Source organism: Klebsiella sp. RHBSTW-00215 (assembly GCF_014103785.1).
Taxonomy (GTDB): domain Bacteria; phylum Pseudomonadota; class Gammaproteobacteria; order Enterobacterales; family Enterobacteriaceae; genus Klebsiella.
The window spans coordinates 4,534,437-4,592,107 of record NZ_JABXQS010000001.1; the positions used below are offsets into that span (position 1 = coordinate 4,534,437).

At 50.6% G+C, this 57,671-nt stretch carries 56 protein-coding genes and 3 pseudogenes (2 of these 59 cut by a window edge); 32 read left to right on the plus strand and 27 right to left on the minus strand.

The genetic code is table 11. The features are described 5' to 3' along the window. Positions 1-1,109, minus strand: partial view of a TULIP family P47-like protein gene (locus HV127_RS21495; protein ID WP_182238617.1) — the 5' portion only. 175 nt of this gene lie to the left of the window's left edge; 1,109 of the gene's 1,284 nt are visible here — the first part of the coding sequence; it begins with the start codon at positions 1,107-1,109; its stop codon lies beyond the left edge, outside the window. Between the two features lie 705 nt (positions 1,110-1,814). Between HV127_RS21495 and HV127_RS21500 the strand changes: the two genes are divergently transcribed. Further along, a complete protein-coding gene (locus HV127_RS21500; RefSeq protein ID WP_182238619.1) occupies positions 1,815-2,651 on the plus strand; it encodes an alpha/beta hydrolase in 837 nt (278 codons plus the stop codon). 45 nt (positions 2,652-2,696) lie between these two features. Here HV127_RS21500 and HV127_RS21505 read toward each other — a convergent pair whose 3' ends face one another. After that, positions 2,697-2,921: a YdcH family protein gene (locus tag HV127_RS21505; RefSeq protein WP_080828775.1), complete on the minus strand. Its 225-nt coding sequence runs from the start codon at positions 2,919-2,921 to the stop codon at positions 2,697-2,699. A gap of 190 nt (positions 2,922-3,111) precedes the next feature. Further along, positions 3,112-3,360, minus strand: a complete 249-nt coding sequence (locus HV127_RS21510; RefSeq protein ID WP_181486239.1) for a hypothetical protein — start codon at positions 3,358-3,360, stop codon at positions 3,112-3,114. A 415-nt stretch (positions 3,361-3,775) separates the two neighbouring features. On the opposite strand from HV127_RS21510, the gene HV127_RS21515 reads away from it, so the two are divergent. The 7 genes from HV127_RS21515 to HV127_RS21545 are packed head-to-tail and all read left to right on the plus strand — an operon-like array spanning position 3,776 to position 9,090. Next, positions 3,776-4,747 carry a phosphotriesterase gene (locus tag HV127_RS21515; protein ID WP_182238621.1) on the plus strand — a complete coding sequence of 324 codons (972 nt, stop codon included), beginning with the start codon at positions 3,776-3,778 and terminating at the stop codon, positions 4,745-4,747. A gap of 11 nt (positions 4,748-4,758) precedes the next feature. Further along, positions 4,759-5,520 carry a creatininase family protein gene (locus HV127_RS21520; RefSeq protein WP_182238623.1) on the plus strand — a complete coding sequence of 254 codons (762 nt, stop codon included), beginning with the start codon at positions 4,759-4,761 and terminating at the stop codon, positions 5,518-5,520. Further along, positions 5,492-5,926, plus strand: coding sequence for a PTS sugar transporter subunit IIA (locus HV127_RS21525; RefSeq protein ID WP_182238625.1), 435 nt, complete (start codon positions 5,492-5,494; stop codon positions 5,924-5,926). Before HV127_RS21520 ends, HV127_RS21525 begins: the two co-directional genes overlap by 29 nt. A 45-nt stretch (positions 5,927-5,971) precedes the next feature. Further along, on the plus strand, positions 5,972-6,259 hold the full coding sequence (locus HV127_RS21530; protein ID WP_110274637.1) for a PTS sugar transporter subunit IIB: 288 nt from the start codon (positions 5,972-5,974) through the stop codon (positions 6,257-6,259). Further along, positions 6,256-7,566 (plus strand): PTS ascorbate transporter subunit IIC, encoded by a 1,311-nt coding sequence (locus HV127_RS21535; RefSeq protein ID WP_182238627.1) that lies wholly within the window; start codon positions 6,256-6,258, stop codon positions 7,564-7,566. The genes HV127_RS21530 and HV127_RS21535 overlap by 4 nt, the downstream gene beginning before the upstream one ends. Before the next feature lie 14 nt (positions 7,567-7,580). Then, on the plus strand, positions 7,581-8,321 hold the full coding sequence (locus HV127_RS21540) for an SIS domain-containing protein (RefSeq protein ID WP_182238630.1): 741 nt from the start codon (positions 7,581-7,583) through the stop codon (positions 8,319-8,321). Positions 8,322-8,334: 13 nt separating this feature from the next. Then, positions 8,335-9,090 (plus strand): GntR family transcriptional regulator, encoded by a 756-nt coding sequence (locus HV127_RS21545; RefSeq protein ID WP_182238632.1) that lies wholly within the window; start codon positions 8,335-8,337, stop codon positions 9,088-9,090. On the opposite strand, the gene HV127_RS21550 is transcribed toward HV127_RS21545, so the two are convergent. Together HV127_RS21550 and HV127_RS21555 are read right to left on the minus strand one after the other, a co-directional pair. Continuing rightward, a complete protein-coding gene (locus tag HV127_RS21550) occupies positions 9,087-9,293 on the minus strand; it encodes a helix-turn-helix transcriptional regulator (RefSeq protein ID WP_181486231.1) in 207 nt (68 codons plus the stop codon). The genes HV127_RS21545 and HV127_RS21550 overlap by 4 nt on opposite strands. After that, positions 9,277-9,540, minus strand: a complete 264-nt coding sequence (locus HV127_RS21555) for a hypothetical protein (RefSeq protein WP_182238634.1) — start codon at positions 9,538-9,540, stop codon at positions 9,277-9,279. The genes HV127_RS21550 and HV127_RS21555 overlap by 17 nt, the downstream gene beginning before the upstream one ends. A 108-nt stretch (positions 9,541-9,648) precedes the next feature. On the opposite strand from HV127_RS21555, the gene HV127_RS21560 reads away from it, so the two are divergent. From HV127_RS21560 to map, 3 genes are all read left to right on the plus strand, one after another. Beyond that, positions 9,649-9,951 carry a putative quinol monooxygenase gene (locus HV127_RS21560; protein WP_139539801.1) on the plus strand — a complete coding sequence of 101 codons (303 nt, stop codon included), beginning with the start codon at positions 9,649-9,651 and terminating at the stop codon, positions 9,949-9,951. A gap of 242 nt (positions 9,952-10,193) precedes the next feature. Beyond that, positions 10,194-10,412 carry a ParD-like family protein gene (locus HV127_RS21565; RefSeq protein ID WP_004102160.1) on the plus strand — a complete coding sequence of 73 codons (219 nt, stop codon included), beginning with the start codon at positions 10,194-10,196 and terminating at the stop codon, positions 10,410-10,412. Further along, complete coding sequence (gene map / locus HV127_RS21570) at positions 10,393-11,172, plus strand: type I methionyl aminopeptidase (RefSeq protein WP_181486229.1); 780 nt, start codon at positions 10,393-10,395, stop codon at positions 11,170-11,172. Before HV127_RS21565 ends, map begins: the two co-directional genes overlap by 20 nt. A 59-nt stretch (positions 11,173-11,231) precedes the next feature. Here map and HV127_RS21575 read toward each other — a convergent pair whose 3' ends face one another. The 3 genes from HV127_RS21575 to HV127_RS21585 all read right to left on the minus strand — a co-directional run bounded on the left by HV127_RS21575 (position 11,232) and on the right by HV127_RS21585 (position 14,716). Continuing rightward, positions 11,232-12,554, minus strand: a complete 1,323-nt coding sequence (locus tag HV127_RS21575; protein ID WP_182238636.1) for an FAD-binding oxidoreductase — start codon at positions 12,552-12,554, stop codon at positions 11,232-11,234. Between the two features lie 357 nt (positions 12,555-12,911). Next, entirely contained in the window at positions 12,912-13,553 is a 642-nt protein-coding gene (locus HV127_RS21580; RefSeq protein WP_142461786.1) for a TetR family transcriptional regulator, read from the minus strand. Between the two features lie 11 nt (positions 13,554-13,564). Beyond that, positions 13,565-14,716 (minus strand): hypothetical protein, encoded by a 1,152-nt coding sequence (locus tag HV127_RS21585; protein WP_182238638.1) that lies wholly within the window; start codon positions 14,714-14,716, stop codon positions 13,565-13,567. 257 nt (positions 14,717-14,973) lie between these two features. On the opposite strand from HV127_RS21585, the gene HV127_RS21590 reads away from it, so the two are divergent. Further along, positions 14,974-15,924: an alpha/beta hydrolase gene (locus tag HV127_RS21590; protein WP_182238640.1), complete on the plus strand. Its 951-nt coding sequence runs from the start codon at positions 14,974-14,976 to the stop codon at positions 15,922-15,924. Positions 15,925-16,202: 278 nt separating this feature from the next. On the opposite strand, the gene ttrA is transcribed toward HV127_RS21590, so the two are convergent. The 3 genes from ttrA to ttrB are packed head-to-tail and all read right to left on the minus strand — an operon-like array spanning position 16,203 to position 21,012. Further along, positions 16,203-19,268 (minus strand): tetrathionate reductase subunit TtrA, encoded by a 3,066-nt coding sequence (gene ttrA, locus HV127_RS21595; protein ID WP_182238642.1) that lies wholly within the window; start codon positions 19,266-19,268, stop codon positions 16,203-16,205. Next, complete coding sequence (gene ttrC, locus HV127_RS21600; protein WP_182238644.1) at positions 19,261-20,283, minus strand: tetrathionate reductase subunit TtrC; 1,023 nt, start codon at positions 20,281-20,283, stop codon at positions 19,261-19,263. Before ttrC ends, ttrA begins: the two co-directional genes overlap by 8 nt. Next, on the minus strand, positions 20,284-21,012 hold the full coding sequence (gene ttrB, locus HV127_RS21605; protein WP_182238646.1) for a tetrathionate reductase subunit TtrB: 729 nt from the start codon (positions 21,010-21,012) through the stop codon (positions 20,284-20,286). It lies immediately after the preceding gene. A 178-nt stretch (positions 21,013-21,190) separates the two neighbouring features. Between ttrB and ttrS the strand changes: the two genes are divergently transcribed. The 5 genes from ttrS to HV127_RS21630 all read left to right on the plus strand — a co-directional run bounded on the left by ttrS (position 21,191) and on the right by HV127_RS21630 (position 28,265). Beyond that, positions 21,191-22,963, plus strand: coding sequence for a tetrathionate respiration histidine kinase TtrS (ttrS, locus tag HV127_RS21610; RefSeq protein WP_182238648.1), 1,773 nt, complete (start codon positions 21,191-21,193; stop codon positions 22,961-22,963). Beyond that, complete coding sequence (ttrR, locus tag HV127_RS21615; protein ID WP_182238650.1) at positions 22,938-23,522, plus strand: tetrathionate respiration response regulator TtrR; 585 nt, start codon at positions 22,938-22,940, stop codon at positions 23,520-23,522. Before ttrS ends, ttrR begins: the two co-directional genes overlap by 26 nt. A gap of 164 nt (positions 23,523-23,686) precedes the next feature. Next, positions 23,687-24,745: a YncE family protein gene (locus HV127_RS21620; protein ID WP_182238652.1), complete on the plus strand. Its 1,059-nt coding sequence runs from the start codon at positions 23,687-23,689 to the stop codon at positions 24,743-24,745. Between the two features lie 10 nt (positions 24,746-24,755). After that, positions 24,756-26,753, plus strand: coding sequence for a TonB-dependent receptor (locus tag HV127_RS21625; RefSeq protein WP_182238654.1), 1,998 nt, complete (start codon positions 24,756-24,758; stop codon positions 26,751-26,753). A gap of 879 nt (positions 26,754-27,632) precedes the next feature. Continuing rightward, a complete protein-coding gene (locus HV127_RS21630) occupies positions 27,633-28,265 on the plus strand; it encodes a M20/M25/M40 family metallo-hydrolase (RefSeq protein ID WP_182238656.1) in 633 nt (210 codons plus the stop codon). Positions 28,266-28,373: 108 nt separating this feature from the next. Here HV127_RS21630 and HV127_RS21635 read toward each other — a convergent pair whose 3' ends face one another. Further along, positions 28,374-29,354, minus strand: coding sequence for an IS5-like element IS5 family transposase (locus tag HV127_RS21635; protein WP_042934497.1), 981 nt, complete (start codon positions 29,352-29,354; stop codon positions 28,374-28,376). Between the two features lie 130 nt (positions 29,355-29,484). Between HV127_RS21635 and HV127_RS21640 the strand changes: the two genes are divergently transcribed. The 9 genes and pseudogenes from HV127_RS21640 (at position 29,485) to HV127_RS21685 (ending at position 37,039) form a co-directional block, all read left to right on the plus strand. Next, on the plus strand, positions 29,485-29,835 hold the full coding sequence (locus HV127_RS21640) for a M20/M25/M40 family metallo-hydrolase (RefSeq protein WP_275944527.1): 351 nt from the start codon (positions 29,485-29,487) through the stop codon (positions 29,833-29,835). 29 nt (positions 29,836-29,864) lie between these two features. Further along, a complete protein-coding gene (locus tag HV127_RS21645; RefSeq protein ID WP_182238660.1) occupies positions 29,865-30,377 on the plus strand; it encodes an L-2-amino-thiazoline-4-carboxylic acid hydrolase in 513 nt (170 codons plus the stop codon). Between the two features lie 38 nt (positions 30,378-30,415). Next, positions 30,416-31,074 (plus strand): annotated as a pseudogene (locus tag HV127_RS31815) (DUF5058 family protein). A 12-nt stretch (positions 31,075-31,086) separates the two neighbouring features. Continuing rightward, on the plus strand, positions 31,087-31,797 hold the full coding sequence (locus tag HV127_RS21660) for a hypothetical protein (RefSeq protein ID WP_182238665.1): 711 nt from the start codon (positions 31,087-31,089) through the stop codon (positions 31,795-31,797). 421 nt (positions 31,798-32,218) lie between these two features. Then, on the plus strand, positions 32,219-32,890 hold the full coding sequence (locus HV127_RS21665) for a helix-turn-helix transcriptional regulator (protein ID WP_182238667.1): 672 nt from the start codon (positions 32,219-32,221) through the stop codon (positions 32,888-32,890). 15 nt (positions 32,891-32,905) lie between these two features. Further along, on the plus strand, positions 32,906-33,985 hold the full coding sequence (locus HV127_RS21670; RefSeq protein WP_182238669.1) for an alanine racemase: 1,080 nt from the start codon (positions 32,906-32,908) through the stop codon (positions 33,983-33,985). A gap of 18 nt (positions 33,986-34,003) precedes the next feature. Continuing rightward, entirely contained in the window at positions 34,004-35,164 is a 1,161-nt protein-coding gene (locus HV127_RS21675) for a M20 family metallopeptidase (protein ID WP_182238671.1), read from the plus strand. A gap of 17 nt (positions 35,165-35,181) precedes the next feature. Then, entirely contained in the window at positions 35,182-35,643 is a 462-nt protein-coding gene (locus HV127_RS21680) for a RidA family protein (protein ID WP_182238673.1), read from the plus strand. A 115-nt stretch (positions 35,644-35,758) separates the two neighbouring features. Next, on the plus strand, positions 35,759-37,039 hold the full coding sequence (locus HV127_RS21685) for an MFS transporter (RefSeq protein WP_182238675.1): 1,281 nt from the start codon (positions 35,759-35,761) through the stop codon (positions 37,037-37,039). A gap of 87 nt (positions 37,040-37,126) precedes the next feature. On the opposite strand, the gene HV127_RS21690 is transcribed toward HV127_RS21685, so the two are convergent. From HV127_RS21690 to HV127_RS21715, 6 genes are all read right to left on the minus strand, one after another. Further along, positions 37,127-38,179, minus strand: a complete 1,053-nt coding sequence (locus HV127_RS21690; RefSeq protein WP_182238677.1) for a tyrosine-protein phosphatase — start codon at positions 38,177-38,179, stop codon at positions 37,127-37,129. An 11-nt stretch (positions 38,180-38,190) separates the two neighbouring features. Next, positions 38,191-39,042, minus strand: a complete 852-nt coding sequence (locus HV127_RS21695) for a PTS system mannose/fructose/sorbose family transporter subunit IID (RefSeq protein ID WP_182238679.1) — start codon at positions 39,040-39,042, stop codon at positions 38,191-38,193. Continuing rightward, the gene (locus tag HV127_RS21700; protein ID WP_182238681.1) at positions 39,039-39,833 is read right to left on the minus strand and encodes a PTS sugar transporter subunit IIC; all 795 of its coding nucleotides are present in this window, start codon (positions 39,831-39,833) and stop codon (positions 39,039-39,041) included. The genes HV127_RS21695 and HV127_RS21700 overlap by 4 nt, the downstream gene beginning before the upstream one ends. Positions 39,834-39,875: 42 nt before the next feature. Further along, positions 39,876-40,346: a PTS sugar transporter subunit IIB gene (locus HV127_RS21705; protein ID WP_182238683.1), complete on the minus strand. Its 471-nt coding sequence runs from the start codon at positions 40,344-40,346 to the stop codon at positions 39,876-39,878. 11 nt (positions 40,347-40,357) lie between these two features. Continuing rightward, entirely contained in the window at positions 40,358-40,789 is a 432-nt protein-coding gene (locus HV127_RS21710) for a PTS sugar transporter subunit IIA (RefSeq protein ID WP_182238685.1), read from the minus strand. A gap of 208 nt (positions 40,790-40,997) precedes the next feature. Next, positions 40,998-41,849 (minus strand): MurR/RpiR family transcriptional regulator, encoded by an 852-nt coding sequence (locus HV127_RS21715; protein WP_112214918.1) that lies wholly within the window; start codon positions 41,847-41,849, stop codon positions 40,998-41,000. A gap of 183 nt (positions 41,850-42,032) precedes the next feature. Between HV127_RS21715 and HV127_RS21720 the strand changes: the two genes are divergently transcribed. Continuing rightward, positions 42,033-42,593, plus strand: coding sequence for a nucleotidyltransferase family protein (locus HV127_RS21720; RefSeq protein ID WP_182240762.1), 561 nt, complete (start codon positions 42,033-42,035; stop codon positions 42,591-42,593). A gap of 155 nt (positions 42,594-42,748) precedes the next feature. On the opposite strand, the gene HV127_RS21725 is transcribed toward HV127_RS21720, so the two are convergent. The 3 genes and pseudogenes from HV127_RS21725 to HV127_RS32100 form a co-directional block, all read right to left on the minus strand. Then, positions 42,749-42,895, minus strand: coding sequence for a fimbrial protein (locus tag HV127_RS21725; RefSeq protein WP_182238687.1), 147 nt, complete (start codon positions 42,893-42,895; stop codon positions 42,749-42,751). 301 nt (positions 42,896-43,196) lie between these two features. Next, complete coding sequence (gene hpaX, locus HV127_RS21730) at positions 43,197-44,570, minus strand: 4-hydroxyphenylacetate permease (protein ID WP_182238689.1); 1,374 nt, start codon at positions 44,568-44,570, stop codon at positions 43,197-43,199. 17 nt (positions 44,571-44,587) lie between these two features. Then, positions 44,588-44,845: pseudogene (locus tag HV127_RS32100) on the minus strand (3,4-dihydroxyphenylacetate 2,3-dioxygenase); the annotation flags it as partial. Positions 44,846-45,365: 520 nt separating this feature from the next. Between HV127_RS32100 and HV127_RS21740 the strand changes: the two are divergent. Both HV127_RS21740 and HV127_RS21745 read left to right on the plus strand, forming a co-directional pair. Then, positions 45,366-46,310 carry a LysR family transcriptional regulator gene (locus tag HV127_RS21740; protein ID WP_182238691.1) on the plus strand — a complete coding sequence of 315 codons (945 nt, stop codon included), beginning with the start codon at positions 45,366-45,368 and terminating at the stop codon, positions 46,308-46,310. Positions 46,311-46,545: 235 nt separating this feature from the next. Further along, a complete protein-coding gene (locus HV127_RS21745; protein WP_228727486.1) occupies positions 46,546-48,192 on the plus strand; it encodes a thiamine pyrophosphate-dependent enzyme in 1,647 nt (548 codons plus the stop codon). A 333-nt stretch (positions 48,193-48,525) separates the two neighbouring features. On the opposite strand, the gene HV127_RS21750 is transcribed toward HV127_RS21745, so the two are convergent. The 3 genes and pseudogenes from HV127_RS21750 to HV127_RS21760 form a co-directional block, all read right to left on the minus strand. Continuing rightward, positions 48,526-49,530 (minus strand): IS110-like element IS4321 family transposase, encoded by a 1,005-nt coding sequence (locus HV127_RS21750; RefSeq protein ID WP_000427620.1) that lies wholly within the window; start codon positions 49,528-49,530, stop codon positions 48,526-48,528. A gap of 334 nt (positions 49,531-49,864) precedes the next feature. Further along, positions 49,865-50,887 carry an IS110-like element IS5708 family transposase gene (locus HV127_RS21755; protein ID WP_000156884.1) on the minus strand — a complete coding sequence of 341 codons (1,023 nt, stop codon included), beginning with the start codon at positions 50,885-50,887 and terminating at the stop codon, positions 49,865-49,867. A 159-nt stretch (positions 50,888-51,046) separates the two neighbouring features. Further along, a pseudogene (locus HV127_RS21760) lies at positions 51,047-51,463 on the minus strand (helix-turn-helix domain-containing protein); the annotation flags it as partial. Positions 51,464-51,710: 247 nt separating this feature from the next. Between HV127_RS21760 and HV127_RS21765 the strand changes: the two are divergent. After that, a complete protein-coding gene (locus tag HV127_RS21765) occupies positions 51,711-52,343 on the plus strand; it encodes a hypothetical protein (protein ID WP_182240766.1) in 633 nt (210 codons plus the stop codon). A 28-nt stretch (positions 52,344-52,371) separates the two neighbouring features. On the opposite strand, the gene HV127_RS21770 is transcribed toward HV127_RS21765, so the two are convergent. Then, positions 52,372-53,775 (minus strand): ISNCY-like element ISKpn21 family transposase, encoded by a 1,404-nt coding sequence (locus HV127_RS21770; RefSeq protein ID WP_001567368.1) that lies wholly within the window; start codon positions 53,773-53,775, stop codon positions 52,372-52,374. Between the two features lie 218 nt (positions 53,776-53,993). Here HV127_RS21770 and HV127_RS21775 point away from each other — a divergent pair, with 218 nt between their 5' ends. Next, the gene (locus HV127_RS21775; RefSeq protein WP_001567369.1) at positions 53,994-54,626 is read left to right on the plus strand and encodes a hypothetical protein; all 633 of its coding nucleotides are present in this window, start codon (positions 53,994-53,996) and stop codon (positions 54,624-54,626) included. 28 nt (positions 54,627-54,654) lie between these two features. Here HV127_RS21775 and HV127_RS21780 read toward each other — a convergent pair whose 3' ends face one another. Next, positions 54,655-56,058, minus strand: a complete 1,404-nt coding sequence (locus tag HV127_RS21780; RefSeq protein WP_001567368.1) for an ISNCY-like element ISKpn21 family transposase — start codon at positions 56,056-56,058, stop codon at positions 54,655-54,657. 218 nt (positions 56,059-56,276) lie between these two features. Here HV127_RS21780 and HV127_RS21785 point away from each other — a divergent pair, with 218 nt between their 5' ends. Then, positions 56,277-56,909 (plus strand): hypothetical protein, encoded by a 633-nt coding sequence (locus HV127_RS21785; protein WP_001567369.1) that lies wholly within the window; start codon positions 56,277-56,279, stop codon positions 56,907-56,909. Between the two features lie 28 nt (positions 56,910-56,937). Here the strand turns inward: HV127_RS21785 and HV127_RS21790 are convergent, their stop codons facing one another. Beyond that, positions 56,938-57,671 carry the 3' portion of an ISNCY-like element ISKpn21 family transposase gene (locus HV127_RS21790; RefSeq protein WP_001567368.1) on the minus strand. The gene runs 670 nt beyond the window's last position, so the window shows 734 of its 1,404 coding nt (coding positions 671-1,404); its start codon lies off the right edge, out of view — the gene reads right to left on this strand; it ends in the stop codon at positions 56,938-56,940.

Consider the following 57,671-nt stretch of genomic DNA (forward strand, 5'->3'; position numbering starts at 1 on the left):
ATACCATAAATAACTGGCCCAAGTGGTATCCAGTACCAAGGGATGTCGATGTCATAGCCCGAATTTGGATTCGGATCTGATAAGAAACTGATGGTTTTATTATCGCTATTAAAATAGAACGAATTATTGGCAGTAACATTCCAGCTACCACTCAAACCAGCATAAAAATCACAATCTCCACTGGCCTGAACATTGAGTGAGTTATTGTGTGCGGTAGCGACCATACGTGACATTCTGGGGTAATAGGTAATTGCGGCCTCTTTCATTCCCCCAAGAGATATTGATGTACCAGGCCTGAGAGAAAGCGAAGTCACTGCCCCTGAATTAATGACGAAAGCATCCGCTGGCGTTCCAGCCGGTAATGAGGCCAATAATCCAGGCAAAATAACATTTTTAAAATAAAGTAGGTTAGAAAATGCAAACCCCGAGGAGGCACTGCCTTGCTTCACCAGTGCTGGATCGCAAATAAGGGGAAGATTATCGATTGACTGAGCACTTGATAATAGCACCAGATAGCCGCGTTTAGGGCTATTCAGTTCAAAGTATGCATAGGCAACATTTTGTGGTGCCAACCAACTTTCCGCACCCGGTTGGACCGGGTTAATGGAGGCAAATATAAAACTGAGTTCGTTGGCATGATCGACTAGCGCTTGCGCTAATGCATTAAGAATAATGGCCTGGACATCCACAGCCGGAGGTAATTTTGAAAAGCCTAACGGCAGCACCAGGCCTGGATATCCTTGTCCTCCAAGAGTCCCGGCTTTTTCGAAAGCAAACCGCAGAACCTTTACCGCCGGGTCTGTTGGTGAAGGAAGTAAAGCCAAAGATATCTGCATTAATGCTGCTGCCCCAGCCAGATCGATTGGACTGCTATTAGACGAGGTTAATGTCCCGGTCTGGAAGTTAATTTCCAGGTTTAGTAATGCGCCATTACTACCGCCCGTGACTATTTGCCATTGGCCAAATTTCACCTCGATATTGAAATCACCTAGCTGACTATGGATCTCACTATTAAATCCGGGAATTAACGTTGATGCGGTTTGCGACAGAGCATTATTAGCATCACGGATATCTACCGCATAAGCGGTATCCCAACCAAATAAATTCATTTTGGCAGCCCTCGATAGAAAGTATAGGTATTTAATGGAGAACATTCCTACTGGATTAGTGATAGTTCAGCGTTGTGCGAGTGTCAATAGATTTTAATGTGGCCGATACGCATCTTTTTTAATACCAGTGCCGTCTTGTAAATAATTACTTGTTGAAATTCAAGTCTAATTAATAAAATGCAAATCATATATATGTTCAAATGCCAGCCAAGTTCGTATAAAATAATAAAATAAATATTTCAGTGGGTTAGGTTTCATAAAGAAGTCCGTTAACAATCATTATCTATTGAAAATTCAGCGAGCTAATGAAACTGGAAAAAAAACATGAAAAAAATGCTCCTTGCTAATAACTGCATTGTATCTACAATTGAAGATTCTTACCCTATATCACGTGCTTTCAAATTGAGTAAAGAATGCTGTGTTTATGTCCGCAGATATATACCCTAAATAATTCGAGTTGCTTAAAGGTGGCAAGATTCATTATCACGTAACACGACACTCATCCCGATCAAGCATTTGGTGCCTTCAAACGCACAATGAAATGTGAACGCCCCGCATCGCCAAAAATCATCTACACTTTTTCAGCCAAACCATTTTCATGCCCACGAGACGTGATAGCCATCAGACAGAACATTCACCCCTTATACCCGACTCACTGCAGGCGTCAGCCAGCAGCCTTGTTTTCTCAATAGAGGAGTTTGTAGCATGGCATTTGTGACAACCAAAGACGGCGTTAATATTTTCTATAAAGATTGGGGTTCCAGAGATGCGCAGCCCATTGTTTTTCACCATGGCTGGCCGTTAAGTGCGGATGATTGGGATAACCAGATGCTGTTTTTCCTGGCTGAAGGCTTCCGGGTGATTGCTATTGACCGACGTGGTCATGGGCGCTCAGACCAGGTGAGTGAAGGTCATGATATGGATCATTACGCCGCGGACGCTTCGGCTGTGGCGGAACATCTGGATCTGCATAACGCCGTGCATATCGGGCATTCTACCGGCGGTGGGCAGGTTGCGCGCTATGTTGCAAAGTACGGCCAACCACAGGGACGCGTCGCCAAAGCGGTGCTTATCAGTTCGGTTCCGCCATTGATGGTCAAAACGGACAGCAATCCAGGCGGGACGCCTGTTGAGGTTTTTGATGGTTTTCGCCAGGCGCTGGCTGCTAACCGCGCGCAGTTTTATCTCGACGTCGCTTCCGGGCCTTTTTATGGCTTTAACCGCGATGGCGCAGAAGTGTCGCAAGGCACCATTCAGAATTGGTGGCGGCAGGGTATGATTGGCAGTGCGAAGGCACACTATGAGGGGATTAAGGCGTTTTCTGAAACCGATCAGACCGAGGATTTAAAAGCCATTACGCTACCGGTGCTGGTTATGCAGGGGGATGATGATCAGGTTGTTCCCTATCAGAATGCGGCGATATTGCAGGATAAACTCCTGTCTGATAGCCAGCTAAAAATTTACCCCGGCTACCCGCACGGTATGCATACCACCCATGCTGATGTGATTAACGCCGATCTGCTGGCGTTTATCCGATCGTAACTGAGAAATCAGAAAGGCCGCCAGATGGCGGCCTTTAACATAGCGTCAGGCCTGATTCAGGCTCTCATGCTGGAGGATTTTCAGTAACTCATCCTTCAACAGAAGTTTTTCTTTCTTCATATGAACAAGCTCAAGACTGTATCCTTTGCCGTCAGCTCCTTCTATCCGGGAAATATCGTGATCGAGCGCGTTATGTTTTTCGAATAGCGATTGAAAGCGCGAGTGCGATGTTTTCAATCGAGAAATCAACTCTCTGTGTTCTGGAAACATGTACCTTCCTTGTTGATAGAAAAACGTGTGTACGAAGACACACACGTTTAGATTAACCACAGCAATGAAATGGTAATGAGAACAGTGTCGCGTTTATGTTACAGGCAGAGGAATTTCAGGCGCTGGGGAGGGGGGCCGTAACTAAGAGCCTATCCCATTAGGCTCTTAGCCGCTGGTGGGGTTTTAGTAATTAAATGGAATCCGCCAGGCGGTCGACAACAACTCTTCCACTATTATCAAACTGCGTTATGCGGTAATTCACACAATACGAACGACGGGTAGTAAACTGGTTAAATAAGGCCACGCGGCCTTTTTTGTCGCCGTTGCTATTGATAATGATCCATTCAGTGACATCCGTTGCGTTTATCATATCGTCGCTTGCGCATTGTTGTTCAACCAGGCGATCTTCTTTTTCTACCAACAAAAAATCTCGTAACATTTACTTATCTCCGCTCATCATTGTTTTTAACAATACTCCTTTTATCGATTCATTCAATTAAACATTTTAATCAATTAACGTAATTATTAGCCGGAAACTTACCGTCTTGCTTGAGCGCTCATTGTTTTGTTTTTAAAGGAAAAATAATTAATTCATGACGCAAAGGGGCAGATTTAATTCCATTAGAAAAACTTTCTCTTTGATAAAATTGTATGTGACAACGTCACATTCTCTGAAATGCAAAAAGCGTATTCAAGCGATAAGTGGGCACGCTCGACGGGTTAAAACTTGAACATCAGACCTGGCTCACAGATAAGAATTTTGTATTATTGATGCGAACTTGATCACTTGACTGGACAAGTGGCGCTCGCCTATGTTGAAAGCACCTTCTTATCCGTTCCAGGGAGCAAGAAACATGGGCATCATTCGTACCTTAAACGGCGACATTGCCGCTAATCAACTGGGCGTGACCTACAGCCACGATCATATCTACTGTATTCCGCCTTATTGGGCAGAACGTCAGGATGACGACCTTTTGCTGGACGACCCGCAGGCTTCCGAGCGTGAGTTAAGTGATTTCCGTCTAGCTGGTGGCAACGCTATCTACGACGCCACCGCCCCGGATTACGGCCGCCATGCGGCAACCGTCGCGGAAATGGCCCAGCGTCAGCAACTGCACATTATCGCCACCGCCGGTTTTAACAAAGGCTTTCTGTGGAGCAGCCTGCGTCCAGGTTTTTCACAAAGCTTTGCTGACTGGATTGCCAACTCAGAAATTGATGAACTGGTTGAGCACGTCTGCCAGGAAGTCACCGAGGGGATCGAAGGGACCCCGCATCGGGCCGGGGTGGTGAAGTGCGGCACGGGATATAACACGCTCTCTCCGTTAGAGAGAAAAACCATGGAAGTCATTGTCCGCGCCCAGCAACGCACTGGCGCGCCGATGCACAGCCATACGGAAATGGGGACGATGGGTTTAGAACAGGCGCAGATTTTTACCCGTCTGGGGTTGGATCTTTCCCGATTATGTTTCGCTCACATGGATCGCAACCCCGATCCCTGGCTGCACCGTCAGATCGCCAACACCGGGGCGTTTCTCTCTTTTGACGGTATCAGCCGCATCAAATATCACCCTGAACATATCCGCACCCAGGCCATTCTGGCGCTGTGCCAGCAAGGTTATCAAAAGCAAATCCTCATCGGCGGCGATTTTGCCCGCAAATCGATGAGCGCGCATTACGGCAAAGGGGGATTGGGGCTGAAGTTTATCCTCAGCGACTGGCGGCCAAGATTCGTCGAAGAGGCGCGGGAGGCCGGGTTTGACGGCGAAGCGTTACTGGATGATTTCTTTGTCGAAAATCCGGCGCGTTACTTCGCTTTTGGTTAAGGGGAGGTGCAATGAAGCTGCACCATTTAAATGAACGTGAAGCACGGCTGGCACTGCAGAAGGCGCAGATTGCTTTGCTGCCGCTGGGTGCGGTCGAGCCACACGGCGATCACCTACCGCTGGATACCGACAACCTGCTGGCCGAGCGCTTTTGCGCGCTGCTCAATGAACAGTTAGGCGAGTGCGCGCTGAGCCTGCCCGTTATTTCTTACAGCCAGGTGTGGTCGCTGCGCGGACACGCGGGGGCCATTGATATCGGCAATGAACAACTGACGTCGATGCTGGTGTCGCTGGCGGAGAATATGGCCAGCTACGGCATTACCACCACGGCGGTAATTAACGCGCATTACGGCAATTTTGACGCTATTAAAGCGGCTTCCCGCCAGCTTAAGGAGAAAGGCATCACGCTGCTCAGTTACAGCTGGGCAGGTATGGAGCAGGAGGTGCAAAAGCGGCAAACCTCGGCGGTGGCTTATCCCGGCTATATGCATGCTGATGAGGTCGAAACCTCGCTGATGCTGGCGCTGGCCCCGGAGTTCGTCACCATGGCGAACGCCCGTGCGCACTATCCGGTATTTCCACAGAATTTCCGCTATCAACCGATACGCTGGACCGAGTTTTCTGATTACGCCGTGCTGGGAGATCCCACCAGAGCCTGCGAAGAGAATGGTCGCGCCTTCATTCAGCAGGCGCTGAAGACCACCCTGGCCTCTATTCGCCATCACTTAACGCAAGGAGCCGCCGATGATCGAAAGTCAGTCGATAAAGGTTGATTGCCCGGCCAGAAGCCCGGAGGAGGCGATCCGCGAAGCGGGGAACGCGCTCTGTCGCGCGGGAGCCTGTAGCCCGCAATACGTTCAGGCCATGGTTGATAGCTACCGTGAGCTTGGCCCCTATTTTGTCATTGCGCCAGGGCTGGCGCTGCCTCACGCCCGCCCCGAACAGGGGGCAATTAAGGCGCAAATAAGTCTAATCAGGCTGCGCGAGCCGCTGGCGTTTGGTCATACGGAAAACGACCCGGTGCAGGTGGTGCTGGGGCTTTCAGCGACCAGCAGCGATGCGCATATCCATCTTATCCAGCATATCGTCACCGTGCTGAGCGATGAACATAACCTGCATACCCTGATGCATTCTCACGATCCTGAACAACTTTATCAGCTGTTAGCCAGCGCGTCGTAGGCTGCTCGCAGCGTTTGTAGCTTAATTAACACGGAGTGAATAGCGATGAAAATTCTGACAGTCTGTGGTTTAGGTATGGGCTCAAGCCTGATTTTAAAAATGAACGTCGAAACGGTGTTAAAACAGCACGGTATTCAGGCCTCCGTTGAACATATGGATGTTTCTTCAGCCGCATCGGCTAATGCCGATGTGGTGATCACCAATGCCGAACTGGTGGACAATCTAAAACACCTGTCCTGCCCGGTGGTGGTGGTGAACAACTATATCGACAACGCTGAAATAATCCGGGCATTGACGCAGGCCAATATTCTGCAACCGGGAGCGTCGTCATGAGTGAATTTCTTGGCGTTCTGCGCTGGATAACGATCAATATTTTTGGTGAGGCGTCGATTTTAATTGGCCTGATTGTGTTGCTGGGCCTGGTACTGCAAAAGAAACCGCTCGCTGATATTGTTTCCGGCACCCTGAAAGGGATTCTGGGCTTTCTGATCATCGGCGCGGGAGCCGGGATTATCGTTTCCGCTTTACTGATATTTCAGCCTATCTGGACCGAGGTTTTCGGCCTCAGTTCGATGAACCTGACCAATATTATCGGTCAGGCGCGTTTTAGCGAGCGCTACGGCAGCAGCGTGACGATCGCCATCGCCGGGGGATTCGCCATCAACCTGCTGCTGGCCCGGCTCACGCGCTTTAAATATATCTATCTCACCGGGCACATGATGTTCTGGACCACAATGATTTTTGCCGGGGTAATGGTGAACACCGAACCCAGTATTTCAGCGGTGCAGTTAACGCTAATGCTAACGGTGATTATGGGCCTGTACTGGACGTTACAACCCGCGCTGGTCCAGCCCTGGGTACGCAAAATTACCGGTAACGACAACGTGGCGCTGGGGCATACTTCGGCCTCGGTGGCTCTGCTTGGGGCGCTGTTTGGACAGCTATTTGCGCGTAATAAAATCAGTTCTGAGGATATCAAAGTCCCGAAAAAACTCGGCTTTCTGCGCGATTCCAACGTGGTGACCGCATTAACGATGTCGCTGCTGTTTTTTATCGGCACCTTTATTCTGCAAATAAAAGGCACGGCGAAGGCGGCTGAAATTCTCGCGCAATCGGGGGATCTGAGTTTCTACATCTACGCGCTCAAACAGTCGCTGATGTTTACCGGCGGCATCGCCGTGGTGCTGCTTGGCGTGCGCATGTTTATTGGTGAAATGGTACCGGCGTTTAACGGCATTGGTTCGCGGCTGGTTCCCGGCGCAAAACCGGCGCTGGACTGCCCAATTCTGTTTAACTTTGCACCAAACGCGGTGGTGTTGGGCTTTGTCGGCGCGTTTGTGGGTTCGCTGCTGTGGTTGACCCTGATTGGCCGCTACACCGGCTACGTGTTTATTCCCAGCATGATTGTGATTTTCTTCCACGCAGGTACGGCAGGGGTTTTCGGCAACATTACCGGCGGCTATAAAGGTGCGCTACTGGCGGGATTTATCACCTCGACGGTGGTCGCGTGGGGGCAATATTTCTGCGTGACTGGTTTTATCAACAACACCATTCCCGACACCGCATTGTGGGCCGGCGACAGCGATATGTTTGTTCTTGCGCCGCTTATTCACCTTTTGACCAGCATGCTGACGTTCTGACGGGGAGAAAATAGATGAGCGATGCATTGAAGCAGTATTACAGCCAAATCCGCCAGAAGCTGGCTTTTCTCGAACAACGCCCAGATGAGCTACTGCAGGCGGCGGAAATGATGGCGCAGAGCATCCTGGCGCAGCGCAATATCTTTGTTTTCGGGGCCAGCCACGCCGGAATTCTGGCGGAAGAGATGAGCTATCGGGCAGGCGGTCTGGCCATTATCAATCCGCTTTTCACTCCTGCACTGATGCTTAACGTCAGGCCATTAACCCTGACCAGCGCGGTGGAGAATGTGGAAAATCTGGGGCGGGTCGTGGTGGAACAGTCGCCGCTGAGGACTGGCGATACGCTGTTGATTCACTCAGTCTCTGGGCGAAACGCGATTACGATTGATGTCGCGCTGGCGGCGAAATCCGGTGGGGCAAAGGTTATTGCTATTACCAGCCTCGCAACGGCGGCGCGGGTGACGTCGCGCCACTCCAGCGGCAAGCTGCTGGTCGATATTGCCGACATCACCATCGATAACCACTGCGAGTACGGCGATGCTTCCGTTAGCCTGCCGGGCCTGGCGCAGAAAGCCGCGCCGTTATCCACCATTATGGGCGCGACGATTGCCAACAGTCTGGTACTGCGCATTTGCGAAATCATGCTGGAAAATGAGTGCACTCCGCCTATTCTCGCCAGCGCAAACATAGACGGTAATCAGGCGATAAATCAGGATATACTGAGCACATACAGGAGCCAAATACACTACCTCTGAGTGGAGCACAAGTATGTTTGAGTCGGATGGACTCCCTCTCTATTTAAGGATAAAAGACGTTATCCTGCAGCGGATCCTCTCTTTTACCTATGACGATAAACTCCCGGGTGAGCTGCTGCTCGCCGGGGAGTTCAAGGTCGCGCGCGGCACCATTAAACAGGCGATAGATTCGCTGGCCAGCATTGGCATGGTGTATCGGGAGCAGGGGAAAGGGACCTTTATTAACCGCGATGCGTTGCAGAAATACTACACCGACCTCCCGGACGTACTGACCACCTTTGATGCGCCAGGGGCCGTCGAAGTGGACGTGCTGTCGTTAATTTCGACCATGGCAGATAAGGACGTGGCGGAGCGAATGGGGTTGGCTTTAGGCAGCCAGCTGATGCGCCTGGAGCGGCTGCTGGTGCAGGGGGAAAAACCGGTCGGCCACGTTCTGACCTGGCTAAATGGGCGGATTTATAACGATCTCAGCCACGTCGACGGCAGCCGGTCGCTGTATAAGCAGCTGCGGGAAACCTTCGGCTACTCGCCAGCCAACGCCACGGAGCGCTATGCGCCGGTTTGCTGCGATACTCGCACGGCAGGATTGCTAAATATCGAGCCGGGGCGCCCGCTGTTTCGCATTGAGCGCGTCGCCCGCGATCTGGATGACGTGGTGCTTGAATACAGCGTCACGCATACCCTTGATGCCAGCCTGTCGCTACAGATAGCCACCAGCCAGAGCAGCGTGAGCCAACAGTGGAACTGTATGATTGATAAAGGGCGTTAATCCGCTTCCCAGGCGAGAATATCGCCTGGCTGACACTCCAGCGCCTGGCAGATTTTTGCCAGCGTATCAAAACGAATACCTTTCACCTTTCCCGATTTGAGCAGCGACAGGTTCTGCTCGGTGATCCCGACATAAGCCGCCAGCGCCCTGGACGTCATTTTTCTCTCTACCAGCATTTTGTCCAGATTAACCACCACTGCCATAGTCAGATGAACCCCTTATTCTCATTTTCTGTTCAGATCCCCGGAGCATGGAGCGAAACGTCAAAAATAACAAGCCGCCCGTTAGCAGCAGCACAAAATCGCTAAGCAAAAGAATGATCTGGGCATAGGGATGCGGCCAGAAATAGACCAGCGGGACCAGAAATCGAAACAGCGGCAGCAAAACGCCCATACCCAGCATCGCCAGCGCTATAATAGCCGACTCGTGAGTCAGGATCGTCGGTTGCAAACCTCGGTATCATCCCCTGGCTTCCCGCAATTTTCTGGCCATTGTTACCTTTGCCAAAAATCTCTTTACGCCATAGTGTACACATTCTTCTTTTTCATGGAGGTTGGAATGTTAAAAGTCATCGCCGAAGATTTTATAAAACCTGAGGATATTGAGGCTGTTATGCCTTTGTACCGCGAGTTAATAGCGTCCACTAAAAAGGAACCTCTTTGCATCGCTTATGATCTGTATATTGATGAAAAAGATCCGGGTCATTTCATTTTTATCGAAGAGTGGCCGGATCGGGCGGCGCTTGACCTGCATTGTGCAAGTGAACATTTCAGGCGACTTGTGCCGTTAATAGATCACCATAAGCGTAAAGATGCTCAATACATACTGATGAGTTGCCAGGTAAGCGAGGTGAGTTCGTGAAATTAAGAAGGAACGGTTCTCAGTGTTGAGATTTGCAGTTATCAGAAAGTATTTGAGTCGAATTATATCCAGGTCAGGGTTAAGGAAGAAACTTCTGCTACAGGCCTGATGATAACGTTAGTCGAGTGAATGATTTTAATATTGATCGTGCGGGCTTCAAAAAACATGGGTCGCCAATGTTGTCCGCTTAACCGAGGTGGCGTAATATACGATGCATATATAAATCGTTACGGTACGTATAAATGGGTATTGTGAAAATTTCTGACCTGCTGCATGACGACATCCGTGATGCCAGCAAGGCGATGTCGCGTTCGGTCAACGCGCAGGCGGAGTACTGGATCCGCCTTGGAATGATGAGCGAGCTTTATCCTGAGCTTAACCATCAGCAAATTAAACTGATGATGCTGAAGTCCGGCTCCGATCGTTTGCTGGAGGTGATCAATGCTATCAATTCCCATTAAAACCACTGACGAACTCGCCCGCCAGCGCCACGCAGGCGAACTGCTGGCCTCGGTCTTTGACATGCTGGATACCTTTATTCAGCCTGGCGTCACCACCATGGCCATCAACAATCGGGTTGAGGATTTTATCGTCAACGAGCTGCATTCGCGCCCGGCCAGTAAAGGTCAGTATGATTTCCCCTACGTACTAAATACGTCGATCAATGACGTGGTTTGCCACGGTATGCCGAAGGAAACGGAACATCTGAAATCCGGCATGATTGTTAACGTCGACATTACGCTGGAAAAAGGCGGGCTAATTGCCGACTCCAGCAAGATGTACCTGATTGGTGATGTTTCGCCACTGGCTCGTCGGCTGGTGAAGAAAACCTATGAAGCGATGTGGAAGGGGATCAAGGTCGTTAAACCGGGCGCGACGTTGGGCGACATCGGCCATGCGATCCAGTCCTATGTTGAAAGCAACGGCTACAGCGTGGTCAGAGAGTACTGCGGACACGGCGTCGGTATAGAGATGCACGAAGATCCTCAGGTGTTGCACTACGGCAAACCCGGTACCGGTGCCGTACTTAAAGAAGGGATGGTATTTACCATTGAACCGATGGTGAATCAGGGCGATAGCCGGATAAAAAACAAAAAAGACGGCTGGACGGTAGTCACCCGCGATAAGAAGCTTTCGGCGCAATGGGAACACACCATTGCCGTCACCGCGCAGGGGTTTGAAGTATTGACGCTGCGTAAAGGTGAAGCGATCCCGGATTAAGCCAGACAACAGGTTTCAATCCTGCCGACTGAAACCTGTTTAACTCCCGCCAGCGGCGACTACATCGCCGTTTCTTTACGCCCCATATAGCGCTCTTTCCACAAAGCGCCCGCCACGCCGATATCGAGGAACGGGGAAGGCGGCATAAAGTTTGCCTGCCCCAGCGACTGCATGGCCGCGATCAGCGGGTTATCCTGCCCCAGTGCCAGGTCGGCGAGCAGCGTTCCGGCGATGGTTTGTTTTGACACCCCGGCACCGTTACAGCCTCCGGCGGTCCACACCTGCGGCGCAAGTCGCCCCCAGACCGGCGCACCGTTGCGGGTCACGCTAATAGTCCCGGACCAGGTCCTTTCCAGCGGCACATCTCGCAGTTCCGGGTAGGCATTGTGGAATAACGCCAGATGCTGGCGCGCGGCGTTGGCGGTTTGTCCCGCAGTGATGATGCCCCGCAGCGCCGGATCGACATGCTGGCGAATCAGAAAACGATGATCTCGGGTATAGCGCAGCGTGGCCCCGGCGATGGCATTCACCGGCGTCAGCCCCCAGCTTTCCATTGCGGGCAGACGCTGGCGCTGTTCAGCCGTAAGCGGGGCGGTGATGCTGGCATAGGTCGCCATTGACGCCTGGCGACTTATCACTGGAGAGAGTTCACGAGAAAGCGCATTAGTCGCCAGCATAATCTGCCTGGCCTGAATCGTTCCCTGTAGGGTTGTCACCCTGATGCCGCCGTTTTCGTTGTGAATAGCCAGCGCTGGCGTCTGATGGTAAACCGTGACGTTTTCCGGGAGATGGCGCGCGAGGCCCGCAATCAGTTTTGCCGGATTCACCAGAATACAGCTGGGGGTATAGATGCCTTTACTGTAGATCCGAGTTCCCAGCTTCTGATACAGCTCTTCTCTATTCAACAGGCTGTAGGGTTCCTGCATAAGCTGAAGGTTATCAACGTACTCCTGCATAATGGCTTCGCTGGATGGGTCAATCTGGCAGTGATATTTGCCAACGTTTTCCCACTCACACTCAATCTGCTGTGCAGTCACCGTTTCTTCTAGCAGGCGGATCCCTTCCTGGAGCAGGGCGCGATAGTCCTGCGCTTTTTTCAACTCGGCGGTAGAGCTACCGATATTATGCGGCAGGCCAATAACAAACCCTGAATTTCGGGCGGAGGAGCTGGTCGCCGCAGATTCGGCGTCAATAAGCACAATTTTCAGCTGCGGGTTGAAGCTGGCTAACCGGCGGGCAAAGCTCACGCCAGCATAGCCGGAGCCAATGACGACCCAATCAGCGTTGATATCTCCGCTCAGCTGCGGTTGTATTTGGCGGTCAATCTCATTAAGCGGCCATCCCACCTGATTTTGATTGAAAGGGATTGATGCAAATTTCACGGTTATTCTCCCTGTGGCAAAAACACCTGCATGGCAGATGTGAATAAGCTCGCCGGACTTCGTTTTGTTGGTCTGGATATCGAGTCGGCAAGTACAGCATGCTGCCAGGACATTCCCTGAATAATCAATATTCTGAATGATAATCACCTAAGCAACAATTTTGCAGAATAACAAGGAACAGGCAAAATAACACCTCTTACCATATGGATATAAATTCATCTTGCGCCCCCCGCAGAATTTTATGACCCTCGCGCAGGCGCAGGCGCAGGCGCAGGCGCAGGCGCTGGAGGTGGAGGTGGAGGTGGAGGTGGGGCAGTTGGAAGCTGAATGAATCTCTGGTGTCAATGTGACAATCGGTTATCGTTGCGCGGGTTCATCCACTATTTTTTCGCATAGCCAGTTGAGACTCTCTTTAATCGATTTCCACCCCTCATCCTCCTGAATGGCGATGCCACCAAAGGTGGGGGTGCTTCTCGACTTCAGCATAAAATACTGTATTCCCGCAAACAGGGTGGTAATGATGATATTCAGCTTCTCAACATCGCCCGGATAGCCTTCCGCCAGCCGTACTTTAACGTCCAGCCCCCAGCGCTCCAGCGAAACGTTGAGGATCTCTGTCAATACGTTAGGGCTGCTGACTTCCATCGCCAGGATTTCCTGCGTCAGCGGACGAGCACGCAAGGCATCAATGATCTTATCGATAAACAGCTGCAAGCGCGCGCTGAAAGGCATGGCGGCAATATCATACCCGGCCAGAAGTTCATCGACGGAAGGCCAGAAACCGCCGTATGATCCAAACGCGGTCAACAGCTCATCAAGGCCACCAAAATATCGGTATATCAGAACCTTATCAACACCCGCCTCCCTGGCAACTGCGTTAATGCCAAGTCCTGCTGCCCCGTCACGGATTAATATGTTGCCGACCGCATTAAGGATAATCCCCTGCGTTTTATTACGATCGCGCGGGGGATGGCGTTTTGCGGATTCTCGGGAAGACATTGACGCTCCAATTAAATGACCAGATCAGGAAGGTTTCGGCGCGGCAAGAGCGGCGCAGGGTCAGCATACCCTATACGAGCAAGCATCTGTACCGTCTCTTTTTCTGGCGTAACGGTTAAGATCTGGTAGAGCTTCTGCTGGCTTTCAATCATCGCAGGATAATCTTCCAGCGCCTGTGACATTGGCTGCAGGGCGATACCGAGCTGCGTGGCCCTTAAATGTAAGCGGACAAATGCGCGTCCAGCTGCAATCTGCTGCGAGCGAGAGTTGCCTGTAGTGACCAGCCACACCCACCCCGCAGCGCTGCTTGCCTGCTGCTCACCCATTTCACGCATGCTTTTCATCATTGCCGAGTTTTGCTCGGGTACGCGGTCGCGTGGAAACATCCCCAGTCGCTCGGCCAGTTCGGGCAGAAATCCCTGAATGGCGATACCATCACGGTAATGTTCAATCTCACGCCGTCCGATACGGGTGACCTTGAGCATTTCCAGCATGATTTCCGGTTGTTGCAAATCTATTCGCCAGGCCTCAGCGACCTGGGCGCTGATTTCAGATATTTTCCCGGTTTGCACGCTACCGTGGGCGACGGCGTCCCGGCGACTCCCGGCTGCGAGCAGCAGAGACAAGCGCTCCTCTGAAATTAACGCATTCTGGTGAAATGTCTCTCTATTGACCCGACGCGAAGCAGCAAAAGGCAGCAATCCGTCCGGCTCCTGCGCGGCTTGCATCCGGGTAAAGGTGAAGAGGGCAACTGGCTGATTTGCATCTTTATTGGGCGCAAGTTGTTCCACCTCGCAGCGAACGCCATCGGCATTTGCCGCCATACACAGCAGTTCAATAAATCCGCCCAGGGAGATCATGGTTTGCCGACACTGCGGATCGGCTGCGGGTAACAGACTCCCGGTGTCGACATACAGCGCCATTTTGTCCGGTCGGGAAGTCAAAGCGACCTTCCAGGGCTGCATATTGTGCGAACTGGGGGCCCGTGCGGCCACCGCCAGCCAGCGATAGCGAGGATCTCCATCGTTGACTGGCGCAGCGATCGCGGTTGATTTCGCTGTGTTGGTGCAGCCGTTTAGCACAGGCAAGAGCAGAATCGACGCACCTCCCAGTAGGCGAAGAAATCGACGACGTCCTGTATTTTTATTTGTATGAGTCAACATAGTATTCCCCTTTATCACCAAGTGGTGACATAGACATTGTCACTTGTCGGTGACAATGTAAATATGAATAATGAAAAATTATTGATGCGTTCCTGAATGTAATGGTGAAGGGAATATTCTTATATTAATTACCTGTGCGTCTAAATAACGCTGATTAATCTTAAAGGGTGGATGGCGTGGTGAGATTGCCAGAAATCGAGTATAAAAATAGATAATTCTCCGCATACCGTGGGTTTTGAACAGGGAGCTCTGGAATAATGACGCTAAGTAAAGAAGCGAACGACCGTAAAAAAAGACTTTTTGCAGCGTATGCGGATGGTGTCGATTTTTTGCTCAACACGCCGCTTGATATTCAACGTCAGTCCTGGGAGTCTTCCGCCAGCCAGGCAACATTACCCGTCGGAACGAGTATTGAAAGCGTCGACAGTGAAGGCATTTCCGCTGAGTGGATCTCTTCGCAAGAGAATACCAATGGCAAAGTTATTCTCTATTTTCACGGTGGCGGTAACTCGCAGGGCTCCTGCTTGACCCACCGTAAGCTAGTCGCATATCTCGCGCATTATTCTCACTGCCGGATTCTGGTGGTTGAATACCCTTTGGCACCAGAAAATCCATTTCCTGCGGCTTTGTTGTATAGTCGACAGGTTTGGTTATGGTTGCTTGCTGAAGGATACTCCGCCACTGAAATCATGCTGGCCGGAGATTCCAGCGGCGGCGGACTGGTCATGTCGCTGATGTTATTGTTAAAACAGCACGGAGATCCCTTGCCCGATTCGGCTATTTTACTCTCTCCAATGTTAGATTTTACGCTTTCAGCACCGAGCATAACGCGCTGTCGCGCATTGGATCCTCTCATTTGCGTTGAGGATTTACTGATGACCGTCCGCTATTATTGTTCTGAACACGAGCGAGGTTCTCCTTTGGTATCACCGCTGTTTGGAGAACTAACGGGTCTTCCACCTTTATTTATTCAGGTTGGGAGCGATGAATTGCTGCTGGATGACGCTTTACGTTTATCTGAGAGGGCTGAGAAGGCCGGAGTGGCGGTGACGCTTGAGGTATGGGAAGGGTTATGGCATGTATTTCAATCATCCGCGGGGAAGGTGCCTGAGGCTGACCGGGCTTTACAATCTATCGCCTCATTCATTCACTCCAGGCATGTCATCATCGGTTGTAATGTACCGAATGAGCAGGAGTATTCTGCTTGAACTCGTGATATTAGTCTGTAAATTTCATCCAATAGATAAGCTAGCTAGTTCTTAAAAAGAACATTCAAAATGCTGTGTCATACAAAATTGACTACAGCGTCAATATATTATTTAACCGCCCTTTAAAATAACAGGACACCTTCGACAATATCAACGCTAGCGCTGGCCTGGCTATATTTTTTCAACCAAAAACTGACCGGTACTTTTACTGTTAATCACCTGAAAAACATCGCTTCAGGACAAACAGCAAAGTACCGGTCTTACCCACAGGGAAAGCGCTACACCCGCTCAATCCTCGCCGGTAGCCCCTGGCGCACCGCAGCGCCGCTGACCCAGTCCAGCCAGGTGTTGCTGACCTCGCGCGTCGGATCGGCAAATCCCAGATCGTTAATGTTAATGCCGGATTTTATCTGCGCCGCAAACGGCAGCGCTTCGCCGTCAAGCGTGTGCTGTGCTGCGCCCATTTCCCGATGCCCGTAGCCGTGCTCAACGGCAATAACCCCGGGCATTACACCGCTTAACAGACTGATCTCCGCTTCAACCTGGCCGCCGGGGGTTGAAATACGCACTCTGTCACCGTGCGCCAGCCCGTAACGGCTGCCGTCCTGCGGATTCAGCGCCACCAGGTTGGTCGGCTTAAGGTGATGCAAGCGCGGGATCACCGTCGAGGCGCTGGCCATGGTGTTAGATTTAAACGAGATCAGCTTTAGCGGCCACTGCTGCGCTGGAAATAGTTCATCTACCGAACGTCCGTCCGACAATCTGGCCGGGTACCATGCCGGGCAGCCGCTGTAGCGCTCGCCGGTAATGGCGTGGCGATGCGCTGCCACCTGCGCATTCCAGATTTGCAGCGGCTTTTCCCATTGGTTGCCGACGCGACCATCAGTGCGCCCGCTTTTATCCGGGGCGAAGCGCCCACCACGCGAATAGATAAAGGCCACGCGGCGGACTTCGTCTGCTTTCAACGTCTGGCTGATTACGGGCAGGATGCGCTGCACGCCGCTGAGCGTAAGATCCTCAGAGACGGCTTCGCCAACCGGCGCTTTACCCATAAACGCAATATTGGCGGCTATACGCAGATAATAGTCTTCAGCCCGGTTTAGCGGGTAGCGGTTACCCTGAGCATCGGTGATGGCGTTTTCGCCAAACCCCGGTAGATTCAGGCGCTTTGCCACCGCGATGCAAAATGACTCCATCGCCACTGGCTCACCGTCAGCGGAACTGGCGGTGGCGGAAGGGACTATCGGCCAGCGGGCAGTGGTGGCTTTACTGGCGACCCCGGCCCACGGGGTGCTGAACCCCCAGCTTTCGAAATTGTGAGTGTCCGGAACGATATAGTCGGCCAGCGCGGTGGTCTCATTCATGAAAGCATCGATGGCGATAAACAGCGGCAAGCGTTGCGGATCTTTCAGTTTTTCTTCCGCCACCGCGCGGAGTCCCGGAACGCCGTACAGCGGGTTGGTCATATTGGAGATCCACGCCTTCAGCGGATAGGGGTAGCCCTCCAGCGCGGAGGTGAGCAGCTCGGTCAACTGCCCGGCAACGAACGGATACCACGGCGCTTTGGCCGGGAAGGGCGAAACGCCCGCCGCCACTTTGTTGCGATACTCTTCGGAAGATTCATACGCCGTTTTACTGCGCGCAATACTCAGCCCTTTGGGCTTCACTTTGCCGGGAAAGCTCTCCATGTTGTAACGTGGTCCGTCGGTTGCGCCGTTAAACTTGCCGCCGCCGACGAACACGCCGCCTTGCAGGCTGAGATTGCCGATCAGCGCGTTAAGCATCATCACTGCCCAGGCGTTATAAAAACCGTTCCCGGCCATCATCCCGCCGTGGGTGATCACGGCGGCCCGGCGTCCGTGAGCGGTGAACGCCTGCGCCAGGGCGACTATTTTCATCTCCGGAACGCCGCACTGCTGGCTGTACTGCGCGAGGGTAAGCTTCTCAGCCGACTCTTTCAGCAGCTGAAAGCCGCTTTTGACCGTGACCGTTTGTCCACTGACGAGCGTAAGCTGGCGGGTAACAAAGAGTGCCGCACGGGGGCAGTCGCTGGCGGCGACAAGTTCACCGCTATCACTGACCACCATCGGTTCGCTGGCAGCGTTCGCGTTCAGGTGGGCAAGGGTTAAATGCTGTCCAACGAGCTCAGGCAGTTCATCGGTAATCACCAGATGGGTGGCGTTGCTCCAGCTTTTCTCCCCAGCCTGCTGCATTGCCTGCGCGCCGGGTATCGCCAGATAGTCGGCATTGTAACGCTGGTTCTCGATAATCCAGCGAATCATCGCCATCGCCAGCGCCGAATCACTCCCGGGGATCACCGGCAGCCAGCGTCCGCGATCGTCAGCCATCACCGTGGTAAGCGGCAGTGCCGGTGCGACAACGACATACTGAAAATCATCACGCAAGCGGGCGCTGGCGAGCTGTCTGGCCTGACGCTTAAACGGGTTACCGGATTGCGCGGGCGAGGTGCCCATGAACAGGGCGAACGCCACGTGAACCCAGTCGGGCTTCACGTGCGGGTTTTTATCCAGATCGCCCATTAACGCCCCGGAACCTGCGCGATAGGCCAGTCCGCAGTACGAACCGTGGGCACCGAAGTTTTTGCTGCCGAAACTGTTCAGCGCGAAGCGGCGCAGAAAGGTATCGCGCCCGTCGTCGCTGGTATTGGTGACCAGCAGCTGGTTGGATTTCGGACCAAATCCCGGATGCTGCGGGTCGATGAGCGTCGTCGGGGAATAAATCGCCCGCAGGCCGTCAACGTGCCCCTCGCCAAACAGATTGCCGCCTTCTACCACTTCCTTCACCAACTGTTCAAAGCTGATGCGCTGCCATTTCCCTTCGCCGCGCTTACCCACGCGCTTCATTGGCTCAAGGATGCGCAGCGGGCTGTATAATCCCTCCAGAAGCGTGGCTCCTCGTGCGCAGGCGGTAGAGCGGCCATCCAGACCCTTTTCACCAGCGAGCTGTTCCATCGCGGTTGAAAAGGGGACCGCAGAGTCGATGTGATGCTCGTGGGAAAGGGGATGATACGGATTACCCGCAATGCGCAGCACTTTGCCTTTCTCGCTATCCACTCTCACCCTTACGCCGCACTGCGTCCAGCAGCCAAAACATTGGGTCATCGAAATGACCTGTTGTGGATTTTGCCGCCAGCCCGTATTGGCATTAGCCTCCGGGATCAGGGCGTTGCCGAAGAGCCGGTCGCGAGTGATTTTACCGGAAGTGCCGTTGAGCAGGCCGTCGATGGCGCGCTTTGCCACATCACGATAGCTCAGGGCGAAGGTGGCCATTCCGCCTGCGGCGAGGCCGACTTTAAGCCACTGACGACGGGTTAAATTAGCCATGTTGCATTCTCCTTGCGAGTCCGTTCACGGTTTCACTAACGATAATAAGCAGCGCTATCCACAGGCCAAACGTCCCGAGGATAGCCAGCCAGCCATCGGTCCCGGCGGGCAGAGTGTAAGGGTTGAACTGGGCGTTAAATTTCGGCAGGGTCTGTACCTGAATCAGCAGCGTCCAGCGCATTAACCAGCACAGCGCCATGGCGCTGAGGACCAGCACACTGCGCAGCGGCAACCCCAACGGGCGGCGCAACGCCTGTGTGCAAAAGAGCAGCGAAATCAGCCAGAAGGCCAGCCAGCCGAGGGCGTAATGGCGGGCGGAAGGCGAGATCGCCAGCCATTGCCGTATCGCAGTGCCGGACAGGGTATCGCCGCTGACCCACATCGCCACCACCGCGGCCAGCAGAATCAGCGCCGAGAGTTGCCACCGCGCCAGGCGTCGCTGAAGGGGAAAATTATCGCGAGTTGCCACAATCAGCAGGGCGAAAAAGGTTTGCAGCGCGCTGAAGAACATCGCCAGTGGGAAGGCATAGCTGAACCAGACCGGGCGCGCCTGGACAACTGAAACTTCACGTCCGGTGTAGACCAGCAGGCCAACCGCCGTGAGGGCACTGACAAGAGCAATCCATTTGGTGACGCCGTAACTTTTATTGAAGAGCTGTTTGACCCACTGCGCCACAAACCACAAGCCTAAAAACAACGTGAACAGCGGCAGGAACAGCGCGCCCCAGGGCATCCACGACCATGGCGTGGGATAGGCGTAGAAATGCCAGAAGCGAGCGGTCTGATGCAGATCCGCCGTCAGCGCCAGCGGGGCAGTAATGGCGCAGGTCAGGGCGATCAGCAGCGTCAGGTTTTCCAGCTTCGGGTTCGGATTTTTACGCCAGTGGAGCGCGCAGCCAAAGAGTGCGGCGCAGGCGGCAATGCCGATAAAAAAGAAATATTGCACCGCCCACGGTAACCAGCTCACCTCCTGCGGACGCGCCAGCACCTCTTCGATGATCAATGCGTGTGTCATTCAGACCTCCAGCCAGAGTGCGGGTTGGGCATGGCCCATCAGAGGCGTCACAAACGCCTCATCCAGCCCGAGATAGAATACGTGGGGCAAGGTGCCGTTTTCCGGCTTCAGTACCTTGATGGCGTCATGGTGCAAAGCGAGCATCTGCGAGATGCGGCTCTGCCGATCGTTGATATCACCGATGACGCGCGCACCGCCAACGCAGGACTCCACGCAGGCGGGGAGCAGCCCGGCTTCCAGGCGGTGAACGCAGAAAGTGCATTTATCGGCAGTCTGCGTCTCATGATTGATAAAACGCGCATCGTAGGGACAAGCCTGTACGCAGTAGGCACAGCCCACGCAGCGGGTGTTATCCACCACCACAATGCCGTCTTCACGCTGAAAAGTGGCCTGCACCGGGCAGACCGGCACGCAGGGCGGATTGTCACAATGGTTACACAGTCGCGGGAGCAGAACGTTGGTCACTTCATCATCAAGCTGCACCTGATACTGATTGACGTGAGTGCGAAACTCCCCCTGCGGCGTCTGATTTTCTATCGCACAGCTGACGGTGCAAGCCTGGCAACCGATACAGCGGCGCAGATCGACGAGCATCGCGTAGCGGTGGCGAGGGGAACCTTCACGGCGCGCAGGCGAAAAGGGGAATTTCGCCTGCGCCAGCGGAACCAGAGACGCGCCGGCGCTGAGAACGCCCAGCTGCGCCAGAAACTGTCGTTTACTGCTGTCCATATTTTCTCCCTCGCGCGGCAACAACTAAACATTTGTCACGTCGTTGATTTGCATGTGATGAATAAAGAATGTTGATGATTTACAGTGTAAAAATCGCGGCGGGGGCAGCTCTATTGTGGTTAACCACATACCCGGCGGGTTGTTGATCTAAAACAACATAATGAACAGGGATAATCGGGTGAGAGCAAAAAAACGGCGACGTCTGGCGCTGCTGGCATCGGCATTACTGCTGAATGCTCAGGCATGGGCGGACTCATGGAATATCGGCGTTCTGGCGATGCGGGGCGAGGTTTTTACCCGCAGCCACTGGCAGCCGCTGGAAGCCGCACTTAATCAACAGTTACCGGACCAGCAGTTCCATATTCAGCCGCTGGATCTACAGCAGATGCAGGAAGCGGTGAATAACGGTTCCGTACAGTTCGTGGTGACCAATCCAGCGCAGTTTGTGCAGCTAAATAGCTACTCTCCGCTGCGCTGGCTGGCCTCTTTACGCTCATCGCTCGGAACGGGCAACGTGATAGGTAGCGTGATTTTAACGCGTCGCAATAGCGGTATTTCGTCAGCGACTGACCTGATCGGCAAGACGGTAGGGGCTATCGATCCCCAGGCTTTCGGCGGTTATTTGCTGGGAATGAAGGCGCTGAGCGACGCCGGACTGAGACCGGAGCGCGACCTCCATCTGCGTTTTACCGGCTTTCCCGCCGATGCGCTGATCTATCTGTTGCGTGAACAGGTGGTGCATGCGGCGATTGTGCCGACCTGCCTGCTGGAAAAAATGGCCGACGAAGGGCTGGTGAATAAAGCCGATTTTGTGGCGGTTATTCGCCGTGCTGCGGTCATTCCTTGCCTGACCAGCACGCCGCTGTACCCCGACTGGTCGTTTGCCGCGCTGCCCGAAGTCAGCGATGCGCTGGCCGATCGGGTGACCCGCGCATTGTTTAATGCGCCAGAGGATGCCGCCTTTCACTGGGGCGCGGCGGCCTCGACCAGCCAGGTAGAGGCACTGTTGCGCGAAGTCCGGCAGCATCCTCAGCAGCGGCGGCTGTGGCTGGATGTTAAAAGCTGGCTGATCCAGCACCAGTTCATCATGGGCGGAACCGCACTGGCCCTGTTGCTGCTAACGCTAAACTATATCTGGGTGATGCTACTGGTGCGACGGCGCGGCAGGCAGTTGGAACGCAACGCCGTGCAGTTGCGCGAGCAGGAGCAGGCCCTGGAAACGGCAAGGCAGATGAGCGTCCTGGGTGAGATGACCTCGGGCTTCGCCCACGAACTTAATCAACCGCTGTCCGCCATCCGCCATTATGCGCAGGGGTGTACGATCCGTTTGCAGAAACAGGATCGGCAGCATCCGTTGCTTCCCGCGCTGGAGCATATTGACCATCAGGCCCAGCGCGGGGCGGATACGTTACGTAATCTGCGCCACTGGGTTAGTCAGGCGCAAGGGAAGCCCATGCTGGCGGATGAGTGGGAACAGATTAGCGTTCGCCAGGCGATTGACCATGTCTGGCAGTGGCTGCGTGTGCCGCAGCAATTTCCCCAACTGCTGCTGAACAGCGATGTCGATCGTTCAGTGACGCTCGTATTGCCGCCGGTACTGCTGGAGCAGGTGCTGGCGAATCTGATCCTCAACGCGGCGCAGGCGGGGGCGAAAATGCTGTGGATCAGCGCCGTCCGGAAACCCGGAGTCGTCAGTATCACCTTGCAGGACAACGGCGGCGGTATTGATGATGCACAGCTGAGTCAGGTGTTTCAGCCCTTTAAAACCCGTCGAAAAGAGGGGATGGGGCTGGGATTAGTGATTTGTCAGCGTCTGGTGCGCTTCGCCCGGGGGGAGATCAACATCATCAACCGCGCCGCACCTGACGGGCACAACGGCGTCGCCGTCATGCTGAATTTTTCGCAACAAGAGGACAAGAGCAGCCATGGCGATAATTCATCTGCTGGATGATGATCTGGCGGTCACCAGCGCATGCGCATTTTTGCTGGAAAGCCTGGGTTATGAAGCGTTGTGCTGGGAGGAGGGGGAAACATTTCTGGCACAGGCCGACCTCTATCAGACTGGCGTGGTGCTGTTGGATATGCGGATGCCAGTGCTTGACGGTCAGGGCGTTCATGAGGCGCTACGTCAGCGTGGCAGTTCGCTGGCGGTGGTATTTCTGACCGGGCATGGCGACGTGCCGATGGCGGTAGAGCAGATGAAGCGCGGGGCGGTGGATTTTTTGCAAAAACCGGTTTCTGCCCAGCCGCTGCAAACCGCGCTGGATCGTGCGCTGGTGGTCTCCGGCGAGGCGTTTTCACGGCATCAAATCCTGACCAGCTATCAGCAACTGACGCCCAAAGAGCGTGAACTGGCTCTGCTGGTGGTGAAGGGACTGATGAATCGGGAGATTGCGGAGATGATGAACATTGCTGTACGCACGGTAGAGGTGCATCGGGCAAGAGTGATGGAGAAGATGCAGGCGGGGAGTCTGGCGGAATTAGTCCGGATATTACAGCAGTTTATGTAGTTAATCCTCTGCGTGACCTGTAGCCATTTCAGCGCACGTGTAAACCGCTGCCGCTTCGATTACAACACAAAACTTGGTAGGGAGTATGGAGGACCATGCAATTGCAAATGATATTCATATTCATTATTGTTTGCATTCCGTAAACTACTGTAAAGAAAAATTACATGTCTACAGCATCTGTAAAGAAAGCCACGCTCTGCGCGCTGGCCATTTCATTATCTCTTCATGCTTTTTGCGCGTCGGCAAAGGATTTCAGCGAGAAGGATTTCCGCTCACAACCATTGGGTCATGGGGTTTATGAGCTGGCCTATGATAACGGTCAGAAGACGATCTTTGCCGCCTCGGCCCCCTCCTTTGAGAAAGATAAAACGGCCGGCGTGGTGTTTCGCCTGGCCGCCGACTCTCTGCAGATTAATGAGAAGATAGCCACCGAGCGCCGTACCTTTGCGCTCTCTCTGGATGAAGAAAACCATATCCTGTATTTGGGTAACGCCCTGGACGGTTCAGTCACGCTTCTGGATACGCTGACCAACAAAGTGATTAAAACTATTCAGCTCAGCGATGATTCGGATCCTGATAAAAAGGCCCACGTGCGTGAAGTCGTGCTCGATAAGCAGAATCAACGCCTGTACGTTTCCGGGATTGGACGTAAAGACAAAGGCCTGCTTTGGGTCGTCGATACGCGTAAACAACAGTTGCTGGAAACAATCGGCAAAATCGAGCCGGTGGGTTTTGCTGTGGATGCTACGGGTGAGAAGGTTTATGTGGTCACCGGTAATGGGGAGCTGGTTACCCTTGATGGCAAAACATCAAAACTGCTTTCCCGTGTGAAGGTTGATCCGGCTGAAACTGAGCATTATTTCCTCAATATCGCCTTGAATAGCGCTGCGGGAGTCGGGTACATCGCTGATACCAATACCCGCGATGTGCTGGTGGTGCAACTGGACTCCGGCAAGCTGGTTCAGCGTATTGCCACGCCTAACTCGATTGCGGTGCTGTATAACGCCGCGCGCGATGAGATCTACGTTACCCATCGCAACGATCGCTCGATTAGCGTGATTGACGCGAAAACTAACGGTGTCAAACACACTATCAAAACGGCGGCCATGCCCAACAGCCTGGTGCTTTCTGCGGATGGCAGAACGCTTTATGCCAGCGTCAAACAGGACGAAAAAACCGACCAGGCTGACTACATTCTCAAGATTGATCTAACTAAATTTTAAGGACTTTTTTGTGACGATTAAGACACGCATGGACGTGGCGATTGCGCTCGCCTTCGCCAATCTGCCAGCGGCCGTTTACGCAGCAGACAGCACGCCCGTCAACGAAGAGCAGATGGTGGTGACCGCCACCGGATTCAGCCAGGAGAGACGCGAGGCACCCGCGACGATCTCTGTGCTCGATGAGAAAGCGCTGAATACCCGTTCGAATCAGAACGTGACGGAAGCCATCCGCGAAATGCCGGGTGTGCTGGTGGGCAACGGTCACGGCAGCCTGGCAACCGGCGATGTGCAGATGCGCGGTATGGATTCGTCGTATACCTCGTTTATGGTCAACGGCATTAAGCAGTCTACCCGCGAATCCCGGCCTTACGGGCACCATATTGGGACTGAGGCGGCCTTTATGCCGCCGCTGGCCGCCATCGAACGGGTTGAGGTGATTCGCGGGCCGATGTCCTCGCTGTATGGTTCGGACTCCATCGGCGGCGTGGTTAACGTCATCACCAAAAAGGCTTACAACCTCGATAAATGGACGGGAGTGCTGGAGGATAATTACTTCCTGCAGGAGAAAAGCGAATACGGTAATACCAACCAGACCAACGCTTTCTTTATGGGGCCGGTGATCCCGGGCAAGCTCGGGGTGAGCGTGGGGGCGGATTACCTTGACCGCCGCGATGATGATAGCCCGACCAAAGAACGTTTTGTTAAACATCAGGCAGGGAATCTGGATGCAACGATTTCGATGTCGCCCACCGATACTCAGCTTTGGGATCTGAACGCCTCCAAAGGCAATCAGGAGAAAACCCACAACGATAAGCAGTGGTACTGGGGCTTTGACCGCGATGCGGCCTCGCTTTCACAGCACGCCTGGTACGGCGATGACCTCGTAGAAGTGAAGAACTTTATCAGCTACGAGAAAGCCCGCACGGAGTATCGCGTGCCCGGCATGGATTCGCAGTTTATTAAGCAGAATAACTTCGAAGCCAATAGTGCGAACACCTTTACGCTGGCCGATCACAAGTTAACGCTGGGCGTGAATTTTACGCGCAACGAACTGAACGACACTTTCGGCATAGAAGATAAACAGGCACCTGGCGTGACCCCGGTCAGCAAGATCACCCGCCATGGTTGGGCGGTATTTGCGGAAGATGCGTGGATGATGGTGCCGGACTTCACGCTGACGACCTCAGCGCGTCTGGATCATGATAGCTATTTTGGCTACCACGTGACGCCGAAGCTGTACGGTAACTGGACCATTGATGAAGCCTGGGCGCTGAAAGGGGGCGTTTCCGCGGGTTATAAGAAGCCGGACCTGCGTCAGAATAATGCCGGTTTTACCAGCGTCTATGGTGCTTATCCCTATTCTGAAATCGGTATTGGTAATGATGACCTGAAGCCGGAACAGAGCATCAACACCGAACTGGGCGTGTACTGGCAGAAAGATGCGCTGGCGCTGGATGCCACCATCTTCCATACCAAATTCAAGGACAAAATCAGCGATCACACCATCTGTACTTCCTCTGCTACCCAGCAGTGTCAATACAATGGCTATACCGCTGACACCGTGTCGCAATACATTAACGTGGGTGATGCGGAGATTTATGGTCTGGAGCTGAACGGCGACTGGCAGGCCACCGCCGCGCTGAAAGCCAACGTGAACTACACCTATACGCACAGTGAGCAGAAAAGCGGTGACTATAAGGGTTACGCGCTGAGCGATTTCCCAAGCAGCATGGCCAACGTTTCACTGACCTGGAATACGACGAACGATCTGGAACTGTGGACCAAGGCAAGCTGGCGCAGCAATTCACCGGATATCGGCAAATCCAGTTCAACAGAGGCCTATGCGCTGGTTGATTTAGGTGCGCGTTATCACCTGAATAAGCACGTTACGCTGATGAGCGGTATCTACAATCTGTTTAATGTGAACCCGATTTACGCCACGTCATATCGGCAAACGTCGATGCTGGAAGGGCGGCGTTATAATTTCGGCGGCCGCGTCGAGTTCTAAAAATGATGCAGGGGCCTGATGGCCCCTGGATAAATGCCTGCGGTATCGCAGGGAAGGAAGCGTATTTAGGATGCTGTAATCAGGATATCAACGGACGTCCTTTGTTAATTTTTATGAGCTGATACTTGATACTCCAGCTCTTTTCCCGCCTTTTATGATTTACGCTTTCGATAGAGCCATCGAAATTAACGCCTTCCTCAAAATCATGTCGTGATTGCTGTTACCTGCATGAAGTGAAACTGGCATAGCCAAACGTCATACAAGTTGATGTGGAGTCAATCAGACTCCATAAGCCCGAAGGTGTTTGAAACTAAAAACCCCGCCTGGGGCCAGGTACATGTTACTTGGGTAAGATTATCTATCGTAAGTTCACTGAAAGCAGGTTCATTTCTCTGTTTTTAATTAAAAGATAAAAATATTCCATTGTTTACTGCAGTGAGAATCGGTGAATTATTTAATATTCATTAAAATTCAATGAGATACTTTGCTTTTTTAAAATCAAAAAAATGACGTAATAGAAAAAAATTCTCTTCAGCTCAAATAATAGCCATAAAAAGACAAAGTATTTCTCCATGTAACTAGATATGTTTAGGGAAAAGATACTCATCCGTTAATCTTGCTTATTAATACCTGACAAAAAAGGCAATGGCAGCGATGAAATTTAGTTTACCCCATTTTTACAAACGAAATTACTCTGCATCAGGATGTGCTGAATGTGTGGCATTGGCTTATGCCGGGGTTGTTGTTAAAGAATCAGGTGTTGAACAAGATACTGAGCATACGCGTATCGACCAAAGACACTATCGATAGGAAAAATAGCCTGTGACGGTATGCAACTAACCTACAAAATGATGTTAAAAATAATGCTGGAGCACTGAAATGGTAATGACAAATATTGCTCGTGTACAAAAAAACATTGACGATCTGAAAGAGATTTCTGAGCCATGTAATGGCGGAGTGACCCGTATCGGTTTTACGCCAAAGTATCGTGAAGGTGTTGAATATATAAAATGTCAGATGCGTGAGGCAGGTCTGGAGATTATCGAAGACGATGTTGGGAATATCTATGGTCGGCTGGTAGGCAAAAATCCGCAACTGCCAGCCATTCTCAGCGGTTCTCACCTGGATACGGTACGCAATGCAGGGGCATTTGATGGAATTGCCGGAGTTGTTGCAGCCCTGGAAGTTGCCAGAATGCTCAAAGAAAATGGGATCCAGTTAAATCATACTTTTGAAGTTGTTGGATTTATTGAGGAAGAAGGTACCCGGTTTGGTATCGTTCTATTGGGTAGCCGTTTTATTTCTGGTGAATTTACCGAGAAAGATCGCGACAGAATCAGTAGTGAAAATGGAGATACACTACGAGATGTACTTCAAACTTATTCTTCTGATTATCAGGTAGTGCCAACACGAAGGCATCCCGAAACAATTAAGGCTTTTGTAGAACTTCATGATGAACAGGGTCCGTTGCTAGGGAAGGTGCGAATAAGCGGGGAAATTCTTCTCGGCTGACTCAGTCATTTCATTTCTTCATGTTTGAGCCGATTTTTTCTCCCGTAAATGCCTTGAATCAGCCTATTTAGACCGTTTCTTCGCCATTTAAGGCGTTATCCCCAGTTTTTAGTGAGATCTCTCCCACTGACGTATCATTTGGTCCGCCCGAAACAGGTTGGCCAGCGTGAATAACATCGCCAGTTGGTTATCGTTTTTCAGCAACCCCTTGTATCTGGCTTTCACGAAGCCGAACTGTCGCTTGATGATGCGAAATGGGTGCTCCACCTTGGCCCGGATGCTGGCTTTCATGTATTCGATGTTGATGGCCGTTTTGTTCTTGCGTGGATGCTGTTTCAAGGTTCTTACCTTGCCGGGGCGCTCGGCGATCAGCCAGTCCACATCCACCTCGGCCAGCTCCTCGCGCTGTGGCGCCCCTTGGTAGCCGGCATCGGCTGAGACAAATTGCTCCTCTCCATGCAGCAGATTACCCAGCTGATTGAGGTCATGCTCGTTGGCCGCGGTGGTGACTAGGCTGTGGGTCAGGCCACTCTTGGCATCGACACCAATGTGGGCCTTCATGCCAAAGTGCCACTGATTGCCTTTCTTGGTCTGATGCATCTCCGGATCGCGTTGCTGCTCTTTGTTCTTGGTCGAGCTGGGTGCCTCAATGATGGTGGCATCGACCAAGGTGCCTTGAGTCATCATGACGCCTGCTTCGGCCAGCCAGCGATTGATGGTCTTGAACAATTGGCGGGCCAGTTGATGCTGCTCCAGCAGGTGGCGGAAATTCATGATGGTGGTGCGGTCAGGCAAGGCGCTATCCAGGGATAACCGGGCAAACCGACGCATGGAGGCGATTTCGTACAGAGCATCTTCCATCGCGCCATCGCTCAGGTTGTACCAATGCTGCATGCAGTGAATGCGTAGCATGGTTTCCAGCGGATAAGGTCGCCGGCCATTACCAGCCTTGGGGTAAAACGGCTCGATGACTTCCACCATGTTTTGCCATGGCAGAATCTGCTCCATACGGGACAAGAAAATCTCTTTTCTGGTCTGACGGCGCTTACTGCTGAATTCACTGTCGGCGAAGGTAAGTTGATGACTCATGATGAACCCTGTTCCATGGCTCCAGATGACAAACATGATCTCATATCAGGGACTTGTTCGCACCTTCCCTAACTGTATTCCTTGTGAATGTCGCTTTACTCTTGATATTCGTTCCGGAACATCAACTATTGTGCAAGATATTATACGCTATATACATAGAGAGGGGGTTAAAATTGCCAAGCGTTGTTCTGTAGAAATTGATACGGATGAAATCTCGTTTAAACAACCTGTGGAGATGGATAGTACGCTGAAAGATATTATTAAAAACATCTGTAAAGAACGAAATCTGACCTGGCAACATATGAGTAGCGGTGCGGGTCATGATGCTATGATTATGGCAGGGATTAGTCGCTCCGCCATGATATTTGTTCCCTGTGAAAAAGGAATTACACATCATCCTGCAGAGCGTGTTTTTTGGGATGACATGGAAAACGGAGTCAATGTACTCTTTAATACCATACTTAAAATCGACAGTCTCTAATATTACCTACAACTCACTGGAAGATAATCATGAACTCTAAAAAAAATGTCAGTAATAAAATTTCCGATGACCTCAAGCCTGTATCAATGTATCAAATGTTTGCCCGTATGTTTTCCCATTTAGCTAAGGAAGTTGTAGATGAATTTGGTGAAAAAGGAGCGGAAGCAATTAAGCGCGGTGTGTGGAATTTTGGTGTTGAGCGCGGTGAGGATATTGCTAAACGCGCTTTTGCTCGCGGAAAAACTAACGATAGTGACAATTACCTGGTCAGCTATGATATGGATCGCAGTGATGAATTTGAAAGTATCGACAGTTATCATGAAGGTTACGTGGAGCAGATATTTACCCGTTGCGTATTTGCCAGTGAGTTCCAGAAAACAGGTATGGAAGCTTATGGCATTCTCTATTGCGAAATGATCGACCCTGCAATTGCTTATGGTTACAATCCCGATCTTAAATGCATTCATAACAAACATTTCTTCACAGATAATACATGCACATTCTGTTTTAAAATGGAAGGATGTAAAGGTGCTGAGGGATGAAAGAATATAATGAAATTGCTAATAGTTTTATTTTATGGATGGCGGCAGCACCGGCGCTATGTTTTGTATTTATCCAGGCATGGCTGTTTTTTCGAAAAAGCGTAAAAACGGCAGCTGACATTGGCATTCCAGATAAAGCGGTTCGCAGTGCAATTCGTGGGGCATCCATTGCATCCATCGGCCCTTGTTTTATGATGCTCTCCGGTATCCTGACTTTGATGCTTTACGTTGGCGCACCTATGGCCTGGATGCGTGTTGACTTTATTGGTTCAGTTGCTGATGCGTTGATGGAGGCTGCATTTACCGCGGATGGTATGGGTATCAAATTGGGCAGGATACATTAACTGTTGACTATCTTTGTGCTGCTGCAATAGTAATGACCACCTGCGGGCTACCATTTTTACTGTTTGTCTCTTTCTTTGCCCACCGTATGGATAATGTTAACCAATTTATGTCAGGAGGAAATACGCATCTGATACCCATTATTGGAAGCGGTGCAATGATTGGAAGTTTTGGTGCCCTGACAATGAATTTCGCTTATCCATTAGGGGCCAACACTATTGCAGTTATTGCTTCAGCACTCTCGATGGCAGTAATTATTCTGTATAATCGTAAAGCGAACATACAGTGGCTAAAGGAGTGGGGGTTGACAATTTGCATGCTTGTTGGAATGTGCGTAGCCGTGCTGAGTAAATAAAGGAAGTCAAAAATGGAACGAACAAAAGAAGCAATTTTCACTAAAGATTACATGCCATATATTATAAACAGAGGGAAGTGGTGTACTCGGTTAGTATTATTGGTGGCTTATTTACCTGTATTAGTGCTTTTGTTTTATTTCGACGCTCACCCGACGACTGATAGTATTTTTACTGGGATGGTGTCAATGCTTTCAATTTTATTGCCATGGTATATTGTTGATCCGATCTCTCTACAGTCAATATTTGGCACCCCGGGTATGTATTTATCCTATATGGCAGGCAATACTAAAGAAGTCCGCGTTCCTGCTTCAACACAAGCGCTTAGTGCTTCTGGCTATCAATTGGGAACAAAGGAAGGGACGATTATTTCCGCTATTGGTATTGCAGTCTCAACATTTATTAGTCTGGGGTTAATGACGTTTCTGGCGGTTGCTGGGCAGGTGATTATTGATTTGTTGCCCCATACTATACTGGATGCATTACAGTTTCTCCTGCCATCACTATTCGGCGCACTGTTTATGGAGCGTTTGCTTAATAGCTCAATAAAATTGTCACTGAGCGCGCTGCCTGTGATCTTCATTGTTAAAGTATTTGCAGTATTGGGTATATTTACCACATTGCCCTTTGGCGGAGGTTATGCATCGATTATTATTTGCGTCATCACTTGCATGTTATTAGCGAAGATCACCTTTAGCCCAGAAAGCAAGGGGAAAAACATCTGAAGAAGTTTTCCTCATAATAGTGGAGTTCATATTTTCCCGGTAGAAAAAGCATTGTTTATTTATACATAGATGCTTTCTAACTTCGAGTACTGATGACCATCAGGCCTTTCTCGGCTCGGAGTTTTTCTACCGGGGCAGTTCCCTCTCACATGACCGTAATAAAAGCAGCCATTCCGCTGGTGTTTGATCAGCCGCCATCAGGTATATCCCGATTGTTCAGTTAACATTTTCAGCAACCCAGATATCGTCCTCACTTCCATAAAAATCACACAAAAAGTTTGACTCACCTCCATATACAAACAAAAAGTAAGAAATTAGTGTGCTACTGATCACTTTTTACCCAGAGCATTCTTGATGGTTATCAGTCGATGCAGGTATACATTACAAAAAGTTTGATTGCCTAACATAAAATCAGGTCGATATGAAAAACATACAAGAGAACTTGGATTTCTTTATTCCGATGATGGAAGGGATAGCCAACCAGTTTGGTGAGAACTGCGAGGTGGTCTTACACGACCATTCTCTGGGGCTGGAGAGCAGTATCGTCGGGATCATTAATGGTCATGTCACTGGTCGAAAAGTAGGAGACCCCAGCAGTAATCTGGGCCTGGAAGTCCTTCGGGGCACTGACGTAAACGGCGACAGGCATAATTATGTCACCCGTACCCGCGATGGTAAGACGCTGCGATCAACCTCTGTTTACATTCGCGATGACAATAAACAGGTCATTGGCGCACTGTGTATCAATCTGGACATCAGCGATATTTTACTGGCTGAGAAAATACTGAATAAGATGGCCGGTCGAGGTGATTCCACTCCGGCAAAAAAAGAGGACGTCAAAGAGGTCTTCGTCAAGGATGTCAATGAGCTACTGGATTACCTGATTGCTGAGTGTATGGCGCTTATTGATGTCCCGGTCAGCAATATGTCTAAGCAGGATAAGCTTAACGCCATTAAATTTTTCGATGAGAAGGGCGTTTTCCTCATCAAAAAATCAGGAGAGAAAATCTGCGAGTTTCTGAATATATCAAAATACACCCTTTATGCCTACCTGGGAGAGGTCCGAGGGGAGAACCCATCTATTGACGGCTAGCCGTCAGGAGGAAAAATGTTAACAACACCTTATGTTGCACTGGATATGGACATCATGGAGAAGAATATTATCGCTATGACGTCCGGACTGACACGTAATCATATTCAGCACTGGCCGCATATCAAAACCCATAAATCCGTGCGGCTGGCTAAGCTTGAGCAAGAGCTGGGAGCGAGTGGGATTACCTGTGCCAAACTATCAGAAGCGGAAGTGATGGCCGCTGGCGGGATTACCTCTATTCTGCTGGCTTATCCGCTGATCGGCGATGATAAATGCCAGCGCTATGCTGAGCTGGCGCGTAAAGTCACTCTTCGTACTATTGTCGATAGCCTGCCTGGCGCTGAGGGATTATCGCGCGCAGCGGTGAGAAATGGCCTGACGTTTGACATCGATATCGCCATTGATTTCGGCGCACACCGTGAAGGGATTCAACCAGAACAACTGCTGGATTTCGCCCGCGCGGTGGCAGAGCTTCCAGGTTTAAGGGTAAAAGGTGTATTCACCTATGCCGGTACCATTTATCAATATCGCAATGAACCCGATATTCGTCGGGCAGCGCGTGAAGAAGCCATGCTGTTAATCCAAAGCAGGGATATCCTTAACGCACACGGTTTTGCTATTGACGTCTTATCCGGCGGCTCGACGCTATCCTCATTTTATGCCGATGAGCTGAATGGAATTACAGAGTCACGAGCCGGGAATTTTATTTTCGGTGATATGAATGCCATTAATGGTGGAATTTATACCCCTGAAAACTGCGCCCTGACAATTTGTTCAACGATAGTCAGCATTCCACTACCTGGCTATGCCACACTGGATGCTGGTACCAAATCGCTGACCTCAGATCTCTCTGCGACAGCAGAGTCTTACGGGTTAATTCAGGAGCATCCGGATGTCGCTCTGGTAAAACTCAATGAAGAACATGGTTATTTGCGCTATGACCCGGAAAAAGTTTCGCTGGCCATAGGCGAGCAGGTGCATATTATACCTAACCACTGCTGCGTGGTCGCCAACCTGGTCGATGAAATATATGCATTCCGCAACGGAAAATTAAGCGAAACGATTGCTATAGACGCTCGCGGAAAAAGCTATTAATTAACTAAGAGTATTATCATGACTAATATTGAACTCACTGCTGGCGAACGGCAGGAACTCACTACGCTCCTTTGCCGGCTGATACAGTTTCCTTCGGAAAATCCTCCGGGAAATGAAAAAGCGGTCGCTCTATTTATCGCTGAGGTATTACGTGCAGAAGGAATTGACGTCGATATACAGGAAGTTGCGGCGGACCGACCGAACGTCATCGCCCGTCTCAAAGGCCAACAACCCGGCAAGCGGCTGATCCTTAACGGTCATTCAGACGTGGTGCCATGCGGCGAAGGGTGGTCGGTAGATCCGTTTGCTGCGGTCATTGATGGTGATCGTATTATTGGCCGTGGTGCGGCAGATATGAAATCCGGCGTGGCGACCATGATGTTTTCTGCAATCCTGATTAAACGCCGCCAGTATGCCTTCAATGGTGAAATTGTCCTGCTGTTTAACGTTGATGAAGAGCGGATTAACCTGGGTATGGAGCACTTTGTTGCCCAAGGAGTGGAGGCAGATTATGCCATTATTGGCGAGCCCACCTCGCTGGAGATTTGCGTGGCCCACAAGGGGGTGAGTCGCACCCGTTTGACCACTCACGGTACCGCCGGGCATGCAGCGAAAACCCGCAACCCGGATAGCGCCATCGACAAAATGGCGGGACTCCTTCCTGAATTACTTGAGGAATGCCGTCGGGTGAAGCTTAAGCATCATGAGCTGCTGGGCAATGCCTCGATGCTGGTGACCACCATTAACGGCGGCAGTGCGCCGAATATCGTGCCGCAATCATGCAGCATTGAAATCGATCGCCGCGTATTGCCGGGAGAAAGACGTAATGAGATCAATGACAGCTTGCAAAGGGCTCTCCATGGCATCGGTCTCAATCCGCAACAAGATTATTCGCTGGAGAACTACCTGTTTATTCCAGCATCGGCGATTGAAGAGTCTCACCCGTTGGTAGAAGCCGCCTGTCAGGTCGTAGACTCGGTAACCGGTGCAGCGAGAAAAACGATTTTTGATGCGACTTGTGAAGCGCCATTTTTCTCGGTCGGGTGTCAGATCCCGACGATTATTATGGGGCCAGGAGATTTAGCCCAGGCTCACGTCAAAGATGAATATGTAAAAATTGAGGAACTTCACCAGGCAGCACAAATATATACGTCGCTGGCATTATATTTGCTGAAATAAATTATCAGGGAACCACAATGAACATTGAAGCTCGTATTGTCGAACTGGGTATTACACTCAGCGAACCTACTGCACCTAAATTCTCTTATGTTCCGATTAAACAGACGGGGAATTTACTCTACTCTTCGGGAAACGACTGCCGGGTTAATGGCGAGTTAATTTATCAGGGAGCCCTTGGGAGAGATTTATCGATTGAACAAGGGCAGGCGGCGGCTCGCCAGTGTATTATCAATATTCTGTCGTCGCTGAAAGGATATCTTGGCGACCTCGATCGGGTCTCTGGTTGTATCAAAATGCTGGGTTTTGTACAAAGCGTCGAAGGTTTTAAAGAGCAGCCGCTAGTCATGAACAGCGCTTCCGATTTACTCATTGCGATATTTGGCGAATCGGGCAAACATGCTCGCTCGGCAATCGGTACCAATACATTACCTTTTGATACGCCTGTTGAAATTGAACTTATTTTTGAAATAAAAGATTAAACATAATTAGTATTTAGCATTAGAAAACCTCCGGGAATATATCCGGGTCTCTGTGACGTCACGATTCTGCTCTCAGCAGAATTGTGCCGTGGTTAACCTTACAAAAGGATAATATATGTCCAGTCAAGCAAGCCCTCGCCTGAAGCGTTTGCAAATTATGGCATTATTGTTTTTGCTCGTGGCGGGTATTATTAATTTCCTCGACAGAACCTCACTTTCTATTGCCAATACCACCATTCGTGAAGAAATGGGGCTGACGGCAACGGAAATGGGATTGCTGCTGTCGGTATTCTCATTCGGTTACGCCCTGTGCCAGCTGCCGATTGGCATGGTGATGGAACGCTACGGAATCAAAAAGGTCTACGGTTTCGGCATCTTCCTGTGGTCTGCGGCCCAGACCGCACTGGGGTTTGTCGGCTCGTTCAGCCAGATGATTGTCGCTCGTGTCGTACTGGGTATCGGGGAATCTCCGCACCTGCCAACTGGCGTGAAGGTGGTGAATGACTGGTATAACATCCGTCAGCGCGGCGTGCCGATGGGGATTGTTAATATGTCATCCACTCTGGCGCAAGCGCTGGCGCCACCGCTGCTTATCGCGATGATGCTGGCTTTCGGTTGGCGCATGATGTTCATCATTATTGGGGTGAGCGGTATTATCCTTTCCGTTCTCTGGTTTGTGTTCTATCGCAATCGGGAAGATGCCGGACTGTCGGCGGAGGATATTGCACATCTGGAAGAAGAGACGCCACCATCCAGTAAGGAGAAGGTGACCCTGAAGGACTGGGCCGGGCTGTTTAAGCAGAAATCCATGTGGGGCATGATTATTGGGTTTAATGGCGTCGGCTACATGGTTTGGTTGTTTCTGACCTGGCTACCTTCTTATCTGGAAATGTCACGCGGTCTGAGTCTGGAAAAAACGGGTTGGGTAGCGGCAATTCCCTTTCTGTTTGGTGCCGCCGGGATGCTGGTTAATGGCGCAGTCGCCGACTGGGTGATGAAACGTGGCGCGGATAAAATGAAAAGCCGCAAGTGGATGATCTGCCTCGGTCTTCTTTGCGCAGCAGGCTTTACGCTTCCTGCCGCATATACTGACAGCACCTTTATGGCCGTAGCCTGTATCAGTATGGCGCTATTCTCAATTCACTTTGCCGGGACATCGGCATGGGGATTGATTCTGGTGTCGGTACCGTCGCGCCTGATAACGTCGGTCAGCGGTATTCAGAATTTCGGCGGCTTTATCGGCGGCTCTTTTGCACCGATTATTACCGGCATGATTCTGGACAACACCGGTTCGTTTACCCTGGCACTGGTCGCCTCTTCCGTCATTGCTTTTATGGCATCACTGGTTTATTTCTTTATGGTGAATAAACCGATTGTTGATCCTGCTGCACTATAATTGCTACGAGTAACAAGCAAAGAGAAGCCTCCATGCTGGCGCTGGAGGCTTACTTATCCCTATCTTTTCAATCAGCGCGTGATGGAATTATTCTAAATAATGTTCCTGCATTGTTTTAAAGTCAGCGTCGTTAAAACCCAGCTCAGTTTTAATATAATCATTAACGCTGCCGGACATGGCCTTCATGGCATTCAGCGCTTCAACAATAAACGCTTCGCGGGTATCGATCAGCGTAAGTAAATAATCGAGTACATCCTGGTTATCGGTAATCTGCCGATAGGCGGCCATTTTCACGTTGTTGCGCTCCAGGCGGTTAGCGCCAGTGAGCATATAGTCGGCAATAATGTCCTGCTCCGAAACGCCCAGCATGGAGAGAATCAGCAGGGCGCCATAGCCTGTGCGATCCTTGCCGCCGCGACAGTGCTGAATATTCGGCGTATTACCGGGGTCAAGCAGCACATTAATCATTGCCTTAAAAGCATTTTTTGACTTCTCACTGACCACGAAATTCCGATACTGCTCAATAACCTGACCTCCCTGACCATTGATTAACTCAGCAGGAATATCGCTTATCACGCTTTCTATCAGGGCACGATCCTCATTGCTCGGCTCAGCGGCAAACTGGGCGGCCAGCTCAGCGGTTTGCGCTGTAGCATCCAGGTGAAAAGTTTGACGTTCACCGATAGAGCAATTGGGGCTCTTAGCGATTTCATTGGCACTGCGATAATCGATAATAGTTTTAACGTGCAAGCCTTCCAGATAGGTCCGGGCCTGAGGATGCAGATTGTGCAAATGGTTGGAGCGGTAGAACATGCCCCATTTAACCCTTTTCCCCTCCGCGCCGATATAGCCGCCCATGTCCCTGAAGTTATTGATGCCGGATACCGGTAGGGTTCTTTCGGCAAACAGCCAGGATTTTCCCGCATGCTCAAGAATAAAATAGATACGTTGCTCTGCCTGCAAAGGGTCATCCAAATACACCGCGTCGACAGCACAGTCGGTAATACGCTGACGCTCCGTTGCGTTGACATTATTTTCCCGCGTCCAGTAAAGCGCAGTGTTGTCCAGCGATGGTGAGAAGCGAATTTCAAGCTGCGTCAGATTTTTGCGAATAACTGAAAACTGCAATATTTCATTCATGCTTAATCCCTTTAATTTAAGATTCCCAATGTCGAGCAGATCACCCCAATAACCATCATGCCGACGATAAGAGCGACGGTATGTTTACCTTTAAACTTTTTGACCAGGAAAAAGATACCCAGAGCAAATAGCAGGGTGAGCAGATTGGGAATAACTTTATCGAACATCTCTTGCACTTTGATCGACTGTTCACCTACAGCGATCACCAGCGGCGTTGATACTTTCACCGTGGTGGCAATTAGCGACCCCAGTACCATGACGCCGACAACGTTGGCAACGTTGGAAATACGCTGAATAATATTTGAGTTTTTCGACTGTTCGATTAAATCGACGCCTTTATTGTAACCGTAGTGGATAAAGAAATACTTTGAGCCGACGTTGACGATGTTAAACAGAAGAAACATCAGAATAGGGCCGATAATATTTCCCTGGAGCGCAAACGCTGCACCAATACTGCCGCAGATCGGCAACCAGGTAAATTTCAGCAAGCTGTCGCCCAAACCAGCAAGCGGTCCCATAAGCCCGGCTTTTACCGAAATAACGGCTTCTTTTTCTTCTTCAGTGGTTTTTTCTTCGAGCGCGGCGGTGACGCCCATGATCAGCGCGCCGGTATTCACCTGCGAGTTGTAAAACTCCAGATGGCGCTTCATGGCTTTAATGCGCGTGGCCTGATCGGCATCGGCATAAAGCCGCTCGAGAACCGGGATCATGCAGTGAGCAAAGCCGATGGTCTGTAACTTCTCATAGTTAAAGGAGAATGACATTGACTGGATATTCCAGAAAATGCGGTTAAGGTCCTGCTTCGTCAGCTTTTTGTCCTTGGTTGAGGTGTCAACCACGCGATAAGAGGCGATGTCGCTCATAGGTCATATCCTTCTTCAGTCTCGGTATCGGGCTGTTTTTCTTTTTCCGCTAGTGGATTTGCGGCTTTATTACCATTGCTGTAGGCCATGTCATAAAGCACGGCAAAGGCCAGAGCGATAAAGGTGATAGGAATAATTGGCAACTTAAGGTAAGTCGTCAGCATGAAGCCGAGCAGGAAGAAGAACCACATCCGGCCTTTTAACAGCATTAAAAGCAGAATACATACGCCGATTGCGGGGATCATTTTGGCGGCGACCCCCATTCCGGTCAGAATGCTTTCCGGAATGGCGGCCAGAATCCGCCCAACCAGGTCACCGCCAAAATAGACGGCCAGGAAGCAGGGGACGGCGCGGATCAAAAACCACATTGGGGTGGAGAAATAGTGGATCTTGATCAGTTTTCTATAGTCACCATTCTGGATGGATTTCTCCGCCCAGACGTTCAGGAAGCTGGCGAAAGAACGCCAGACAATGAGAAGTTGCTGGCAGAGTATGGAAACCGGAACGGCGAGGGCGATGCCCGCGGCGATACCGCCCTTGGAAGAAATACCCAATGCGACGCCGATGATAGACCCGGCGATAACGTCAGGTGCTGAATACGCACCGACGTTGCCAATTCCCATCCACATCAGTTCCAGCGTGGCGCCGATTGCCAGTCCCTGAACCATGTCGCCCATAATAATGCCGGCGACAGTTCCCGTCAGTAGAGGGCGTCGCAGCATCTGCGGCCCGACGTCGTCCAGTGAGCAGATACCTGCCCAAATGGCGACCAGAATAGCTTCAATTAACATAGCGTTACCCCTGGTTATTTAAAGTCGTCGTTCACGCTGGTGCTAAATTAACGTCCGTAGGTCCACTACCGGATCTTTTGGTACCATCTGTATTTCCACGGGAATATTTCTGGCGATAATGGATTTAAATGCCTGCTCTTCTTCTGGCGTCACGGAGACGGCGCGGGAAAGGGTCCTTCTTCCTTCCTGCATTCTCATGCCGCCCACGTTGAGCTTGTCGATTTTTATTCCGTTTTCCACCAATGTATTGACGTCAATACTGTTGGTAAAAAGCAGCATTGTGCGTCTTTTTATTTCCGTCTTTTGCAGGATTTCAATAAATTTCTGTACGCCGAATACTTGTACTTTTAATTCCGGCGGTGCCGACATCGTTAAAACAGACTGCTGAATTTTATCGGCGGCAACTTTATCGTTGATGATCAGCACTTGTTCGATATCATGGTTCTTGACCCAAGTGGTAATAACCTGTCCATGAATAAGGCGGTCGTCAATTCTTGCAAGATTAATAGGCATAATAATTTCTCCTACAGGTCGGTTGATTGTGTGCATTCTGCCTGTAACGTTTTCCCGACGTTAAAACAACTCCCCGGAAAAACTTCTTCGATAATTTCCCCAATCTCCTCAAGCGGCAAATCGCGGTTGCTGAGGACTTCCAGCAGCGTCGGAATATTGAACCCACAAAACAATAAGATATCGTCGTAGGTGAGAAATAGCTCACTGGCTAAGTTGCAGGGTGAGCCACCCATCATGTCAACGAGAATAACGACACCACTTCCCTTATTAACCTCCTCGTAGGTTTCCAGTAGGGTGGCACGAACGTCGTTGATGTTGCTCTCAGGTTGCAGCGATACCACAGCAACATTGTGCTGTTCGCCAATGAGCATCTCCGCGCAGGAGAGTGCCCCCTGGGCAAAGGGGCCGTGACTGACCAGAATGACAGGAACCTCAGTTTGCATGTTTTCTCCCGATCTGATTTGTAGGTTACATTATTACTAAATTTATTTTCAATGTTAGTAATACTATTACTTTCAGATGCGCGAATACACAGGGCAAAAGCCCATTTATTCATTCTGCGAGGGTGATCACTCTTCAGGTATTCATCGCCGTATTGCGTTTGCGACATCGCAGACAAGGCGAGGGAGGGGAGCTATAGCGTGGTGTTCGTCAGGATTTGTGATTCTGGTTATAGAAACGCTGGGCGCGGTTTTGGGCTTGTTTCAGCAGTCGATCATCGTATTGCTGAACAAAGAGGTTAGTGACCAGCATATTAATGACCGAGAGCTGCGACATTTTCGAACGGATGGGGATCAGTCGCGACACGCTCTCGCTGGTGATGGTATGCAGAAGAATCGTGGCGAGACCCGAGATGCGACTTTGACCCATTTTGGTGATGGCTATTGACGGGACGCCAAGCTGTTGCGCCATGGTAAGCAACTTAACCCCTTCCAGATTTTCACCAGAGTGGGAGATGATAATCACCAGGTCATGTTCATCGAGCGTGTTTACGATGCTGTACTGGATGCTGTAATCAGGATGGCAACTGACGTCCTTTTTTATTTTGATCAGCTGATATTCCAGTTCTCGTCCTACCAGCCCGCTGCTGCCGGCACCATAAATAACGATCTTATTGCTTTTCCGGATGAGCTTAATCGCCTGGTCGAGCTGCTCGACGTTAACGATAGCGTGGGTCTCGTCAATAGATGACTTTTCAATCAGCTGAATTTTATGGTTTACGCTCTCGATAGAATCATCAAGATTGATGTCTTCCTGCAAAATCTTTTCGTGATTGTGGCTACCTGAAGAGGTAATCAGGTCAATTTTGAGATCGCTGAAGCCCTGATAACCGAGTTTATGACAAAGGCGCAGTATGGTTGTCGTGCTCACATCGTTAGCCTTTGCCAGAGACTGAATGCTCATGCTCTTCAGCAACGGTTTATTCGCCAGAATATAGTCAGCGACCAGGCGCTCTTTGGTGGACAGGCTATCGTTAATTTCTCTTAGCTTTAAATCAAGCATCTGGCCACCTTTACTGGAGTAGAATTTTCGTTGCCGAACATCATACAAGTTGATGTTGAGCCAATCAATTACCGCCTGAATTAACGTAAGGTGAGGGTGTTGTCCAGGCAACCACGGTGCAGGTAATATTGCTATCATCAGGTAGATTTGAATATTCGTGACCATTTTTCTATCAGGGAAATTATGAAGTATCAGGGCGCATTGCAAAGACTCTTGTTAAATGATCCGCTAAGGATGGACGCTCTTTATACCGTTCAGGCATTAAAACTCAATGATGGCTGGATCGGAGCCGGGTTCGTGCGCGATGCCGTTTGGGATTGCTTGCACGGATATGGGCAAAGGCCCGTTGCAGGTGATGTGGACGTTGTTTGGTTCAACTCAGAACATGGCGATTCCGCTCATGATAGCAGCCTTGAGGAGACGCTTAGTCTGCAATCATCAGGTTTTAACTGGTCGGTGAAGAATCAAGCCAGAATGCATCAACGCAACGGCAACGATCCTTATCTCTCTACAGAAAATGCGTTGCTGTATTGGCCTGAGACTGCTACGGCTGTTGCCGTCAGATTGGGGGAGGCAAATTTTATTGAGATTATTGCGCCTTATGGGCTGGATGATCTGTTCGAATTACGTCTACGGCCGACACCCATATTTGAGCGTGAAAAGCTGAATATTTTCAGGCAACGTGTGGCGGCAAAACGGTGGCTGGAGCGTTATCCCAAGTTGCAGTTTATCGCGACCACATAGCCAGGGGGCATTCATTTGAGAATACGAAAAAAAATACCCGGCACGTGTGTGTCCGGGCTTAACGTATGATTACTGCTGATGATATTAATCCGGTTCAGTTATTTAACTGACTGGGTCACCAGCATCCAGATGTTTTCGTTCTAATGAGGATTGACCTACTGTAGTTCCATGATAATTTGCAGCTGTGCCTCGACGGTTCCGGACTTCACCGTCTGGCCCGGAATGGCTTCCAGAGAAGCAATAAAATTGCCGGAAAAATTATTCAGCCCCGTCATAGAATCGTAGCCATCATCACTGGACATGTTAATTAAATTATGTCATTGGCTTCGCGGCACGGCTTGCCGTTGCACCGAATTGATGGCAGAGAATACCTGTACGGTAAGGATATAAAAGGGAGCAGGTCACCCAGACCTGCTCCATGGCGAGATTGCAATGTCTTCAACGCATTGAGCATATCGTCTCCGTCCAGAGAGCGCTGGGATTTCTTCTCTGTGGGTTTCCTGCGCCGACGCGAGGGGCCATCTCCGGCAGACAGTGCCTGACAACGGTTAAGCGCGCGTTCCCTGCGCTGACCGATACCGCTGTGATTGGTCCGGCGGCGAATCACTGCCAGAAGGGGCGACGGCCGACGGGCTTATCGCAGTCGATTCTGGTCGCCGCCTGCACCCCGCCCATCGGTATATATGCCAGTACCAGCGCGCCGATAATCAGTAACCCAGCCATAAACCACAAGCCGGCATTAAAATTCCCGGTCATATCATGCATTACCCCAATCAGCAGTGGGCTAAGCCCGGAGCCAATATTGCCCGCGCCGCTGATAGTCGCCAGCACAACCGCCTGAGCGCCGACGCTGATCGCCCGATCGGGCGTAGTCCAGAACAGCGTCATGGCGGTGAATGCTCCGGCTGAGGCCATTATCAGACCCGACAACTGAATCAGCGGATGTGCGGTCAGCGATGTCAGCAGCCAGCCAGCGGCGGAAAACAGGTAAGGGTAGATTGTATGACGCTTACGTTCTTTGAGGCGATCGGAACGTTTGCTCCACCACATCATCACCACGATGGTGCAAAACTGCGGGATCGCCGCCAACAGGCCGACGGTAATATTGCTGCTGGAGGCATTAAAGCTTTTGAGGATTTGCGGCGTCCAGATATTGATGGCGCTGAGACTATTAGTGAGGCAGAAGTAGGCGAGAATATAGAGCACTACTACCGGGGTAAAAATTTCGCGCCACAGCGAAACGGGCCGGGAGGTCAACATCTTCCGGTTGGCGCTGCGATCGCTTTCCATCATCCGTTGAAGAGTCTGTTTTTCATCAGCGTTCAGCCATTTTGCATCCGCCGGTTTATCATCAAGATAAAACCAGGTCACTACGCCAAGGATCACCGACGGCAGCCCTTCCAGCAGGAATAACCATTGCCAGCCCCTGAGGTTCATCACCCCGTCCAGCGCCAGAATATAGCCGGAAAGCATCGATCCGAACATCATCGTCAGCGGCATAGCGATCATAAATAGCGCGTTGGCGCGGGCCCGATACCAGGACGGAAACCACCAGGTGAGATACAGCAGAATACCCGGCACAAAGCCAGCCTCAGCAACACCGACAATCATACGTAGCGCATACAGCGTACCAGCACTGGTGGCAAACAGGGTACAGGTAGACGCCACGCCCCAGACCACCATAATGACGGCGATCCAGCGCCGCGCACCAACCCGGCTGAGCATAATATTGCTCGGCACTCCGAACAGCACGTAGGTGACGTAAAACAGCGTCGCGGCAAGGCCAAACATCGTGGAGGTCAGCCCCAGATCCTGGCTCATGGTCAACCCGGCAAAACCGATATTGATGCGGTCCAGGAAGGAGAATACAAATAAAACGAACAGGAATGCCACCAGGCGGCGGAACAGCTTACTCATTACCCGCTGTTCATCGGCCGTCGCCTGATTCTCCTGCGCAGATTGCGCTAACGTCGACATACTTCTCTCCTTGACCGTTACAGGCTGTTGCCGAGCCGGAAACCTTCCAGAACATCGTCTTTACGGGTGTAAGAGAAACCATCGGCACCGATAGTAACCGCCATTTCGCTCGGCTCGCTGCGCTCTGTGACCGGCTGGGGGTTGTCATCCAGATCCAGATCCAGTGAGCCTTCGGTATACCAGCTCGCGATCACCGGATTACCCCACCAGTCGCGGCGCTGGTTGTCGTGAACATCCCAGCTCATCACCGGGTTGTCCGGATCGCCGGTGTTATGCTGGTCGTCCTCTGCGGTGACCGTCAGGCCGAGAATATCGACATAGATTTCGCGGGCGGCCCGCAGGTCGGTAACTTGTGTCTCCATATAAGCACAGCGCAAAATATCCGGTGCCGGTACAGTGGCTATTACATTTTCAATCGTCATTGTAGGGTCTCTCAGGGTTATCGATGTGCATATCAGCGCAATTTGCACCACGGCGACAGGCCACAGCCAGCCGCGGACACATTGCCCATGGGTTTATTATGGCCTTATTAATATGTTAACGTTTTATTTATTTAAGCCTTTATCCAGACGATATCAAGCAGTTTATTTAAAATTAACCCGGGCAGGGCGAAGGGATGCAAAGATAAATTAATGTTTAATTTCATTGCATTAACGGATTATCTAATAAATATGTAAAAAAACAACTTCTCTGATTTGTGATCCAGACCTGATTATTAACATGTTAATAGTATTGGCCTACGATAAAAATGAGGACATTGTGGTTTAACTAATGATAAGCGAAAGCGAGAAACGCATGAATTCACTGTTTTCCTCATTGAGTATTATCCAGTTGAAAACCCTGCTGGTTATTCTTGAACAGCGCAACCTGACCCACGCTGCCGCGACCATGGGCAGCAGCCAGTCGGCCCTCAGTCGCCAGTTAGCCCATTATCGTGCCGCCTTTAATGATCCGTTGCTGGTTCGTCAGGGGAAACAGTTTCTGTTAACGGATAAGGCTAGTGCGCTGCTCGCCCCGCTGAGCCAGATATTACAAAATCTCGACTCGCTGGCGCAGCCGTTGATCTTCGATCCCGGGAGTTGTACCCGCCGGTTCTCCATTGCGGCCTCCGATTATGTCGCCACACACATTCTGCCGGACTTAATCCGTCACCTGGGGCAAGTCGCGCCAGGGGTTTGCGTTGATTATATAACCTGGCAACCCAATCGTTACGACTGGCTGTCCAGCGGTAAGGTGGACCTCGCCACCACGCTAGTTGAAGATGCACCGCCGGAATTTCATGGCCGAATCATCGGCGATGATATTCCGGTCTGTTGTTTACGTAGCGATCACTCACTTGCCAGCGCGGATAAAATTACCCTTAGCGATTATCTTAACTGGTCTCATATTAAAATTAGCGGCGGCGGCGATAAAGACGGTTTTATTGATAATTACCTGAAGCAGCAACAGGTCAGCAGGGTAATTCGTCTGTCGGTGCCGTTTTTCTCCGCTGCGCTGGACGTTGCCGCGCAATCGGACAACCTGTTAACTATCCCCCGATATTTACTGGAGCACAGTGTTGGAACACGGCCATTAACCTGGCGGCCACTGGATTTCGCCACCTGGCGTTTTCGCTATTGGGTTGTCTGGCACCGCCGAACTCATAACTCCCCGGAACATCAGTGGTTTCGGCAATTTGTCTATCAGCACTGTCAGGCGACGGCGTCGTTAAATCCCGGGAGTCAAAACATGTCATATTGACATAGCAACTATTCCCGGACCGACATGTTCGCCGGTGCCGATGACTGCTAACGTAATAATAGATATACGGATGAGTATTTTTTACCACACCATTAGCGCCGCAAATTAATTATCAAAAGGACATCAGGAAGCCTGATTATTTATTTAATAACGGAGTTTACTCATCAGCCAGAGAGCATAGGGAAGTGCATTACACGCCATTCACCAGCCGCTAATCATGAATGAGGATCTTAATATGAATAATGACCAGAATACGCCGCAGCATATGACGGGCGGAGATGCTGTCGTTAATGGCCTGAAACACCACCATGTGGATACTGTGTTTGCCTTACCCGGCGCGCAAATTTATGGCCTGACCGATGCCTTAGCACGCCAAAAAGAGGCAATTCGCACGATTGGCGCCCGGCATGAACAAACCAGCGCCTATATGGCCTACGGTTATGCCCGATCCACCGGACAACCCGGGGTATGCGCCGTGGTCCCGGGGCCAGGTATTCTTAACGCCAGTGCGGCACTGTTAACCGCCCACGGCTGTAACGCGCCGGTACTGGCTCTGACTGGCGATGTCGAATCGGCTTACAAAGACCGTGGGCGCGGTCAGCTACATGAGCTACCACGTCAGCTTGATATCCTCGGCCATATCGGAAAATGGAGTGCCCACATTGAGCAGCCCTGCGACGCGCCGTGGCTGGTTGCCCGCGCGTTTCAGGAGATGACATCCGGCAGACAAGGGATGGTGGCGCTACAGGCGGGATGGGATTTCTTCACCCGTACGGCGCGGGTGGATGGTGTTGCGCCGCTGGCGCGGAAACCGAAACCGCCGGTAGATACTGATGCTATCGACGCGGCAGCGAAACTTCTCCAGAACTGCCGGGCGCCGATGATATTTGTCGGCAGCGGTGCTTCAGATGCAGCGCCGGAGGTGAGGGAGCTGGCCGAAACTCTTGGCGCGCCGGTGGTCAGTTTCCGCGGCGGCCGGGGGATTATGGCTGACGATCATCCGCTTGGGTTCAACGTGGTTTCCGGGGCGCGCCTCTGGCCGCAGACCGATGTGGCGATTGTGATCGGTTCACGCTTTGAGCTGCTGGATATTCGCTGGAATTACCGTCCTCAGGGGCTGAAAATTATTCGCATTGATATTGATGCCGGCGAAGTGCGACGCCTGAAGGCGGATATCAATATCATCAGCGATGCGTCTGACGGCGCCCGGGCATTGATTAGCGCCGTTAGCGCAACCGGGACACCGCCGCGACGCGACCAGATGCTGGCGGAAACCAAAGAAATCGCCGCCGCAGCCATTAAGAAAATCCAGCCGCAGGTCAGTTATTTACAGGCAATTCGCGAAGTACTGCCGCGCGATGGGATCTTCATTGACGAGGTATCACAGGTCGGATTTACCGCTATCTTTGGTTTACCGATGTACCAGCCACGCACTTTTATTTCCTCCGGCTATCAGGGAACTCTCGGTTACGGCTTCCCGACGGCGCTGGGGGTTAAAGTAGCCAATCCCGGCATAGCGGTATTGTCTGTCTGCGGCGATGGCGGTTTTATGTTTGCCGCTCAGGAGCTGGCAACGGCAGTACAGTACAACATTAATCTGGTCACCGTGGTATTCAATAACCAGTCTTATGGCAATGTTTACCGCGATCAGCAGCAGAGCTTCGCCGGCCGTTTTATTGGTTCTGAGTTGGTAAATCCGGATTTCGTGAAGTTCGCTGAAGCTTTCGGCGTGCAGGGGATACGCGTCACTACGCCGCAAATGCTGCGCCAGGCGCTGGAACAAGCATTCGCCGCCGATAAACCGGTGTTAATTGAAGTAGCGGTAGCGCGCGGCAGCGACAGCAGCCCGTGGAAATTTCTCCACCCGCAGTTTAATGATTGACGAGAGACAAGGGCAGGGAAGCCTGAATATGCTATTTAATATATTCTGGCATTATTGGGATCCGCTTGGAAAACGGAATCTATGGTCACTCCCGTTTTTGCAACACCGATTTTGACGATAAATTGGCTTGCTTGAATCTATCCGGCGTCTGAATGGGATTTTATTCCCGCGCCTCGATGAGTTCCGCGCCTGATGAACCTCCAGAAAATATACGGCTTCAATGAGCCTTTCCGTTTTACAGGTTCCTCAACAGGCCGGTGGGCCGTTAGTATCATCAATATCAGTATTCGCAAAACCAGATCAGTGATTCTTTAAACCGGTGTATTTCTTCCGTTATGCTACATAAGTTTGCTGTCGTGCCGTTAGGGCCCAGGCTATTCTGGCCAGCTTGTTTGCCAGAGCACAAGTGACGACAAAGTTGCTTTTCCTACACAGTAGATCCCTGACCCAATCGGCCAATTTGCCAGACTGGTGTTCCAGTTTTTGTATGAATACCCTGGCACATTGAACCAACAAAGTTCGGATCTTTTTGTTACCTCGCTTACTAATTCCCAGCAATGTCGTCCGACCTCCCGTGCTGTACTGTCGAGGCACTAGCCCTGTTGCCGCCGCAAAGTCACGACTGCTGGCGTACTGCTTCCCGTCGCCAATCTCAGTTGAAATAGTACTCGCTGTCAGTGTTCCGACGCAGGGAATGCTCAGCAAGCGCTGTCCAATCTCATCTTCGTCCAACTTTCGTTTCAACTGGGATTCCAAATCTTTAATCTGCTCAACAAGATAGTGATAATGCTGTTGTAATTTCAGCAATAACTGGCTGAGGTATAGAGGCAAACTATTGTCCTCAAGAAGGGTACTCAGTCGGCTAATAACGGCAGCTCCTCGTGGAACGCTGATGCCAAATTCCAGCAGAAAAGCATGCATCTGATTGGTTGTTTTTACCTTATCCTGAACCAAGGATTCACGGACACGATGCAGCGCACGCATTGCCTGCTGAGATTCAGTTCTGGGCTGTACAAAACGCATAGACGGACGCGATGCAGCTTCACAAATAGCTTCGGCGTCGACAAAGTCGTTTTTGTTACTTTTAACGAATGGACGGACAAATTGTGGTGATATCAGCTTAGGAAAATGCCCCAACTCTTCCAACTTGCGTGCCATAAAGTGAGAGCCACCACAGGCTTCCATTGCGATGGTTGTAGCGGGGCATGTCGCCAAAAATTCGATTAACTTTGGCCGTGTAAATTTTTTACGGTAAACAGCCTTGCCGCGACGATCTTGGCAATGAATATGGAAAGAGTTTTTACCCAGATCGATACCAATGAGCGCAATGTTTTCCATGATAGTTCTCCGAATGAAAGCCTATCCTCAGCATAGTACCGGGAAGGAGGGAGTGACCATCTCATTAGATATCCTACTATAAGGGCTTCCCCGAACAGTCAACGCCGGTTTTTAATTTCTGTCTGTTCATCAATGAAAGGCAAGGGATAAGACTGCGCTACTATAAACGGTCATGCTGAATCGCTAGTGATTCGGACCCTGATGAAAGACGCTCGTGAGATCCTCCTTCGTTAATCGGATAGTGATATCCAGTAGGATATGCAGATACTTCTCACGGGGGTCTAACCCTTTACCATCAACAATTTACAGTTCAGTTACTACTCAGTTAAATTTTTCATGTTGTTGAATACAGTCTGAAGTCATCGCCGTAATGTAATGATGCCCAGCACAACCTCGCATTCTTGGCGGCGATTGCAACGACAGCACGCCAGTATCCCCGCCTACCAATCAACGAGCAGACCCAACGGCTAAACGGGTCCGTTCTATTCTCTGCCCCTACCATTACAGAACGGGCTCCCTGGACCAGTAGGGTTCGCAGATAGGCATCACCCGCTTTTGTTATCCTGCCAAGCTTTGATTTTCCGCCACTACTGTATTGTGATGGCGTTAGCCCCAACCAGGCTGCCAGTTGGCGCCCGTTCTTAAAATCATGGGCATTGCCAATACTGGCGACCAGCGCACTCGCTGTGGTGGGCCCAACACCTTTCAGTTCCATTAACTGCTGGCTGCGATGATCTGTTTTGGCCACACGAGATAATACCCTGTCATATTCGGCGATTTTCTCTTCAATATTAGTGACATGTGTCAATAGATCATCAATGCACAGCCTAACCTGTACTGGCAGAGTTTCCTTCTGGTCAGAAACAACATGACGCAGAGCATCAGTGCTTTGTGGGGCAATAACCCCGAATTCAGATATCAGGCCCCGAAGACGGTTATACGTTGCTGTTCTTTCCTGGATAAATCCCTGTCTTGTCCGATGTAAGCATTGCATTGCCTGCTGGCTTTCGTCTTTGACTGGTACAAAGCGCATATGCGGCCGCTGCACTGCCTCACAAATAGCTATTGCATCAGCTGCATCATTTTTCCCGGTCTTACCCGCCATGCGATAGGGTGAGACAAATTTCGGAGCCATCAACCGGACATCATGGCCATACTGCCTGAATAATCTTGCCCAATAGTGGGCACCCGAGCAGGCTTCCATTCCAATGACACAGGGAGGTAAACCTGCGATGAGTTCAGAAAGTGCTGCACGCGACACCTTGGGTTTAACCAGAACAGCTTTACCATTTTGGTCAATGCAGTGAACAGCAAACACATTTTTAGCAAGATCGATACCGACAGTGGTGATGGTCATAACGAATCCCTCTGGGTCAATGTTTATCCTATGATTGCACGAAAGTTAATCAGGCGCATATCTAGGGGAAGTCCCTTCCATTCGCTAAGCCTGTTTTTTGTACAGACTGCTATCTACTGAGCGTAACGAACGGTATTCCGGATGATATTCAACGCAAGCAATCTGGATGAGTTCGCCGGTGCAGGCCCGACGTGGGCGTGGCTGATGCACTCGAGGTGGCCGTAACTTACGAGGGATCCATAAACCGTCCCGGGTCATGAGCTTACGCACAGTCTCTTTAGCAAGATAAAGGTCATGAATCTCAGCAAGCTTCTCGCAGGCTAATGTCGGGCCAAAGTCGGCGTAACGTTCGCGAATGATGCGCAGCGCACGCTCAGCTAGGCCCGGCATGAGTTGCCGGTTGCCAGGCTGGCCACGACGACGGTTAACAAGTGAAAGCGGCCCATGTTCACGATAGCGCTCCAGTAACCGTCGGCAGTGTCGGTCAGATATCTCAAGCCGGGTTGCTGCAAGGCGTGTGGTAAGACGGCGGTCGATAACGTCCTGTAGGATCCTGAGTCGGTTTACATCGTTCATTGAGAAAACTCCGTTCCGTATGCCGTCATAAGTCTCATCCTTTGAAAGCAGTGATTGCTGTGGTGAGACTGTAGCGCGGACATGTCTAATTTGGTCAGAGACGGACATCTCAATTTAGCTACTATAGTCTCTGTCAAGGCCCGATAGAAATGTCCGTTATCCGGCTCAATTAAAATGTCCACTTTGATCTCTGATTCTCTTTGCTGATAGACTTTCCTGCGACTGACACAACAGGATGATTGAGCCCATGCTTCGATACGAGTTAACGCCAAACAATGCAGGTTTTGTACTGTGGGGAGATTCAGAAGCTCTGAATGAATTGCACGAACTTATTCATTATATCGTGGATGAAAGCCCACTGATTAAAGTTAAAGATGGATTTATGTTATCCCTTGCTTATGATATTCGTAAAGCACGGGAAGGTAATCGTCGTGTTGAGCAACATCAGTATGAACAACATGATACATATAAGCTTTATGGTGTTGAGCTTTTATGGCCTCTGGTCCTGGTACAGTCCTCAATACTCAGAAACTCAATGGGTTATATTCAGACAGACAAAAACCAGCTGTCTGTCATGTATGCCTTTGAATACCTGATAGAATCAGCATTAACAGAGTCTGAGAGAACAACGTCGAATGATATTATGCTAACAGTAAAATATGCATCAGACTCTGATTTTAATTTCATTGAGGATAATATTGACAGCAGGTGCTGCTATTTTATCAGCCTATCTCCGGAGCAAAGAAAAAAGCAGTTAATCAGTATTGTTCGTTCTTTTCATTCATTATGGGGTAAGTATGCCCGTGAAAAGCAGGACATAAAGATGCTGAACGAAATGAATAATACATCATGGGTCTGGCCGGACAATATCAACTGGTGAGCAACCACTGTCCGGCCAGTGAGTACCATCAGCGGGCTCTTTTACCAAAAATGTCCTCTGAACGTGACTGAAGCTGTTTGAGTGCTTCGAGCATGTCATCATTATCCAGTGAGCGCTGGGATTTCTTCCCTTCCTGCTTTGGCCGTCGTCGGGAAGGGCCATCTCCAGCGGGAATTGACTGAGAGCGCGTGTTATCCCGCTTGCTCTGCACCAGACTGATAAACTCCAGGGTTCGGCCAAGACGCTTGTTATCGACAATCGCGCCCTGGTCGATTTCTGACAGTCGGTCGTAGGTAGAGTAGGGAAGTAGCGTACCGTTCAGGCGCAGCTCTTTTCTGCCATCAGGATAGTGATACACATCGATATATTTACCTATTGCACGGCGACTCAGTTCGCTGTCTTCAATCAGGTACAACATTTTATCATATTGTATCGTCAACGATTTTGAGACTTTACGTTTTTCACGAACAGTGAAAATAAGCCCCAGGTCCTCATCATGTTCTACAGCACGGTGTACGTCAAAATCATGTCGCGGTACTTTGCCAAAACGGCGGTTATAGTCAGCCATATAGGCCTCAGCGAAGTCATTTGCAGCCTCCATTGAACAAATGCCCTGTAACCGCAGCTCTTTGACCAGACGATCCTGTAAAGTGAGGTGAGCTCGTTCTACACGCCCTTTGGCGGGACTGGTTTCTGCACAGATAGTCTGGATGTTCAGTTCATGCATGGCTCGCCCAAACTGAGTATGCCCGTCTCCGCCTGTGGCGTGTTTATTGTTAACACGAAAAACACCGGCTTTATCGCTGTACAGTGCCAGCGGTTTACCATGCTTATCGATATAGCGCCGCGTGGCTTCGAAGTAAGAAAACGTGGACTCCGATTTAACAAACAACAGTTCCATCAGTTTGCTGGTTGCATCATCAACATAGACCAGCGCGGTGCAGGCCGGGCCACGGCCTTCAAACCAGTCGTGATCACAGCCATCTATTTGTATCAGCTCACCAGTACACGGACGCCGGTACCGTGGTTGAGGGATCCTTGCGGCACGTTGTTTACGGGGAACCCATAAGCCAGCCCGCACCATGATGCGCCGGACAGTTTCTTTGCCAAGAAACAGTCCGTGGAGTTCTTCGAGCTTTTCACGCGCCAGAGTCGGACCGAAATCAGCATAACGCGTCTTGATCAGTTCCAGAGCCTGATCTGCGAGCCCGGGTGGCAACTGGCGGTTACCACGCATGCCACATCGTCTGCTGGCCATACCAAGCGGTCCGCCTTCACGGTAACGGGCAAGAAGTCTGCGGCATTGCCTGTCGCTGATACCGAGGTGCTCGGCCGCACGGCGCGTTGTGATGCGACGTTCAATGACGTCCTGTATAATCTTGATCCGGTTGATCTCTTTCAAAGTAAACACTCCTGAGCTTTCTGCGCTCATGATATGCCTCCCGGTAGTTTAAACGGACCAGTGAAGCTTACCATAGCGCGGACATCTGAATTGAGCCACAGGCGGACATTACTATTGAGCCATTACAGTCTCTGTCAAGGCTCAATTGAAATGTCCGTTATCCAGCTCAATTAAAATGACCACTTTGATCTCTCATTCTCTTTACTGATAGACTTTCCTCCGACTGAAACAACAGGATGATTGAGCCCATGCTTCGATACGAGTTAACGCCGAACAATGCAGGTTTTATACTGTGGGGAGATTCAGAAGCCCTGAATGAATTACATGAACTCATTCATTACATCGTGGATGAAAGCCCACTGATTAAAGTTAAAGACGGATTTATGTTATCCCTTGCCTATGATATTCGTAAAGCACGGGAAGGTAATCGTCGTGTTGAGCAACATCAGTATGATCAACATGATACATATAAGCTTTATGGTGTTGAGCTTTTATGGCCTCTGGTCCTGGTACAGTCCTCAATACTCAGAAACTCAATGGGTTATATTCAGACAGACAAAAACCAGCTGTCTGTCATGTATGCCTTTGAATACCTGATAGAATCAGCATTAACAGAGTCTGAGAGAACAACGTCGAATGATATTATGCTAACAGTAAAATATGCATCAGACTCTGATTTTAATTTCATTGAGGATAATATTGACAGCAGGTGCTGCTATTTTATCAGCCTATCTCCGGAGCAAAGAAAAAAGCAGTTAATCAGTATTGTTCGTTCTTTTCATTCATTATGGGGTAAGTATGCCCGTGAAAAGCAGGACATAAAGATGCTGAACGAAATGAATAATACATCATGGGTCTGGCCGGACAATATCAACTGGTGAGCAACCACTGTCCGGCCAGTGAGTACCATCAGCGGGCTCTTTTACCAAAAATGTCCTCTGAACGTGACTGAAGCTGTTTGAGTGCTTCGAGCATGTCATCATTATCCAGTGAGCGCTGGGATTTCTTCCCTTCCTGCTTTGGCCGTCGTCGGGAAGGGCCATCTCCAGCGGGAATTGACTGAGAGCGCGTGTTATCCCGCTTGCTCTGCACCAGACTGATAAACTCCAGGGTTCGGCCAAGACGCTTGTTATCGACAATCGCGCCCTGGTCGATTTCTGACAGTCGGTCGTAGGTAGAGTAGGGAAGTAGCGTACCGTTCAGGCGCAGCTCTTTTCTGCCATCAGGATAGTGATACACATCGATATATTTACCTATTGCACGGCGACTCAGTTCGCTGTCTTCAATCAGGTACAACATTTTATCATATTGTATCGTCAACGATTTTGAGACTTTACGTTTTTCACGAACAGTGAAAATAAGCCCCAGGTCCTCATCATGTTCTACAGCACGGTGTACGTCAAAATCATGTCGCGGTACTTTGCCAAAACGGCGGTTATAGTCAGCCATATAGGCCTCAGCGAAGTCATTTGCAGCCTCCATTGAACAAATGCCCTGTAACCGCAGCTCTTTGACCAGACGATCCTGTAAAGTGAGGTGAGCTCGTTCTACACGCCCTTTGGCGGGACTGGTTTCTGCACAGATAGTCTGGATGTTCAGTTCATGCATGGCTCGCCCAAACTGAGTATGCCCGTCTCCGCCTGTGGCGTGTTTATTGTTAACACGAAAAACACCGGCTTTATCGCTGTACAGTGCCAGCGGTTTACCATGCTTATCGATATAGCGCCGCGTGGCTTCGAAGTAAGAAAACGTGGACTCCGATTTAACAAACAACAGTTCCATCAGTTTGCTGGTTGCATCATCAACATAGACCAGCGCGGTGCAGGCCGGGCCACGGCCTTCAAACCAGTCGTGATCACAGCCATCTATTTGTATCAGCTCACCAGTACACGGACGCCGGTACCGTGGTTGAGGGATCCTTGCGGCACGTTGTTTACGGGGAACCCATAAGCCAGCCCGCACCATGATGCGCCGGACAGTTTCTTTGCCAAGAAACAGTCCGTGGAGTTCTTCGAGCTTTTCACGCGCCAGAGTCGGACCGAAATCAGCATAACGCGTCTTGATCAGTTCCAGAGCCTGATCTGCGAGCCCGGGTGGCAACTGGCGGTTACCACGCATGCCACATCGTCTGCTGGCCATACCAAGCGGTCCGCCTTCACGGTAACGGGCAAGAAGTCTGCGGCATTGCCTGTCGCTGATACCGAGGTGCTCGGCCGCACGGCGCGTTGTGATGCGACGTTCAATGACGTCCTGTATAATCTTGATCCGGTTGATCTCTTTCAAAGTAAACACTCCTGAGCTTTCTGCGCTCATGATATGCCTCCCGGTAGTTTAAACGGACCAGTGAAGCTTACCATAGCGCGGACATCTGAATTGAGCCACAGGCGGACATTACTATTGAGCCATTACAGTCTCTGTCAAGGCTCAATTGAAATGTCCGTTATCCAGCTCAATTAAAATGACCACTTTGATCTCTCATTCTCTTTACTGATAGACTTTCCTCCGACTGAAACAACAGGATGATTGAGCCCATGCTTCGATACGAGTTAACGCCGAACAATGCAGGTTTTATACTGTGGGGAGATTCAGAAGCCCTGAATGAATTACATGAACTCATTCATTACATCGTGGATGAAAGCCCACTGATTAAAGTTAAAGACGGATTTATGTTATCCCTTGCCTATGATATTCGTAAAGCACGGGAAGGTAATCGTCGTGTTGAGCAACATCAGTATGATCAACATGATACATATAAGCTTTATGGTGTTGAGCTTTTATGGCCTCTGGTCCTGGTACAGTCCTCAATACTCAGAAACTCAATGGGTTATATTCAGACAGACAAAAACCAGCTGTCTGTCATGTATGCCTTTGAATACCTGATAGAATCAGCATTAACAGAGTCTGAGAGAACAACGTCGAATGATATTATGCTAACAGTAAAATATGCATCAGACTCTGATTTTAATTTCATTGAGGATAATATTGACAGCAGGTGCTGCTATTTTATCAGCCTATCTCCGGAGCAAAGAAAAAAGCAGTTAATCAGTATTGTTCGTTCTTTTCATTCATTATGGGGTAAGTATGCCCGTGAAAAGCAGGACATAAAGATGCTGAACGAAATGAATAATACATCATGGGTCTGGCCGGACAATATCAACTGGTGAGCAACCACTGTCCGGCCAGTGAGTACCATCAGCGGGCTCTTTTACCAAAAATGTCCTCTGAACGTGACTGAAGCTGTTTGAGTGCTTCGAGCATGTCATCATTATCCAGTGAGCGCTGGGATTTCTTCCCTTCCTGCTTTGGCCGTCGTCGGGAAGGGCCATCTCCAGCGGGAATTGACTGAGAGCGCGTGTTATCCCGCTTGCTCTGCACCAGACTGATAAACTCCAGGGTTCGGCCAAGACGCTTGTTATCGACAATCGCGCCCTGGTCGATTTCTGACAGTCGGTCGTAGGTAGAGTAGGGAAGTAGCGTACCGTTCAGGCGCAGCTCTTTTCTGCCATCAGGATAGTGATACACATCGATATATTTACCTATTGCACGGCGACTCAGTTCGCTGTCTTCAATCAGGTACAACATTTTATCATATTGTATCGTCAACGATTTTGAGACTTTACGTTTTTCACGAACAGTGAAAATAAGCCCCAGGTCCTCATCATGTTCTACAGCACGGTGTACGTCAAAATCATGTCGCGGTACTTTGCCAAAACGGCGGTTATAGTCAGCCATATAGGCCTCAGCGAAGTCATTTGCAGCCTCCATTGAACAAATGCCCTGTAACCGCAGCTCTTTGACCAGACGATCCTGTAAAGTGAGGTGAGCTCGTTCTACACGCCCTTTGGCGGGACTGGTTTCTGCACAGATAGTCTGGATGTTCAGTTCATGCATGGCTCGCCCAAACTGAGTATGCCCGTCTCCGCCTG

Bases quoted from the DNA above. Each gene is read 5' to 3' on its own strand.
- HV127_RS21500 (WP_182238619.1), top strand. From the start codon at position 1,815: ATGGCATTTGTGACAACCAAAGACGGCGTTAATATTTTCTATAAAGAT.
- HV127_RS21505 (WP_080828775.1), bottom strand. From the start codon at position 2,921: ATGTTTCCAGAACACAGAGAGTTGATTTCTCGATTGAAAACATCGCAC.
- HV127_RS21510 (WP_181486239.1), bottom strand. From the start codon at position 3,360: ATGTTACGAGATTTTTTGTTGGTAGAAAAAGAAGATCGCCTGGTTGAA.
- HV127_RS21515 (WP_182238621.1), top strand. From the start codon at position 3,776: ATGGGCATCATTCGTACCTTAAACGGCGACATTGCCGCTAATCAACTG.
- HV127_RS21520 (WP_182238623.1), top strand. From the start codon at position 4,759: ATGAAGCTGCACCATTTAAATGAACGTGAAGCACGGCTGGCACTGCAG.
- HV127_RS21525 (WP_182238625.1), top strand. From the start codon at position 5,492: ATGATCGAAAGTCAGTCGATAAAGGTTGATTGCCCGGCCAGAAGCCCG.
- HV127_RS21530 (WP_110274637.1), top strand. From the start codon at position 5,972: ATGAAAATTCTGACAGTCTGTGGTTTAGGTATGGGCTCAAGCCTGATT.
- HV127_RS21535 (WP_182238627.1), top strand. From the start codon at position 6,256: ATGAGTGAATTTCTTGGCGTTCTGCGCTGGATAACGATCAATATTTTT.
- HV127_RS21540 (WP_182238630.1), top strand. From the start codon at position 7,581: ATGAGCGATGCATTGAAGCAGTATTACAGCCAAATCCGCCAGAAGCTG.
- HV127_RS21545 (WP_182238632.1), top strand. From the start codon at position 8,335: ATGTTTGAGTCGGATGGACTCCCTCTCTATTTAAGGATAAAAGACGTT.
- HV127_RS21550 (WP_181486231.1), bottom strand. From the start codon at position 9,293: ATGGCAGTGGTGGTTAATCTGGACAAAATGCTGGTAGAGAGAAAAATG.
- HV127_RS21560 (WP_139539801.1), top strand. From the start codon at position 9,649: ATGTTAAAAGTCATCGCCGAAGATTTTATAAAACCTGAGGATATTGAG.
- HV127_RS21565 (WP_004102160.1), top strand. From the start codon at position 10,194: ATGGGTATTGTGAAAATTTCTGACCTGCTGCATGACGACATCCGTGAT.
- map (WP_181486229.1), top strand. From the start codon at position 10,393: ATGCTATCAATTCCCATTAAAACCACTGACGAACTCGCCCGCCAGCGC.
- HV127_RS21580 (WP_142461786.1), bottom strand. From the start codon at position 13,553: ATGTCTTCCCGAGAATCCGCAAAACGCCATCCCCCGCGCGATCGTAAT.
- HV127_RS21585 (WP_182238638.1), bottom strand. From the start codon at position 14,716: ATGTTGACTCATACAAATAAAAATACAGGACGTCGTCGATTTCTTCGC.
- HV127_RS21590 (WP_182238640.1), top strand. From the start codon at position 14,974: ATGACGCTAAGTAAAGAAGCGAACGACCGTAAAAAAAGACTTTTTGCA.
- ttrA (WP_182238642.1), bottom strand. From the start codon at position 19,268: ATGGCTAATTTAACCCGTCGTCAGTGGCTTAAAGTCGGCCTCGCCGCA.
- ttrC (WP_182238644.1), bottom strand. From the start codon at position 20,283: ATGACACACGCATTGATCATCGAAGAGGTGCTGGCGCGTCCGCAGGAG.
- ttrB (WP_182238646.1), bottom strand. From the start codon at position 21,012: ATGGACAGCAGTAAACGACAGTTTCTGGCGCAGCTGGGCGTTCTCAGC.
- ttrR (WP_182238650.1), top strand. From the start codon at position 22,938: ATGGCGATAATTCATCTGCTGGATGATGATCTGGCGGTCACCAGCGCA.
- HV127_RS21620 (WP_182238652.1), top strand. From the start codon at position 23,687: ATGTCTACAGCATCTGTAAAGAAAGCCACGCTCTGCGCGCTGGCCATT.
- HV127_RS21630 (WP_182238656.1), top strand. From the start codon at position 27,633: ATGGTAATGACAAATATTGCTCGTGTACAAAAAAACATTGACGATCTG.
- HV127_RS21635 (WP_042934497.1), bottom strand. From the start codon at position 29,354: ATGAGTCATCAACTTACCTTCGCCGACAGTGAATTCAGCAGTAAGCGC.
- HV127_RS21645 (WP_182238660.1), top strand. From the start codon at position 29,865: ATGAACTCTAAAAAAAATGTCAGTAATAAAATTTCCGATGACCTCAAG.
- HV127_RS21660 (WP_182238665.1), top strand. From the start codon at position 31,087: ATGGAACGAACAAAAGAAGCAATTTTCACTAAAGATTACATGCCATAT.
- HV127_RS21665 (WP_182238667.1), top strand. From the start codon at position 32,219: ATGAAAAACATACAAGAGAACTTGGATTTCTTTATTCCGATGATGGAA.
- HV127_RS21670 (WP_182238669.1), top strand. From the start codon at position 32,906: ATGTTAACAACACCTTATGTTGCACTGGATATGGACATCATGGAGAAG.
- HV127_RS21675 (WP_182238671.1), top strand. From the start codon at position 34,004: ATGACTAATATTGAACTCACTGCTGGCGAACGGCAGGAACTCACTACG.
- HV127_RS21680 (WP_182238673.1), top strand. From the start codon at position 35,182: ATGAACATTGAAGCTCGTATTGTCGAACTGGGTATTACACTCAGCGAA.
- HV127_RS21685 (WP_182238675.1), top strand. From the start codon at position 35,759: ATGTCCAGTCAAGCAAGCCCTCGCCTGAAGCGTTTGCAAATTATGGCA.
- HV127_RS21690 (WP_182238677.1), bottom strand. From the start codon at position 38,179: ATGAATGAAATATTGCAGTTTTCAGTTATTCGCAAAAATCTGACGCAG.
- HV127_RS21695 (WP_182238679.1), bottom strand. From the start codon at position 39,042: ATGAGCGACATCGCCTCTTATCGCGTGGTTGACACCTCAACCAAGGAC.
- HV127_RS21700 (WP_182238681.1), bottom strand. From the start codon at position 39,833: ATGTTAATTGAAGCTATTCTGGTCGCCATTTGGGCAGGTATCTGCTCA.
- HV127_RS21705 (WP_182238683.1), bottom strand. From the start codon at position 40,346: ATGCCTATTAATCTTGCAAGAATTGACGACCGCCTTATTCATGGACAG.
- HV127_RS21710 (WP_182238685.1), bottom strand. From the start codon at position 40,789: ATGCAAACTGAGGTTCCTGTCATTCTGGTCAGTCACGGCCCCTTTGCC.
- HV127_RS21715 (WP_112214918.1), bottom strand. From the start codon at position 41,849: ATGCTTGATTTAAAGCTAAGAGAAATTAACGATAGCCTGTCCACCAAA.
- HV127_RS21720 (WP_182240762.1), top strand. From the start codon at position 42,033: ATGAAGTATCAGGGCGCATTGCAAAGACTCTTGTTAAATGATCCGCTA.
- HV127_RS21725 (WP_182238687.1), bottom strand. From the start codon at position 42,895: ATGTCCAGTGATGATGGCTACGATTCTATGACGGGGCTGAATAATTTT.
- hpaX (WP_182238689.1), bottom strand. From the start codon at position 44,570: ATGTCGACGTTAGCGCAATCTGCGCAGGAGAATCAGGCGACGGCCGAT.
- HV127_RS21740 (WP_182238691.1), top strand. From the start codon at position 45,366: ATGAATTCACTGTTTTCCTCATTGAGTATTATCCAGTTGAAAACCCTG.
- HV127_RS21745 (WP_228727486.1), top strand. From the start codon at position 46,546: ATGAATAATGACCAGAATACGCCGCAGCATATGACGGGCGGAGATGCT.
- HV127_RS21750 (WP_000427620.1), bottom strand. From the start codon at position 49,530: ATGGAAAACATTGCGCTCATTGGTATCGATCTGGGTAAAAACTCTTTC.
- HV127_RS21755 (WP_000156884.1), bottom strand. From the start codon at position 50,887: ATGACCATCACCACTGTCGGTATCGATCTTGCTAAAAATGTGTTTGCT.
- HV127_RS21765 (WP_182240766.1), top strand. From the start codon at position 51,711: ATGCTTCGATACGAGTTAACGCCAAACAATGCAGGTTTTGTACTGTGG.
- HV127_RS21770 (WP_001567368.1), bottom strand. From the start codon at position 53,775: ATGAGCGCAGAAAGCTCAGGAGTGTTTACTTTGAAAGAGATCAACCGG.
- HV127_RS21775 (WP_001567369.1), top strand. From the start codon at position 53,994: ATGCTTCGATACGAGTTAACGCCGAACAATGCAGGTTTTATACTGTGG.
- HV127_RS21780 (WP_001567368.1), bottom strand. From the start codon at position 56,058: ATGAGCGCAGAAAGCTCAGGAGTGTTTACTTTGAAAGAGATCAACCGG.
- HV127_RS21785 (WP_001567369.1), top strand. From the start codon at position 56,277: ATGCTTCGATACGAGTTAACGCCGAACAATGCAGGTTTTATACTGTGG.